50 protein-coding genes (2 of these 50 only partly in view) are annotated in these 56,587 nt (G+C 71.7%); 23 read left to right on the forward strand and 27 right to left on the reverse strand.

Annotated features, from left to right (window positions below; all coding sequences use genetic code 11):
* A protein-coding gene (locus H7965_RS06280) for a sodium-translocating pyrophosphatase (protein ID WP_186769705.1) crosses the window boundary here: on the reverse strand, positions 1-38 show its 5' end (the start). Its footprint begins 2,080 nt before the window's first position; only the first 38 of its 2,118 coding nucleotides appear in the window; its start codon is at positions 36-38; its stop codon lies beyond the left edge, outside the window.
* 232 nt (positions 39-270) lie between these two features.
* Between H7965_RS06280 and H7965_RS06285 the strand changes: the two genes are divergently transcribed.
* Positions 271-1,461, forward strand: coding sequence for an E22 family MetX-like putative esterase (locus H7965_RS06285; protein ID WP_186769706.1), 1,191 nt, complete (start codon positions 271-273; stop codon positions 1,459-1,461).
* Between the two features lie 12 nt (positions 1,462-1,473).
* Here the strand turns inward: H7965_RS06285 and H7965_RS06290 are convergent, their stop codons facing one another.
* Both H7965_RS06290 and H7965_RS06295 read right to left on the reverse strand, forming a co-directional pair.
* Positions 1,474-3,750, reverse strand: coding sequence for a glycosyltransferase family 4 protein (locus H7965_RS06290; protein ID WP_186769707.1), 2,277 nt, complete (start codon positions 3,748-3,750; stop codon positions 1,474-1,476).
* A 152-nt stretch (positions 3,751-3,902) separates the two neighbouring features.
* Positions 3,903-4,091 carry a hypothetical protein gene (locus H7965_RS06295; protein WP_186769708.1) on the reverse strand — a complete coding sequence of 63 codons (189 nt, stop codon included), beginning with the start codon at positions 4,089-4,091 and terminating at the stop codon, positions 3,903-3,905.
* Positions 4,092-4,264: 173 nt separating this feature from the next.
* Here H7965_RS06295 and H7965_RS06300 point away from each other — a divergent pair, with 173 nt between their 5' ends.
* The 9 genes from H7965_RS06300 (at position 4,265) to H7965_RS06340 (ending at position 12,610) form a co-directional block, all read left to right on the forward strand.
* Positions 4,265-5,650: a glycosyltransferase family 4 protein gene (locus H7965_RS06300; RefSeq protein ID WP_186769709.1), complete on the forward strand. Its 1,386-nt coding sequence runs from the start codon at positions 4,265-4,267 to the stop codon at positions 5,648-5,650.
* Entirely contained in the window at positions 5,650-6,309 is a 660-nt protein-coding gene (locus H7965_RS06305; RefSeq protein ID WP_186769710.1) for a DUF4214 domain-containing protein, read from the forward strand. The genes H7965_RS06300 and H7965_RS06305 overlap by 1 nt, the downstream gene beginning before the upstream one ends.
* Positions 6,306-7,544, forward strand: coding sequence for a glycosyltransferase family 4 protein (locus H7965_RS06310; protein WP_186769711.1), 1,239 nt, complete (start codon positions 6,306-6,308; stop codon positions 7,542-7,544). The genes H7965_RS06305 and H7965_RS06310 overlap by 4 nt, the downstream gene beginning before the upstream one ends.
* Positions 7,545-7,745: 201 nt before the next feature.
* Entirely contained in the window at positions 7,746-8,186 is a 441-nt protein-coding gene (locus H7965_RS06315; protein ID WP_186769712.1) for a response regulator, read from the forward strand.
* 286 nt (positions 8,187-8,472) lie between these two features.
* On the forward strand, positions 8,473-9,348 hold the full coding sequence (locus H7965_RS06320; RefSeq protein WP_229682494.1) for a S1C family serine protease: 876 nt from the start codon (positions 8,473-8,475) through the stop codon (positions 9,346-9,348).
* 31 nt (positions 9,349-9,379) lie between these two features.
* Entirely contained in the window at positions 9,380-10,966 is a 1,587-nt protein-coding gene (locus H7965_RS06325; protein ID WP_186769713.1) for a rhodanese-like domain-containing protein, read from the forward strand.
* The gene (locus H7965_RS06330) at positions 10,938-11,729 is read left to right on the forward strand and encodes a double zinc ribbon domain-containing protein (protein ID WP_229682493.1); all 792 of its coding nucleotides are present in this window, start codon (positions 10,938-10,940) and stop codon (positions 11,727-11,729) included. Before H7965_RS06325 ends, H7965_RS06330 begins: the two co-directional genes overlap by 29 nt.
* A 31-nt stretch (positions 11,730-11,760) precedes the next feature.
* Entirely contained in the window at positions 11,761-12,018 is a 258-nt protein-coding gene (gene grxC, locus H7965_RS06335) for a glutaredoxin 3 (RefSeq protein ID WP_186769714.1), read from the forward strand.
* A 109-nt stretch (positions 12,019-12,127) separates the two neighbouring features.
* Positions 12,128-12,610 carry a DUF1178 family protein gene (locus H7965_RS06340; RefSeq protein WP_186769715.1) on the forward strand — a complete coding sequence of 161 codons (483 nt, stop codon included), beginning with the start codon at positions 12,128-12,130 and terminating at the stop codon, positions 12,608-12,610.
* A gap of 78 nt (positions 12,611-12,688) precedes the next feature.
* On the opposite strand, the gene H7965_RS06345 is transcribed toward H7965_RS06340, so the two are convergent.
* Positions 12,689-13,945 (reverse strand): O-antigen ligase family protein, encoded by a 1,257-nt coding sequence (locus tag H7965_RS06345; protein WP_186769716.1) that lies wholly within the window; start codon positions 13,943-13,945, stop codon positions 12,689-12,691.
* On the reverse strand, positions 13,942-15,336 hold the full coding sequence (locus H7965_RS06350; RefSeq protein WP_186769717.1) for an aspartate aminotransferase family protein: 1,395 nt from the start codon (positions 15,334-15,336) through the stop codon (positions 13,942-13,944). The genes H7965_RS06345 and H7965_RS06350 overlap by 4 nt, the downstream gene beginning before the upstream one ends.
* Positions 15,337-15,505: 169 nt before the next feature.
* On the opposite strand from H7965_RS06350, the gene H7965_RS06355 reads away from it, so the two are divergent.
* Both H7965_RS06355 and H7965_RS06360 read left to right on the forward strand, forming a co-directional pair.
* Positions 15,506-17,821 carry a molybdopterin-dependent oxidoreductase gene (locus H7965_RS06355; RefSeq protein ID WP_186769718.1) on the forward strand — a complete coding sequence of 772 codons (2,316 nt, stop codon included), beginning with the start codon at positions 15,506-15,508 and terminating at the stop codon, positions 17,819-17,821.
* Positions 17,818-19,320, forward strand: a complete 1,503-nt coding sequence (locus H7965_RS06360) for a PhoX family protein (RefSeq protein WP_186769719.1) — start codon at positions 17,818-17,820, stop codon at positions 19,318-19,320. Before H7965_RS06355 ends, H7965_RS06360 begins: the two co-directional genes overlap by 4 nt.
* Positions 19,321-19,532: 212 nt before the next feature.
* Here the strand turns inward: H7965_RS06360 and H7965_RS06365 are convergent, their stop codons facing one another.
* Entirely contained in the window at positions 19,533-20,027 is a 495-nt protein-coding gene (locus tag H7965_RS06365) for a CinA family protein (RefSeq protein WP_186769720.1), read from the reverse strand.
* Positions 20,028-20,181: 154 nt separating this feature from the next.
* On the opposite strand from H7965_RS06365, the gene H7965_RS06370 reads away from it, so the two are divergent.
* From H7965_RS06370 to H7965_RS06395, 5 genes are all read left to right on the forward strand, one after another.
* A complete protein-coding gene (locus H7965_RS06370; RefSeq protein WP_186769721.1) occupies positions 20,182-21,807 on the forward strand; it encodes a glycosyltransferase family 39 protein in 1,626 nt (541 codons plus the stop codon).
* 212 nt (positions 21,808-22,019) lie between these two features.
* Positions 22,020-23,747, forward strand: a complete 1,728-nt coding sequence (locus H7965_RS06375) for an HWE histidine kinase domain-containing protein (protein ID WP_186769722.1) — start codon at positions 22,020-22,022, stop codon at positions 23,745-23,747.
* The gene (locus H7965_RS06380; RefSeq protein ID WP_186769723.1) at positions 23,744-24,547 is read left to right on the forward strand and encodes a response regulator; all 804 of its coding nucleotides are present in this window, start codon (positions 23,744-23,746) and stop codon (positions 24,545-24,547) included. The genes H7965_RS06375 and H7965_RS06380 overlap by 4 nt, the downstream gene beginning before the upstream one ends.
* Positions 24,544-26,517: an ATP-binding protein gene (locus H7965_RS30755; protein WP_229682492.1), complete on the forward strand. Its 1,974-nt coding sequence runs from the start codon at positions 24,544-24,546 to the stop codon at positions 26,515-26,517. The genes H7965_RS06380 and H7965_RS30755 overlap by 4 nt, the downstream gene beginning before the upstream one ends.
* On the forward strand, positions 26,426-26,986 hold the full coding sequence (locus H7965_RS06395) for an Hpt domain-containing protein (protein WP_390624553.1): 561 nt from the start codon (positions 26,426-26,428) through the stop codon (positions 26,984-26,986). Before H7965_RS30755 ends, H7965_RS06395 begins: the two co-directional genes overlap by 92 nt.
* Before the next feature lie 603 nt (positions 26,987-27,589).
* Here H7965_RS06395 and H7965_RS06400 read toward each other — a convergent pair.
* The 11 genes from H7965_RS06400 to H7965_RS06450 all read right to left on the reverse strand — a co-directional run bounded on the left by H7965_RS06400 (position 27,590) and on the right by H7965_RS06450 (position 37,886).
* Positions 27,590-28,513: an energy transducer TonB gene (locus H7965_RS06400; protein ID WP_186769725.1), complete on the reverse strand. Its 924-nt coding sequence runs from the start codon at positions 28,511-28,513 to the stop codon at positions 27,590-27,592.
* 5 nt (positions 28,514-28,518) lie between these two features.
* Positions 28,519-28,968: an ExbD/TolR family protein gene (locus H7965_RS06405; RefSeq protein WP_186769726.1), complete on the reverse strand. Its 450-nt coding sequence runs from the start codon at positions 28,966-28,968 to the stop codon at positions 28,519-28,521.
* Positions 28,969-28,973: 5 nt separating this feature from the next.
* Positions 28,974-29,663 carry a MotA/TolQ/ExbB proton channel family protein gene (locus H7965_RS06410; protein WP_186769727.1) on the reverse strand — a complete coding sequence of 230 codons (690 nt, stop codon included), beginning with the start codon at positions 29,661-29,663 and terminating at the stop codon, positions 28,974-28,976.
* Positions 29,664-29,961: 298 nt separating this feature from the next.
* Positions 29,962-31,173 (reverse strand): hypothetical protein, encoded by a 1,212-nt coding sequence (locus tag H7965_RS06415; RefSeq protein WP_186769728.1) that lies wholly within the window; start codon positions 31,171-31,173, stop codon positions 29,962-29,964.
* A 198-nt stretch (positions 31,174-31,371) separates the two neighbouring features.
* A complete protein-coding gene (locus H7965_RS06420) occupies positions 31,372-32,187 on the reverse strand; it encodes an aspartate/glutamate racemase family protein (RefSeq protein WP_186769729.1) in 816 nt (271 codons plus the stop codon).
* 80 nt (positions 32,188-32,267) lie between these two features.
* Positions 32,268-32,471 (reverse strand): hypothetical protein, encoded by a 204-nt coding sequence (locus tag H7965_RS06425; RefSeq protein ID WP_186769730.1) that lies wholly within the window; start codon positions 32,469-32,471, stop codon positions 32,268-32,270.
* 5 nt (positions 32,472-32,476) lie between these two features.
* A complete protein-coding gene (locus H7965_RS06430) occupies positions 32,477-33,292 on the reverse strand; it encodes a sterol desaturase family protein (RefSeq protein ID WP_222440488.1) in 816 nt (271 codons plus the stop codon).
* Positions 33,293-33,356: 64 nt separating this feature from the next.
* Positions 33,357-34,055 carry a GntR family transcriptional regulator gene (locus tag H7965_RS06435; RefSeq protein ID WP_186769731.1) on the reverse strand — a complete coding sequence of 233 codons (699 nt, stop codon included), beginning with the start codon at positions 34,053-34,055 and terminating at the stop codon, positions 33,357-33,359.
* A gap of 229 nt (positions 34,056-34,284) precedes the next feature.
* Entirely contained in the window at positions 34,285-34,572 is a 288-nt protein-coding gene (locus H7965_RS06440) for a DUF6166 domain-containing protein (RefSeq protein ID WP_186769732.1), read from the reverse strand.
* On the reverse strand, positions 34,569-35,696 hold the full coding sequence (locus H7965_RS31670) for a Zn-dependent alcohol dehydrogenase (RefSeq protein ID WP_186769733.1): 1,128 nt from the start codon (positions 35,694-35,696) through the stop codon (positions 34,569-34,571). Before H7965_RS31670 ends, H7965_RS06440 begins: the two co-directional genes overlap by 4 nt.
* A 48-nt stretch (positions 35,697-35,744) precedes the next feature.
* On the reverse strand, positions 35,745-37,886 hold the full coding sequence (locus H7965_RS06450; protein WP_186769734.1) for an acetate--CoA ligase family protein: 2,142 nt from the start codon (positions 37,884-37,886) through the stop codon (positions 35,745-35,747).
* A 226-nt stretch (positions 37,887-38,112) separates the two neighbouring features.
* Here H7965_RS06450 and H7965_RS06455 point away from each other — a divergent pair, with 226 nt between their 5' ends.
* On the forward strand, positions 38,113-39,345 hold the full coding sequence (locus H7965_RS06455; RefSeq protein ID WP_222440489.1) for an alpha/beta fold hydrolase: 1,233 nt from the start codon (positions 38,113-38,115) through the stop codon (positions 39,343-39,345).
* Positions 39,346-39,354: 9 nt separating this feature from the next.
* Here H7965_RS06455 and H7965_RS06460 read toward each other — a convergent pair whose 3' ends face one another.
* The 4 genes from H7965_RS06460 to H7965_RS06475 all read right to left on the reverse strand — a co-directional run bounded on the left by H7965_RS06460 (position 39,355) and on the right by H7965_RS06475 (position 43,940).
* Positions 39,355-40,446, reverse strand: a complete 1,092-nt coding sequence (locus H7965_RS06460; protein WP_222440490.1) for an LLM class flavin-dependent oxidoreductase — start codon at positions 40,444-40,446, stop codon at positions 39,355-39,357.
* Between the two features lie 140 nt (positions 40,447-40,586).
* The gene (locus H7965_RS06465; RefSeq protein WP_456308121.1) at positions 40,587-41,345 is read right to left on the reverse strand and encodes a peptidase; all 759 of its coding nucleotides are present in this window, start codon (positions 41,343-41,345) and stop codon (positions 40,587-40,589) included.
* Between the two features lie 175 nt (positions 41,346-41,520).
* Positions 41,521-42,459, reverse strand: coding sequence for an alpha-E domain-containing protein (locus H7965_RS06470; protein WP_186769735.1), 939 nt, complete (start codon positions 42,457-42,459; stop codon positions 41,521-41,523).
* Entirely contained in the window at positions 42,459-43,940 is a 1,482-nt protein-coding gene (locus H7965_RS06475; RefSeq protein ID WP_456308122.1) for a circularly permuted type 2 ATP-grasp protein, read from the reverse strand. Before H7965_RS06475 ends, H7965_RS06470 begins: the two co-directional genes overlap by 1 nt.
* Positions 43,941-44,153: 213 nt before the next feature.
* Here H7965_RS06475 and H7965_RS06480 point away from each other — a divergent pair, with 213 nt between their 5' ends.
* Both H7965_RS06480 and H7965_RS06485 read left to right on the forward strand, forming a co-directional pair.
* Positions 44,154-45,785, forward strand: a complete 1,632-nt coding sequence (locus H7965_RS06480) for a thiamine pyrophosphate-binding protein (RefSeq protein ID WP_186769736.1) — start codon at positions 44,154-44,156, stop codon at positions 45,783-45,785.
* 2 nt (positions 45,786-45,787) lie between these two features.
* The gene (locus tag H7965_RS06485) at positions 45,788-46,402 is read left to right on the forward strand and encodes an MSMEG_1061 family FMN-dependent PPOX-type flavoprotein (protein WP_186769737.1); all 615 of its coding nucleotides are present in this window, start codon (positions 45,788-45,790) and stop codon (positions 46,400-46,402) included.
* On the opposite strand, the gene H7965_RS30770 is transcribed toward H7965_RS06485, so the two are convergent.
* The gene (locus H7965_RS30770) at positions 46,386-46,517 is read right to left on the reverse strand and encodes a hypothetical protein (RefSeq protein WP_261394093.1); all 132 of its coding nucleotides are present in this window, start codon (positions 46,515-46,517) and stop codon (positions 46,386-46,388) included. The genes H7965_RS06485 and H7965_RS30770 overlap by 17 nt on opposite strands.
* Before the next feature lie 308 nt (positions 46,518-46,825).
* Between H7965_RS30770 and H7965_RS06490 the strand changes: the two genes are divergently transcribed.
* Positions 46,826-48,265, forward strand: a complete 1,440-nt coding sequence (locus H7965_RS06490) for a class II fumarate hydratase (RefSeq protein ID WP_186769738.1) — start codon at positions 46,826-46,828, stop codon at positions 48,263-48,265.
* Entirely contained in the window at positions 48,262-48,537 is a 276-nt protein-coding gene (locus tag H7965_RS06495; RefSeq protein ID WP_186769739.1) for a ribbon-helix-helix domain-containing protein, read from the forward strand. The genes H7965_RS06490 and H7965_RS06495 overlap by 4 nt, the downstream gene beginning before the upstream one ends.
* Before the next feature lie 108 nt (positions 48,538-48,645).
* On the opposite strand, the gene H7965_RS06500 is transcribed toward H7965_RS06495, so the two are convergent.
* From H7965_RS06500 to H7965_RS06515, 4 genes are all read right to left on the reverse strand, one after another.
* Entirely contained in the window at positions 48,646-48,978 is a 333-nt protein-coding gene (locus H7965_RS06500; RefSeq protein ID WP_186769740.1) for a hypothetical protein, read from the reverse strand.
* Positions 48,979-49,016: 38 nt separating this feature from the next.
* Positions 49,017-49,649 (reverse strand): maleylacetoacetate isomerase, encoded by a 633-nt coding sequence (gene maiA, locus H7965_RS06505; RefSeq protein WP_186769741.1) that lies wholly within the window; start codon positions 49,647-49,649, stop codon positions 49,017-49,019.
* Positions 49,646-50,809, reverse strand: coding sequence for an acyl-CoA dehydrogenase family protein (locus H7965_RS06510; protein ID WP_186769742.1), 1,164 nt, complete (start codon positions 50,807-50,809; stop codon positions 49,646-49,648). The genes maiA and H7965_RS06510 overlap by 4 nt, the downstream gene beginning before the upstream one ends.
* A 391-nt stretch (positions 50,810-51,200) precedes the next feature.
* Positions 51,201-54,641, reverse strand: a complete 3,441-nt coding sequence (locus H7965_RS06515; RefSeq protein ID WP_186769743.1) for an indolepyruvate ferredoxin oxidoreductase family protein — start codon at positions 54,639-54,641, stop codon at positions 51,201-51,203.
* Between the two features lie 213 nt (positions 54,642-54,854).
* Between H7965_RS06515 and H7965_RS06520 the strand changes: the two genes are divergently transcribed.
* A complete protein-coding gene (locus tag H7965_RS06520; protein WP_186769744.1) occupies positions 54,855-55,322 on the forward strand; it encodes an Lrp/AsnC family transcriptional regulator in 468 nt (155 codons plus the stop codon).
* 142 nt (positions 55,323-55,464) lie between these two features.
* On the opposite strand, the gene H7965_RS06525 is transcribed toward H7965_RS06520, so the two are convergent.
* On the reverse strand, positions 55,465-56,587 hold the 3' portion of the coding sequence (locus tag H7965_RS06525; RefSeq protein WP_186769745.1) for a DUF4214 domain-containing protein. It continues 170 nt past the right edge of the window; only the last 1,123 of its 1,293 coding nucleotides appear in the window; the start codon falls outside the window, past its right edge — the gene reads right to left on this strand; it ends in the stop codon at positions 55,465-55,467.

Consider the following 56,587-nt stretch of genomic DNA (forward strand, 5'->3'; position numbering starts at 1 on the left):
GCCCCCAGCAGGATCACCAACAATAGAGTCAAGGTCATCTAAGCCGCACCCCCCCTTTTGCGCGCCCTTCGCATCTCCGCGCGGGCGCAGTGAAGGAAGGCTATGCGGGCCGCCGCAGTGGCGCAACGGTGGCGGTGGCGCCAGCATCCTGGCCTCGCCATGTTGCCGCCACACCCGCCCGGCAATTGGATGTTGCTCATGGTCCGGTCCGGAAGCCCGGATCGCGGGCAGTGGGCGAGGCGGCCTGGCGGCAGGCCGGTGGGGGCGAGGATGGAACGACGGGTGCTGCTGGCTGCGGGGCTGGCTGGGGCGATGCAGGGACTTGGCCCGAATCCGGCCATGGCCCAGGGGGCAGGGCCGGCGCTGGTGGAGAAGAAGGTGTTCGCGCCGGGCGCCTATCGGACCCGCGGTGGCGCCACCATCCCGAACCTCCGGCTCGGCTATCAGGCCGCCGGCAGGCTGAATGCCACGGGCGACAACGCCATCCTCATCTGCCACTTCTTCAGCGGCAACAGCCATGCCTTCGGCCAGCTGGCGGCGAATGGCCCGATGGGGTGGTGGGATGCGATCATCGGCCCGGGCAAGCCGATCGACACCGACCGCTATTTCGTCGTCGCCGTCGACACGCTGGTGAATGTGAATGTCCCGGATGCCGGCACCGTCACCACCGGCCCGGCGAGCCTGAACCCGGACACCGGCCGGCCCTGGGGCATGGGGTTCCCGGTGGTCTCGATGCGGGATTTCGTCGAGACGCAGAAGCTGCTGCTGGACAGCCTCGGGGTGAAGCGCCTGGCGCTGGTGGCGGGCCCGTCCAATGGCGGGCTGCAGGCGATCGAATGGGCCGCCGCCTACCCGGATTTCGTGGCGCGGGTGATGCCGGTGATCGCCGCCGACATCGATGCCTGGATGCAGGGCTGGCTCGACATCTGGGAAGCGCCGATCCGGCTCGACCCGAATTGGCGGGACGGCGACTACTACGGCGCCGGGCGCGAGCCGCCGCTGCGCGGCCTGGCCGAAGCCTGGAAGATCGTCACCCTGCATGCCCGCGACCGGCTTTGGGCGAAGCAGTACGACCGGACGCTGCCGGAGGGCCAGGATCCGGCGCGGCGGATCGGCGACCGCTTCGGCATCGAGCGCTGGCTGGACGACGCCGCGGCGGTGCGGGCGAAGACCTCGGACGCCAATTCCTTCCTCTACATGGTACGGGCCAACCAGCTCTTCCTGAACGAGCACCCGAGCCTGGAAGCGGCGATGGCGCAGGCGGCGCCGCGCTGGCTGGTGGTGCCGTCGCCGACCGACCGGGTGTTCCTTATCGAGGGCGTGCGGGCGTTCATCGAGGTGCTGCGCAAGGCTGGCAAGCAGGTGGAGACGGCGGAGGTGACGGGCAGCCTCGGCCATCTGAACGGGGTGGTGGCGATGGCGCCGGTCGGGGAGCGGATCCGGGAATTCCTGGCGAAGTAGAGGCGAGGGCGCCTACCCCAGCGCCCGCTGCGGCAGCGCCTTCCGCTCCAGGTATTCCAACCGTGCCCAGAGGTCATCCTCGCGGCAGACCATCAGGCTGCCGACGCCGATGCCCACCTGCCGTGCCGGCAGGCCCCCTGCCGCCGGCACGGTCACGCCAGGGCCGGGTTCGAACTCCACCACCAGCTCCTGGTCCGCCCTGGCTTCCACCGCCAGGGTGCAGAACAGCCGCTCGCCGGCCGCTGTCTCCAGGCGCCGGAAGGCGCCGGGCGGGTTGCCGGCCAGATAGGCGCGGACCGCCACCCGGCAGGGCTGCGGTGGCGCCTGCAGCTCCAGCGTCACCCGCAGCGGGGTTCCCTCCAGCCCCGGCGGCAGCGGCAGGCGCAGCCGCGCCGGCCCGGCCGGGGTGGTCCAGACGCCCCAGGGTTCCAGCCGGTCCCATCCCGGGCCCTCGCGCAGCGCATCGGCCACCGCCATCGCCTGGCGCGGCTCGGTGCCCGGCAGCAGCCGCAGCTCATGGATCTCGCCCAGGCGGAAACTGAGCCGGCCGAAGGGCGGTGGCAGCGCCTCCCGCACCGCGCCGATGTGGTCCAGCAGCTGCCGGGCGAGGTCAGGCCAGCGGCGCAGCCTGACCTCGCGGCGGATGCGCGCCTCGGCCTCCTGCCGGAAGCCTGCATCGAACATCAGCTGCTCCAGCCGGGCCACCAGCTCCGGCTCGCTCTGCGGGGCGAAATAGAGGGCGCCGGCGCCACCCGCCTCGCGCAGCGCGGAATGGTCCGGCACCACCGGCACCTTGCCATGCGCCAGGCTCTCGGTGACCGGCAGGCCCCAGCCCTCGTAGAAGCTGTTGTACACGGTGAAGAGGCAGTCGCGGTACAGCGTCTCCAGCATCGTGTCGGGCACGTTGTGCAGTAGCCGAACCTTGGCGCGCAGCGTGGCGGAATTGGCATGCAGCGCCAGCGCCGCCTCGGCCAGCCAGCCACGCTTGCCGATGCAGACGAGGTCCGGCACCGCCTCCGCCCCGTGCCTGCGCACCAGGCTGAGCCAGGCGTTCAGCACCAGCAGGTGGTTCTTGCGGCTCTCGATGGTGCCGACGAAGAGCACGAAGGGCGGGGCGCCGGCGGCGGCAGGCGCGGGGTCAGGCGCCGGCCCGGCATCGGCGGCATCCAGCGGCAGGACGAGGGCGGGAATGTCGAGGTTCGGCAGCAGCCGCCGGAGCTGGGTGCGGAAATCCGCCCGGGTGCATTCCGAGTTGGTCAGCACCGCATCGGCGTGCAGCACCATGGAGGCGAACCAGCGGGCGAATTCCTCGACCAGCGCCGCGGAGCAATGCTCCGGTACGATCAGCGGGATGCAATCGTGCACGAAGGGGATGTAGCGCAGGCCGAAGCACGCCTTGGCCTCCCGCACCCGCCGCAGATAGTCCGGGATCCACCAGGAGGTGCCGAGGTTCACCAGATGGCCGCCCTCGGCGAAGGCCAGCGGCGGGGCCTCCCGCAGCAGCGCCTGCACCTCGGCCATGGCGCCGGCCCAGGCCGGATCGCCGATATCGGTGCCGCTGCGCGACAGCGCGGCAAGGCGGAGGAAGAGTTCCCCCGGCAGCGCCACCCAGACGCCGCGCATGGGGTCGAAGGCGGCCGCGGCGGCGGCGCAATCGGCGGCGCCGGTCAGCGCCTCGCGGATCAGGCTGAGCTGGACCCGCTGGATGCCGGTCGGGGCCCGGTTGTGGCGGAAGTAATCGAGCAGGTCGGAGGCATCGAAGACCACGGCAAGCCGTGTCGGCGCGGCACCGGCAGCCTTGGCCAGGGGGATGACGGCAGCCGGCGGGGCGGGTGGCGGCGGCGCGACGATGACCGGTGCCCCGGGTTCGGCCGAAGCGGGCGACGGCGCCCGCGTGTCGCCTGGCCCCACCATCAGCAATTCCTGGCGGGCGGCGGCATTGCCGGGGTCGAGGGTCAGGGCGCGGGCATATTCCTCCAGCGCCTCCTCCTGCCGGCCCAGCAGCTTCAGCGCGTGGCCGATCTGCAGATGCAGGTCGGCATCCTCCGGTTGCAGGCGCTCGGCCTCCCGGTACAGCAGCAGGGCCGCGCGAGGGTCGCCCGCTTCCTTCATGCAGTGGCCGTACTGGACCCAGATCGGCCAGTCGTCACCGCGCAGGCGGAGGTAGCCGGCGTAGGCCTGCGCCGCTTCGGCCCAGTCGCGCCGGTCGCGTAGCGAATCCGCCCGGGCCAGCAACTCCGCCGGGTTGATCGCGTCGGACGGCGCAGGTGGCGACGCATGCATGTCCATGAGGACACTCCTCAGGGTAGAAGCCTGTCGCGGCAAGGTGAAGAAACCGCCAACAGGTACGCTCTACCTGGGTATCGCGCCGGCGCGAACTCGCGGCTTCGCGAGAGACGGCGGGGCTGCGGCTCGACGGTGGGCGGAACCGCGGCCTGAGGTCAGCCGAAAGCCAGCAGGATCCCGACCAGAATGGGCGACAGGAGCAGCAGGATGGCCATGGCGCGCAGCATCAGGGCGGCGAGGTCGAGCACCCGCATCGCCAGAATCTGGCGGAACGGTTCCGCCGTGCCCCGAAGGGCCTCAGCGTCCAACCTGCCGCTGGCAAGCCTGTGGGTGATCCGTGCCACGTTCGCATCCAACATCCGGAACGGGATTAAACGCCTGAGACATTCCCTCTTCAAGCGACATCGTAAAAATATCGGAGCATTGAAGAGGGCTTGCGCGCCCCAGGCTACACGTGGCGGTGTGGTGCGATGCGGCAAGGTGTCGCCGGTCGGGCGATTGGGGGAGCGGAGCGCGCATGAGCACTGACGCAGGGCCGAGGGTCTTCCTCGATGGTTTCAACCTGGCCCTCCACCAGGGCACCGGCGTTGCGACCTATGCCCGCAACCTCAGCTTTGGCATGGCCCGGCTGGGCTTCGAGGTGGGGGTGCTCTACGGCACCCGCGCCGCCCACTCGCGCGACCCGCTCATCCGCGAGATCGCCTTTTTCGACGAACGCGTGGGCGAGCCGTCAAAGTGGCTGCAGGCGGTGCGCCGCGGCTATCGCATGGCTAGCTCGCCGGTCGGCGAGATGGCGGAGCGGGTGCCGATGTCCGGCACCGTCATCGCCACCACCTTTCGCGACCGGTTGCCCTACTACGACGAGATCTGGAACGCGCGGGAGGTGTTCCAGCAGGCGCATGCCCATTTCCAGGTGATGCGCGGGCTGTTGCCGGTGCGGATCCGCGGCCGGCGGCCCGATCTGATGCACTGGACCTATCCATTGCCGATCACCGTGCCCGGCACCCGCAACATCTATACCCTGCACGACCTGGTGCCGCTGCGGCTGCCCTACACCACCCTCGACAACAAGCGGCGCTATTTCCGGTTGAACCGGCTGCTCGGCCAGCGGGCCGACCACATCGTCACCGTCTCCGAGGCTTCGAAGCGCGACATCGTCTCGCTGCTCGGGGTGCCGGAGGAGAGGGTGACCAACACCTGGCAGGCAGTCGATATCCCGCGCAAATTCATCGAGGTGCCGATGCCGGCCGTCGCCGCCGAGGTGGAGGGCAGCTTCGGCCTGACGGCCGGACAGTACTGGCTGTTCTTCGGCGCCATCGAGCCGAAGAAGAACGTCGGCCGGATGATCCAGGCCTTCCTCGCCAGCAATGTCGACGGGCCGCTGGTCATCGTCGGCAAGAAGGCCTGGAAGTCGGACCAGGAGCTGCGCCTGATGTTCGACGACCACATCCGCACCATGGTGCTGGAGGGCGGCACCACCCTGCGCACGCGGCGGAAGATCATTCTGCTGGACTACGCCCCCTTCCGGCTGCTGGTGAACCTGATCCGCGGCGCCCGTGCGGTGCTCTTCCCCTCGCTCTATGAAGGCTTCGGCCTGCCGGCGCTGGAGGCGATGCTGCTCGGGACGCCGGTCATCACCTCCAACACCGCCTCCATGCCGGAGGTGGTGGGGGATGCGGCGCTGACCGTCGATCCCTACGACATCTCGGCGCTGGTCCAGGCGATCCAGGCGGTGGACGGCGACCCCGCGCTGCGCGCCCGGCTGGCCGAGGCCGGGCCGCGCCGCGCCGCGCTGTTCAGCCCGGAACGCTATGCGGAGCGGCTGGCGGCGCTCTATTCCAGGCTCGGCATCCCGGTGGCGGGGCCAGCCGATGCCGCGCCCAGCCGGCTGGCGGCCGAGTGATGCCGACCCCGCGGCGGCCCTTCGAGGCCGGCGACCTGCTGTATGGCGAGGACCAGGATTTCGTCATCACCCTCTACATCGCCCTGCTGCGGCGCTGGCCGGATGAGGGCGGCTACCGCCACTACCTGGAGCTGATCGCCAACCGTCCGGAGCGCCGGGCCGAGGCGCTGCGCGAAATCGCCGCCTCCGAGGAGGCGCAGCGCGTCGCCGCGCCTATGGTCATGCCCGCCACCGGCCCGATCCTGCCGAGTGACCCGCGCGGCGCGCTGCAGGTGGTGCTGGCGCTGCGCAGCGAATGGCTGGCCGAGCAGCTGACCGAGCTGCGCGAGGCGCTGGCCCTGCAGACCGGCGGGCCGGAGTTGGCCAGCCTCGGCGCCGAGGTGATCGAGTCGCGCGATGCGGCGCTGCGCTCCGAGCTCAGCGCGCTGCGGCGCGAGGTGGCGGAGCGGCTGGAGGGGGTGGTCGGCCTGCTCGGCCGTGCCGGGGTGCCGGAGGAGGCCGCTGTCGCCGCCACCGCCACCGCCGAGGAGCGCGCGGCCAAGGCAGTCTCCACCCTGCTTGCCGGCTATGTCGGCGACCTGCTGGCGGCGAGCCAGATGCAGACCGAGGCGAGGCTGCGGGCGCTGGAGGCCCGGATCCTGGCGCTCGAGGGCCGATGAGCAACGCTGCAACCGGAGCTGCGTCGCGGCCGGCCGTGCGCACCGGCCCGCCGCTCCCCGACCTCATCGTCTTCACCCCGCTGCCGCCCACCCGCTCCGGCATCGCCGCCTATGCGGCGGAGCTGCTGCCGCTGTTGGCCGGGACGCTGCGCATCGCCGCCGTGGTTGCCTCGGCACGCGACGTGGTGCCGCTGCCGGGCGTCGCGGTGATGGCCGAGGCCGAGTACCGCCGGCACGAGGCGCTGCATGCGCTGCCGCATCTGCACCAGCTCGGCAACAGCCTCGACCATGCGCATGTCTACCGCGCGGCGCTGCGGACACCGGGTGTGCTGGTGCTGCACGACCCGGTGCTGCACCATCTGGTGGAGGCGCTGACCCTCGCCCGTGGCGACTGGGCGGCCTACGAAGCGGCGCTGGCCGGCGAGTACGGCGCCGCCGGAAGGCGGCTGGCCCGGCTGCGGCGGGCCGGGCTGTTCGACCCGGCGCAGCGCTGGCTGCTGCCGCTGAACGGCGCAGTGCTGGACCGGGCGAAGGGTGTCCTGGTCCACAGCCGCTTCGCCGCCGGCCGCATCGACCGGATCGGCGGGCCGGAGGTGCGGGTGGTGCCGCACCACCTCTCGCCGCTGGTGCCGGCCGCCGACGGGCTGAGCCGAGAAGCCGCGCGCGTCCGGCTGGGCCTGCCGCAGGAGGTGCCGGTGCTGCTCTCGCTGGGCCATGCGACGCCGGCGAAGCGGATCGACCTGGTGCTGGCGGCGGTGGCGCGGCTGAAGGCGGCGGGATCGCCGCTGCTGCATGTCATCGCCGGTGCGTCGGACCCCGGTTTCGATCTGGCCGGGCTGGTCGGCTCGCTCGGCCTCGGCGACCGGGTGCGCATCACCGGCTGGCTCACGGAGGCGGATTTCCTCGCCCATGCCCGGGCCGCCGACCTGCTGGTGAACCTGCGTGCGCCGCTGGCGGGAGAAAGCTCCGGCGCGCTGGTGCGGGCCCTGGGGATGGGGCTGCCGGCGCTGGTGGATGATGCCGGGCCGGCAGCGGAATGGCCGGATGCGGTGGTGGCGAAGCTGCCGGTGGGACCGGAGCCGTTGCCGCGCCTCGGCGCGGCGATCGGCGCGCTGCTCGCCGACCCGGCCGGGCTGGCGGCGCGCGGGTCGGCGGCGGCGGTGCATGTCCGGGCCGCCTGCGCCCCGGCGGTCTCGGCGGCCGCCTATCTGGCGGCGCTGCGCGACTGGCGGTGACGCCTGATGGGCTTCGCCTGGTCGCGTATCGCGCGAGATCCAACACATTTCACGTGATCAAGTGGGTTTGACTTCGCAACTTCGTGCCCTAACGGCATAGTTACGACTTACTTACGAAAAGTATGCATGGAGATGCAATCGTGCCCACGACCGGGACATGGTCGTCCGGCGGTGATAATGCGTATGAGGGATGATTGGGGCATGGCGGATCGGGACAGGCCGGCGCTGAAGGTGCTGGTCGCGGAGGATGAGGCACTTGCGGCAATGGCCGTGGAGGATGTGCTCACCGGGTGCGGCCACACCGTGACCCTGGCGACGAACGGTGAGGATGCGCTGCACATGGCCAGGGCTTGCCATTTCGACGTTCTCATCACCGACCTGGCGATGCCGCGGATGACCGGCTGGGAGCTGCTCCACCAGCTGCGGCAGGAGCAGCCGGACCTGCCAGTGGTGGTGATGACCGGCTACCTGCCACCCGGCGGGCGGGAGATGCTGGTGAACGGCACCCAGACGCTGGTGGGGCTGCTGCTGAAACCCTTCACCATCACCCGGCTAGTGGAACTGCTGGAGGAGGTGGTGTCGCGGGCGCGGCGGCCTGCCCCCGTCGTGGAGGTGCGGCACCTGATGCAGGCGGCGGAGTAGGAGCTTCCCACAGGATCGCTTCGCCGTGTTGCGGGGGTACGATGATCCCTCCCGACCTGCGTTCCGGTATCCTGGGTGATCGGAGCGGATCGCGGCGGGGAGGTGAAGGCTGCGGCGCGAGACTCCGCTGTCAGGCACCGGCGCGATGCCGCAGGAGTGGCCGGGCCGGCGGTGGTTCGTTCATCCTTTTCCGCCACAGCTTCGGCCCTGTCGTGCCACCATCCGCGCCGAAGCTTCCGGCGCTGTCCGATTGACCTTGACCTCACGCCGCCGGCAGGGTGCACCGATGCGTTCATGGACCGTTTTGCTTGCCGCCTGCACCCTGCTCGCCACACTGGCCCAGGGCCAGAAGCCGCCGCCACTTGGCGTCGAGCCCGCCCCCATGGGGCCCAGCGGCAAGCCTGCCCCCAGCGGAATCCGGCCGGAGATGCTGCAGCCACAGCCCGGCTCCCGCGCCACCGCGCTGCCCGGCAAGCCGCCGCCGCTGCCACCCGGCGGCGGGCCCTTCGGCGGGGGTGATGCTGGCCGGCGCCAGGTCTCCTCCGGCACCGGCTTCGTGGTCGCGCCGGGGCGGCTGCTGACCAACCACCATGTGGCGGCCGGCTGCACCGAGATGCGGGTCCGCACCGCCGCCGGCGGCACCGAGCTGGTGGCGACCGTCGCGGCTCAGGACGAGCGGCGCGACCTCGCCCTGCTGAACATCCGCGGCGAGGTCGGGCCGCCGCTCACCTTCCGCGGCGGGCCGGAGCCGCGGCGGGGCGAGGGGGTGGTGACCTATGGCTTCCCCCTGGCCGGGCTGCTCTCCTCCGGCCCGACCCTCACCACCGGGGAGATCTCGGCGCTGGCCGGGCTGCGCGACAACCCGCGGCAGTTCCAGATCAGCGCGCCGGTGCAGCCGGGGAATTCCGGCGGCCCGCTGCTCGACATGCAGGGCCATGTGGTCGGCGTGGTGGTTTCCAAGCTGAACGCCCAGCGCATCGCCCAGAGCACCGGCGACATTCCGCAGAACGTCAATTTCGCGGTGAAGGGCACCGAGGCGCTGGAGTTCCTCCGCCGCAACGGGGTGGAGCCGCGGGTGAGCGCCTCCGCCGGCCCGCGCAGCGCGGCCGAGGTGGGGGAGCTGGCGCACCCATCCACGGTGTTCCTGCGCTGCATGCGGTAGTAGCGTCGGCCGCAACGGAGGAGAAATACCGATGCGGCCAGTCGATGCGCCGACCCTGAAGCGCTGGATCAATGACGGCGGGGAGCTTGCCATCCTCGATGCCCGCGAGGATGGCGAGTTCGGCAAATCCCATCTGTTCTGGGCCAATCCCTGCGGCCAGTCCCGCGCCGAGCTGCGGGCCCGCGCGCTGTTGCCGCGCAAGGGTGTCCGCATCGTCTGCGTCGATGGCGGGGAGGGCGGGCTGGCGGTGCGGCTGGCCGGCTACCTCGAAGGCATCGGCTATGCCGAGGTGGCGGTGCTGGAGGGTGGCACCAGGGCCTGGGCGGCGGCCGGCTACGTGCTGTTCTCCGGGGTGAACGTGCCTTCCAAGGCCTTCGGCGAATGGGTCGAGCACCATTACGGCACGCCCTCCGTCGATCCCGGCGAGCTGCATGCGATGATCGAGGGTGGCACCGACATGGTGATCCTCGACAGCCGGCCGATGGAGGAATTCCACCGCATGTCCATCCCCGGCGCCATCGACGTGCCGGGCGGCGAGCTGGTCTACCGCATCGGCGAGATCGCGCCCGACCCGAACACCACCATCGTGGTGAACTGCGCCGGCCGGACCCGCAGCATCATGGGTGCGGAATCGCTGCGCAGCGCCGGGGTGCCGAACAAGGTCGTGGCGCTGCGCAACGGCACCATGGGATGGGAGCTGGCGGGCTTTTCCTGCGACCGTGGCCGCGATGCGAGCTTCCCGCGCGGCACGCCTGCGAGCCTCGGCACCGCCCTTTCGCGTGCCACCGCCTTCGCCGAGCGCTCCGGGGTGAAGACGATCGACCGCGCCGGGCTGGCGGCGCTGCTGGCCGATGGCAGCCGCACCACCCACGTGCTGGATGTGCGCGACCCGGCGGAATACGCCGCCGGCCACCTGCCGGGCAGCCGCAACGCCCCGGGCGGGCAGCTGGTGCAGGGCACCGACAATTGGGTTGCCGTCCGCGGTGCCCGGATCGTGCTGGTGGATGACACCGGGGTGCGCGCCCGGATGACCGGCGGCTGGCTCCGCCAGCTCGGCCAATGGGAGGTCTTTGTGCTGGAAGCTGGCCTCGACGGGCCGCTGGAGACCGCGCCCTGGATGCCGGAATGCCCGGAGGCCGCCGCCATCGACGCGCCGCGCATTGCCCCCACCGCCCTGGCCGGGCTGCTGGAGAAGGGGGCCGCCCGCGTGGTGCAGCTCTCCCGCTCCATCGACTTCCGCGAGGCGCATCTGCCGGGCGCGCTCTGGGGCGTCCGCACCCGGCTGGCCGGGCTGGCCCCGGCGCTGGCCGGCGCCGCGCAGGTGGTGGTCGCCGCCCCGGATGATGCCATCGCCCGGCTGGCGGTGCCGGAGCTGCAGGGCCTGACCAAGGCCCCCGTTGCGGTGCTGGAAGGCGGAATCGCTGCCTGGAAGGCGGCCGGGCTGCCGCTTTCCGCCAATCGCCGCACCCCGGAGGATGCCGAGTGCATCGACGCCTACCTCCGCCCCTATGACCGCAATGACGGGGTCGAGGCGGCGATGCGGGAATACCTCTCCTGGGAGATCGACCTGGTGCACGAGGTTGCCCGGGATGGCGATGCCCGCTTCGGCCAGGCTTGAGCCGCTTCGCCGCTTCGGGCGCCGCCTCGGGATCGGTGCGCTCGACCTGCTGCTGCCGCCGCATTGCCTGACCTGCGATGCGGCGGTCGACCGCCAGGGGACGATGTGCGGCCCCTGTTTCGCCGGCCTCTCCTTCGTCGGCGCGCCTTGCTGCGGGTGCTGCGGCGTGCCCTTCCCGCATGCGGGCGTCGGCACGCCCTCGGCCGCCGGGCCGCTCTGCCCGGGCTGTGCCGGGCGGAAGCCGAGCTTCGGCCAGGCGCGGGCGGCGTTGCGCTATGATGCCGGGTCGCAGCGGCTGATCCTGCCCTTCAAGCATGCCGACCGGACCGAGCTGGCAGGGCCGCTGGCGGCCCACATGGCTCGTGCCGGGGCGGCGCTGCTGGCACGGGCGGATCTGCTGGCGCCGGTGCCGCTGCATTGGCGGCGGCTGCTCTCCCGCCGCTACAACCAAGCGGCGCTGCTCTCGGCCCGGCTGGCCCGGCGGGCCGGGAAACCCGACATCCCCGACCTGCTGCGCCGCCGCCGCGCCACCCCGCCGCTTGGCGAGCGCGGCGCGGCGGAGCGCACAGCGGTGCTGGCCGGGGCCTTCGCCATCGCCCGCCCGGCACGGATCGCCGGAAGGCGGGTGCTGCTGGTGGATGACGTCATGACCTCCGGCGCCACCGCCGAAGCCTGCGCCCTGGCGCTGCTGGAGGCCGGGGCGGCGGCGGTGGATGTGCTGGCCGCGGCCCGGGTGCCCGACCCGCGCCTGGAAGCAGCTTGATTCGGACGCGGGCATCACCAAAATCCGGTGCATGCCCAAAGTCGAAATCTACACCACCCCGTTCTGCCCCTTTTGCGACCGCGCCAAGGCGCTGCTGACGAAGAAGGGTGTCGCCTTCGAGGAATTCGATGCGCCGCATGGCTCGCAGGCCCGCAGGGATGCCATCGCACGCTCCGGCGGCCGCTCCACCGTGCCGCAGATCTTCATCGACGGCAGGGCGATCGGCGGCTCGGACGATCTTGCCGCGTTGGAGCGGGCGGGGAAGCTGGATGGGCTGCTCGCGGCCTGAGAGGCGGAAAAATCCCGTGGCGCAAGGAGATGGCACTCGCCGCTGAGGAGTGCCAAGCTTATATGCTGAGCAGCGCCCCGGCATTGGCGCGGGGCCGAGGAAGAGCGGGATGATTCACTACGACCTCCGTTGCGGGTCCGGTCACGAGTTCGACGGCTGGTTCAAGGACAGCGAGGCCTACAACAAGCAGGCCAAGGCCGGCTTCGTGCAGTGCCCGGTCTGCGGCGGCACCGAGGTGACCAAGCAGCTCATGGCCCCGGCGATCCCGAAGAAGGGCCGCAAACGGGTGCAGGAGGTTCCGCCCCCGCTGGCCGAGGCGCCGGCGGCACCCCCGGCTGCCACGCGCAGTCAGGCCGCTGCTGGCCCGGTGCCGGCCCAGGTGATGGCGCTGCTGCAACGCATGCGGTCCGAAGTCGAGAAGCATTGCGATTACGTCGGCAATGAGTTTGCCGAGGAAGCCCGCAAGATCCATCGTGGCGAAAGCGACCGCCGCGGCATCTACGGCGAGGCCAGCGATGCCGATGCCGATGCGCTGCGCGAGGAAGGCATCGAGGTGGCGCGGATCCCCTGGGTGCCGCGGGCCGACGGCTAGAGAGAGCCCTCCCTGTCACGGCCGGACTTGATCCGGCCATCTCAAACCCTGGTTGTCGCCCAATCCAGGATGTGCGGGTCAAATCCGCGCATGACGTGCAGGGGGCGGCTGCGACAGCGCCGCCGCCGCGGCCAGCGCCAGCAGCTCCGTTCCCACCCACCATTCCTGCCAGGTGCCGAAGCTCAGCATGGCGGTGACGCTGCCAGCCGCCAGCATCGCCGTCGCCACCGGCGGCGCGGCGGAGCGTGCCGCCGCCAGCCCCAGCAGCCAGGCCAGCGCCGCCGCCAGCAGCACCCCGGGCAGCCCCAGCTCCAGCCGCAACTGCAATGGCCCGTTATGCGGGTGCAGCGGCAGCAGCTCGGCCCGCGGCGCCCAGCTCTCGGCATGCGGGCTGGTCAGGCCGAAGCGTTCCCGCACCGCCGGGCTCGGCGCATCATGGTTGCCGGGGATGTTGCGGCTGGCTTCCATGCCCCAGCCAAGCCAGGGCCGCTCGGCGATGCGATCGCCGACGAAGTCCCAGATCAGCAGCCGATGCGCCGCCGAGGGCGGTAGCCCGGCCGCGGGCACGCCGCCCGCCAGTACCGGGCCGAGCACCGCCGGTGTCGCCAGAATCGCCACCGCCAGCGCGGCCCCCAGCGCCCGCGGCACCAGGCGAGGCGCCGTCCAGGCGGCGAGCCCAGCCACCCCACCGGCCACCACTGCGATCCGCGCCGACTCGCCTGGCAGCGCCAGCAGCACCGCCGCGCCGCCAACCAGCCCAAACCCGCGTAGCCAGCGCGGCAGCGGCGCCACAGCCAGCAGCGGCAGCCACAGCGCCATGGCCGAGGCCGCCGGCTTCAGCCCGAATTGCAGGCTCGGCGGAATCTCCCGCAGCCCGCGCACCAGGGCGCGGATGGCATTGCCGGTGGCGAAATCGAGCCCCGCCAGGACGAGGCCCGCCGCCAGCCCACCGCTCGCCACCAGCAGCAACCGCATTTGCGCCGCGGCGTCATCCGCCGCGACCGCCCGCACCGCCGCCGCGCCCAGGGCAACGAAGCCGCCGATCTGCAAGGCGGTGAAACCCGCCAGCCCCGGCCGCGGCGCCCAGAGCGCCGTCACCGCTGCCCAGCCGAACAACGCCAGCGCCACCAGCGCCGCGGTACCGCGCGGCCAGGGCCAGGACCCCTGCCGCTGCCGATGCAGCACCACGCAGCCAAGCAATGCCGCCAGCGCAATCGGCGCCAGCGCCTTGGATTGCAGCACCCCGGCCACCGGCGCCACCGCCAGCCCGATCGCCAGCGGCAGGCTCGGGGCCACGCGGGTGGCGCGCCCCGAGACCGCAGTCGTCGTGCTCAAACCGCGGCGATGCTCTCGCGCCGCACCGTCACCGTGATCTCGTCGAGCGACTTGCCGAAGCGGTTCAGCATCTCGTCGATCTCCTCCTCGGTGATGATCAGCGGCGGCGAGAAGCCAAGGCTGTCATTGGTCATGGCGCGGAGGATGACGCCGTTCTGCTCGCCGATCTTGGTCAGCCGGATGCCGACCTTCTGCGCCGGGTCGAAGTTCTTCTTCGCTGCCTTGTCGGCCACCAGCTCGACACCGGCGATCAGCCCGGTGCCGCGGACCTCGCCGACCAGCGGATGGTCGGCGAAGCGGCGGCGCAACTCCTTCTGCATATGCGCGCCGACGCGCTGCACATGCTTCCCGATCTCCATCTCGTCGTAGATCTTCAGTGTCTCGATGGCGACGGCCGCCGGCACCGGATGGCCGGAATAGGTGAAGCCATGGCCCCAGGTGCCGATGGAGGATGACCCCTCGGCAATGCCCTGGAACACCCGCTCATTCACCATCACCGCCGAGATCGGCAGGTAGGAGGCGCTGAGCGCCTTGGCGCAGACCAGGATATCCGGCTCGATGCCGAGGGTCTGGCTGCCCCAGTAGTTGCCGGTGCGCCAGAAGCCGCAGATCACCTCATCCACCACGAAGAGCACGTCATGCTTCTTCAATACCGCCTGGATCTTCGGGAAATAGGTCTCGGGCGGCAGGATCACGCCGCCGGCGCCCATGATCGGCTCGGCCCAGAAGGCGGCGACCGTCTCCGGGCCCTCGGCCACGATCCTGGCGTCCAGCTCCTCGGCCAGGCGGGTGGCGAAGGCGTCCTCGGACTCGCCGGGCAGGGCGTTGTGGTAGTGGTGCGGCGTGCCGACGTGGTGGAAGCCCGGCAGCGGCAGGTCGAACAGCTTGTGGTTGGCCGGCAGGCCGGTGAGGCTCGCCGCCGCCAGGGTGATGCCGTGGTAGCCCTTCAGCCGGGCGATGATCTTCTTCTTCTCCGGCCGGCCGATGGCGTTGTTCATGTACCAGATCATCTTGATGGCGCTGTCATTCGCCTCGGACCCCGAGTTGGCGAAGAACACCTTGCTCATCGTGACCGGCGCGCGCTCGATCAGCATTTCGCTGAGGTCGATCAGCGGCTCATGCGATTTGGCGGTGAAGGAATGGTAGAAGGGCAGCTTGCGCATCTGCGCCGCCGCCGCCTGCACCAGCCGCTCGTTGTCGAAGCCGAGGCTGGCGCACCACAGGCCGGCGACGCTCTCGATGTATTCCTTGCCCTGGTCGTCGTAGACCCGCACGCCCTGGCCACGGCTGATCACCACCGGGCCGGCTTGCAGATGCGCCTTGTGGTCGGTGTAGGGGTGCAGCGCATAGGCGATATCGCGGGCGGCATTGGAATTGCGGGGCGGGTTCATGTCCGGGCCTTCTCTACGGTCGCCGGAGCTTACGCCAGGAATGGGCCGCGACCCAAGAGATGGTGGATCATGGCGTCCAGTGGCCGGTCGCAGCCTTGTCGGCCCGCCCCGGATGGACGGCCCCCGCCCGGCGGTGGCAGATAACCGCCACGGGTGAGAGGATGATGCGATGACCGAAATCAAGCCGCACGCCGCGCATTGGGGTTATTTCGATGCGGTGGTGGAGAACGGCCGCGTCACCGGCATCCGCCCCTTCGGCCCCGATCCCTTCCCGGGCGCCTTGATCGAGAGCGTGCCGGACGCCGTCCATGCCGCCGCCCGCATCGACCGCCCCCATGTCCGGAAGGGCTGGCTGGAGGGCAGGCGCCGCGGCCATCTGCGCGGCGGTGACCCCTTCGTGCCGGTCTCCTGGGACCAGGCCACGCGGCTGCTGGCGGAGGAGACCGCGCGAGTCCGCGCCGAGCACGGGCCGACCGCGATCTACGGCGGCTCCTACGGCTGGTCATCGGCCGGGCGCTACCATCATGCGAAGACGCAATTGCAGCGTTTCCTCGGCCTCGGTGGCGGCTACACCACCTCGGTCACCGCCTATTCCTACGCCACGGCGCAGACCCTGCTGCCGCATATCCTCGGCACCAATGAGGTGCTGCTGGGACGGGTGACGGACTGGCAGGCGATCGCCCGGCACGCGAAGCTGATGCTCTGCTTCGGCGGGCTGGCGGCGAAGAACGGGCTGGTGAACTCGGGCGGCGCCGGGCGGCACGACTACATGGTGCTGATGCGCCGTGCCGCCGCCGCCGGCGTCCGCTTCGTCAACATCAGCCCCTACAAGGGCGATGTGGAGGATGAGCTCGGCGCCGAATGGGTGCCGATCCGCCCCGGCACCGACGCGGCGATGATGCTGGCGATGGCGCAGGTGCTGGTCGAGGCGGGGCGCGAGGATCGCGACTTTCTCGCCAGCCATTGCACCGGCTGGGAGAGGCTGCGCCCTTACATCACTGGCGAGGCCGATGGCACGCCGAAGACCCCGGATTGGGCGGCGCCGATCACCGGCGTGCCGGCGGAGACCATCCGCCGCCTGGCGCTGGAATGCGCCGCGAAGCCTACCATGCTGACCGCCGCCTGGTCGTTGCAGCGGGCGGATTACGGCGAGCAGCCCTATTGGATGCTGATCGCCCTGGCCGCCATGCTCGGCGCCATCGGCAAGCCGGGCCAGGGCGTCGCCTTCGGCTACGGCAGCATCAACGGCATGGGCACGCCGCGGAAGGAGTTGCCGGCGGTCTCCTCCCCGCCGATCCGCAACCCGGTCGGCCTCTACATCCCCGTCGCCCGCGTTACCGAGATGCTGGAGCGGCCGGGCGAGGTGCTGCAGTACAACGGCCGCGACATCGTGCTGCCGGATATCCGCATCATCTGGTGGGCCGGCGGCAACCCCTTCCATCACCACCAGGACCTGCCGCGCCTGCAGCGCGCCTGGGCGCGGGCCGAGACCATCGTGGTGCAGGAGCCCTGGTGGACCGCGGTCGCCCGTCATGCCGACATCGTGTTGCCGGCAACCACCACGCTGGAGCGCAACGACATCGCCTCCTCCAGCCGCGACCGCTTCGTCCGCGCCATGCACCAGGCGATCCCGCCGCTGGCCCAGGCGCGCAACGACGCCGACATGCTGGCCGATGTGGCCGACGCCCTCGGCTACCGCGACCGCTTCACCGAGCAGCGTGACGAGGGCGCCTGGCTGCGCCACCTCTACGAACGCTGGCGCCAGGCCTGCGCCCCGCGCGGCTTCCAGGCGCCGAGCTTCGAGGCGTTCTGGGCCGCCGGCCATATCGAGGTGCCGGACATCGCCCCCGGCGAGGAATACACGCAATTCGCCGATTTCGCCGCCGCTCCGGCGGCGGCGCCGCTCAACACCCCGACCGGCAAGGTCGAGCTTTTCTCGGAGACCATCGCCAGCTTCGGCTATGACGACTGCCCCGGCCATCCGGTGTGGATCGCCCCGCGCGAATGGCTCGGCGCCGAGTTGGCGAAGGACTACCCGCTGCACCTGCTGAGCTTCCAGCCGGCGACGAGGCTGCATGGCCAGCTCGACACCGGCCGCGTCGCCAATGCCGACAAGATCCAGGGCCGCGAGCCGATCCACCTGAATGCCGCCGACGCCGCCGCCCGTGGGCTGCGCGACGGCGATATCGTCCGGGTCTTCAACGCTCGCGGCGCCTGCCTCGGCGGCGTGCGGATCAAGCCGGACATGCTGCCCGGCGTCTGCGCCATGGCGACCGGTGCCTGGTACAACCCCGCCACCCCGGGCGACCCGGACGCCACCTGCCTCCACGGCAACCCCAATGTGCTGACCGCCGATATCGGCACCTCTCGCCTCGGCCAGGGTCCCTCGGCGCAATCCTGCCTGGTGCAGGTGGAGAAATGGACGGGGCCGCTGCCGCCGGTCACCGCGCATGTCCCGCCACGGGTCGAGGAGCCCGTCGCTTGATCCGCCGCCGCGCGCTGCTCGCCGCCCCCTTCGCCACGCCCGCCCTGGCGCAGCCGCGTCGCGCCGCGCTCACCGGCCTCGCCCTGCCGGTGAAGCAGGATGACACGGTGGCGCCCGGCTTCCGGCGCGACCCGCTGATCCGCTGGGGCGACCGCGTCATCTTCGACGCCCCGGCCTGGAACCCCGCCCGGACCGACGCCGATGCCGCTTCGGCGCAATTCGGCTGGGATGCCCGGGTGGTCGGCGTCGCCGCGCCCCAGCAGCAGGCGGCCGACAACATCCCGCGGGCCATCCTGGCCGTGGTCCATCCGACGGTCGATCCCGTCATGGCCTTCCCCGGCGGCCGCGACCAGCCGGCGGTCGCCGCCGCCATGCAGGGTGCCTCGCTGCTCAACATCGAGAAGCAGGGCAGCCGCTGGGTGGTGGTGGATGGCGGCTACCAGAGCCGGCGCCTCTCCGCCGCGACGCTCTGCCGCATGACCGGGCCGAACCCGGGCAGCGGCAGCGTGCTCGGCGTCCTCGGCCTCGGCGGCGGCTGCGTGACGCCCTGGGGGACGCTGCTGCTGGCCGAGGGTGATCCGGGTTTCTGGACCGGGCGCCTCACCGGCCTCGACCCCGCCGGCTTCGGCTGGGTGGTGGAAGTAAACCCCTTCGACCCGCAATCCGTGCCGGCCAAGCGCAGCGCCCTCGGCCGGTTCCCGCATGGCGACGTGGCGGCGACCCTGGCGCGGGACGGCCGCGCGGTGGTCTACCTGACCGACCGCCGGGTCGGCGGGTTCCTGTTCCGCTTCCTCTCCGCCGGCCCGGCGACGGCCGAGGATGTGCTGGATTCAGGCACCCTCGCGGTCTGCCGGATGGAGGCCGACCGGATCACCTGGCTGCCCCTGCCGGCTGGCGCGGATCCGCTGGCGGCGGCAACCCAGGCCGGCGGCAGCCCGCTGGACACGCCGGCGGGCCTCGGCCTCGACCCGACCGGTCCACGGCTGCTGCTGGCCTGCCACGGCAGCCCGGTGCGGCCGGCCGGGCATGTGATCGAGATCTCCGCCGCCGGCGGCGATGACGGCGCGAACACTGCCGCGGCGGTGCTGCTCTTCGCCGCCGGCAACCCGAACAGCGCCGATGCCCGCTACGGCCGCGCCGGCCTGCCCATGGGCAGTGCCTGGCCGGAAAACCCCGATACCGTCATGGTCGATAGCCGCGGCCGCGCCTGGGTCGGCACCGACCGCGGCGGCCGCGTCGGGCCGCAGGCGGAAGGGCTCTACGGCGTCGACCTCGACGGGCCGCGGCGGGGTGTGCCGCTGCCGGTCTATGGCGCCCCACGCGGCGCCTCGGTCGGCGGCGCGGCGATGACGCCGGATGGCGAGGCGATGTTCGTCGCCGTGCGCCACCCGGGGGCGGAGCCCGGGGCGAGCTTCGACCGGCCCGGCACCCGCTGGCCTGCCTTCCAGCCCGGCGTGCCGCCGCGCAGTACGCTGATCGGGCTGGCGCGGCAGGGGTGAGGAGGAATACGAAGTAAAATCAAAGGCGGGATCGCTGGTTCCGCGCCCGATTGAACGCTTGCGTTCAACCGGTTGGGGACAAGCATCTCCTAGACCCTGACATGGGTCTGGGCTTGGCCGGCTCTCCAGGCCCGGCGCGGAACCAGCCAGGTTGATGGCCGGGTCGGGCCCGGCCACGACGGCCCGCGGTGGGACAGCAACGCCCATGCTGCCTACTTCGCCGGCGCCGCCTCCAGCGCCTCGACCAGCAGCGTCAGCAGCCGGGCGCCGAACTCCCGCATATTGGCGATGCGGTCGCCATGGCCGGTTTCCACCGTCGCGGTCCGGCTGACCGGCCCGGCGACGCCTAGGCAGACGTGCCCGGCGGCGTCGCCGTAGCGGTTGCCGGTGGGCCCGGTGGCGCCGGTCTCGCCGAGGCCCCAGACCGTGCCCAGCCGCTGCCGCGCGCCTTCCGCCAGCAGCGCCGCATAGGGTTCGGTGGCGGCGCGGACGCCTTCCAGCTTCGCCGCCGGGATCGCCAGCAGCACCTCGCGCGCCGCGCGGGTGTAGACCACCGTGCCGCCAAGGAAATAGGCGGAGGCCCCCGGCACCGCGAGCAGCGCCGCGGAAACCAGCCCGCCCGCCGAGCTTTCCGCCACGGCGATGGTCTCACCGCGCGCCTTCAGCAGTGCCCCGGCCCGCGCGGCGATCGGCAACAGCGTGTCCATCGGCATCTCCTCCCAAAGCCGGCAGCAGACCAGCCCCGGGCAGTGTGCTGCAAGCCCCCCGAGGGTAGGGGCTGGAGGGGTGCCAGCGGGAGCGTGATTCCGCGCGGCTCCCACAAGCTGCGCATTCTCTGCCTGCCACAACCGGAGAGACTGCATGCACCTTGGGCGGATCGGCACCCACACCCGCGATGGCCGCTTTCCCTGGCGTGGCGCCGCCCTGCTGCTGTTGGCAGCGGCGCTGGTGTTCGGCGCGGCGACGCTGCTGCGTGGCACGGAATACGATGAGAACTACTCGGTCTTCGTCACCGGCGGCATCGCCCGGCCGGCCTGGCCCACCACCCCCTTCACCGCCACCGAGGTGCCGGCGCCCTTCCATGACCATGCCGATCTCGGCACCGTCACCGAGCTGATCCGCCGCACCGACGTCCATCCGCCGCTGTATTTCTGGCTGCTGCATGGCTGGCGAGCGGTGGTCGGGGATGGGCTGCCGGCGCTGCGGCTGCTCAGCGTGGTGTGCGCCCTGGGCGCCCTGCTGGCCTGGATGCGGGCGGCTTGGCTGGCCGGGCTGCCACCGCTGGTCACCGGCGCGCTGCTGGCGCTGTCCTACGGCTTCGGGCTGACCGGGCATGTGGTTCGCGGCTATGCGCTGGCGCATCTGCTGGTCGGGCTGACGGTGCTGGCGGCGGTCGCCGCCTGGCGCAAGCCGGGGCTGCTGCGGGCCGGGCTGGCCGGGCTGGCGGGCGGGCTGGCCTGCCTCACCAACTATCTTGCCGTCTTCCCGGTGGGGGTGGTGCTGGCTTGGCTGGTGCTGACGACGCCGGGCTGGGGCCGGCGGCTACGGGTGGCGCTGGTGGCCGGCGTGCCCTGCCTGGCGCTGCTCGGGATGGCCGGTTCCGTCTGGCTGTCGCAGCGCGCCAGCGCGGTGAGCCAGAGCGCCGAGCAATTCGACGCGCTGCCGCTGCTCGCCACCCTGGCGCGGCTGGCGCAGTACGAGGCAGCGATCCTGCTCGGCGGGCTGCCGCTCTACGTCCCCGCGGGGCTGCCGCGGGCCGCGCTCGGCGCCGCCCTGGTGCTGCTGCTGGTCGCGGTGGCGCTGGCCATGCTGTGGCGCTGGCGCGGCCTCGGTCCGCTGCGCTGGATGTGGCTGGCAGCGGCGCTGGCGCCACCGCTCGGGCTGCTGGTGTTGGGCGCGCTGTTCGGCACGGTGCCAGTGGAACTGCGCTACCTGGTGCTCGGCGCGCCCTTCTTCGCCGTGCTCGGTGCCGCGACGGTCCAGGCCTGGTACCGGGAGGCGCCGCGGGCCGCCGCCTGGGGCCTTGGGCTGGTGCTGGCGGTGCAGGCGGCGGGGACCCTCGGCATGGTGCTGCATCCGGCGACCCAGCAGCCGTTCCGCGCCGCCGTCGCTGCCCTGGCGCCGGCGCTGCGCCCACCGACCCTGCTGCTGGTGCCCTTCGGCCAGGATGGCGTCGGCATCGTCGGCAGCCTGTTGCGGGAACTGCCGCCGGACCAGCCGATCCTGGTGCTGCGCACGGCGGATGCGGCGGCGGTACCGGATCGGGTGGCCGGGGCCTGCCGGCTGCTGCTGTTGGGCTTCGGCGAGCGTGACCGGGCCAGCGCGGCGCAGGTGGCGGCGGCCGCGGCGGCGCTGGCGGCGGCCCCGGGCTGGCGGGAGGACGCGGTCCTGTGGCGGGAGGAGCGGGGCGGGCTGGCACGGCTTTACCTCGCCGGGCCTGGGTGCATGCCGGGGGCTGGCCGGGACACCGGCCAGGAGCGTCGGTAGTTGCAGCATCGGTTTCGCAAAAATATCTGCGAGGGCAAAATTTTGCATTTAACAGCCGAGATATTGCTGAACTGAAAGTAGAACATCGCAGAAGCTACAGTAGTCTTTACGGCAAATTCAGAATGAATGAGCAATAGTTCATTTCGTAGCGAAATTTTGCTTTACGCTGAAACACAAAACAGCGATCTTGCGACTCTAGGATCCAGGACTTCATGCGGGTCCTCGCCTTTCGGAGTCGCAAGCCCCTTTTCAGCCTCGGCGGCAGCAGGCTTGCTCCCGGACAGCAGCACCCGCCGGATGCGGCGGTACAATCGGCTGCCGCCCGTCCCGCCTTCCACCTCGGACGGCATGGGGAGGCCATCTGCACCGCGGTGATCGGCGTCGGCATGCTGGCCGTGCTGGGCACCATCCCGGGGCCGGCCGATCTGGTGGAGCCGCTGCTGTTCGCGCTGCTTGGCGCCGTCGCGGCGCTGCTGCTGGTCCGGCATCGGCGGCCACCCGCCGCCGCCCCAAACGCGACGGCGCCGGATCTCGCCCCGCTGTTCGACCGCGGCGTGGTGCTCGCCCGTACCCTTGAGGGCGAGATCACCTATTGGTCGGCCGGCTGCGAGCGGCTGTTCGGCATCCCTGCCGCCGCCGCCCTCGGTCAGCGGGCGCAGGAGTTGCTCGGCACTCGTTTCCCGCCGGGTGGCCTGCGCACCGCCCAGGCCGTGCTGCTGCGCGACGGCGAGTGGCACGGCGAATTGCGCCACCGTTGCCCAGCCAGCGACGCGCTGGTGGTCGCCGCCCATTGGGTGCTGCGGCGCGATCCGGACACCGGCGCCCCGCTCGGTGTCGTCGAGCTGCATGCCGATGCCACCGCGCTGACCGCGGCCGAGGCGGCGCTCAGGGCCGGCGAGGCGCGGCTGCTGCTGGCGCAGGAGCTGGCCGGAGTAGGCACCTGGGAATGGGATGTGGAGACCGATGCCTTCGCCTGGGTACCGGCGCAGCATGGTCTGCCAGACCTCGCCCCATCACCGGCCGGGCCGCGCAACGGCGAGCCCGGGTCGGTTGAGGCCTTCCTCGCCGTGGTGCACCCCGACGACCGCGAGGCGGTGCGCGCCGCCGCCCGGCAGGCGCTCGAGACCGGCGAGTATGAATGCGAGTTCCGCATCCTCCGCCCCACCCGCGACGGCACCCGGGCGCTGCGCTGGCTGATCGGCCGCGGCCGTCGGCTGCCCGGCCCGACCGGCCGGCATGGCGCCATCCTCGGCGTGCATGTCGACATCACCGCCCGCAAGGAAGCCGAGGAGCGCCAGACGCTGCTGATGCGGGAGGTCGACCACCGCGCCAAGAACGCCCTGGCGGTGGTGCACGCGGTGCTGCGGCTGACCCGGGCGGAAAGCCCGGAGGCCTTCGGCCGCGCCATCGGCGGCCGGGTCGCGGCACTCGCCCGGGCGCAGACGCTGCTGACCGAATCGCGCTGGATCGGCGCCGACCTCGCCGCGCTGGTCCAGGGCGAGCTGGCACCCTTCCTCGGCAATGCCGAGGCAACCCGGGTGACGCTCGACGGTCCGCCGGTCATCATCGCGCCGATGGCGGCCCAGCCGCTGTCGATGACGCTGCACGAGCTGGCGACCAATGCGGCGAAATACGGCGCGCTATCGGTGCCGGGCGGCAGTCTTGAGCTGGCCTGGACGTTCGACTGGCGGGCCGACCGGCTGCGGCTCCGCTGGCGCGAGCGCGGCGGGCCGGCGATCGCCGCGCCGCCGGACAGCCATGGCTTCGGCTCGCGGATGATCCGCGCCACCATCGAGGACCAGCTCGGCGGCAGCCTCGCCGCGCGCTGGGAGGCGAATGGGCTGGTCTGCGAGATCGCCGTGCCGATCAGCCGCAGCGTCGCCCGGGCGACGGAGGATGAGGCGCCGCCGGGCCGCCCGCCGGCGGTGGGGAGTGCATGACCATCATCCTGATTCTCGACGACAGTGCCACCAACCGCAGCATCTACACCCGGCTCGCCGGGCTGGTGGAGGAGGGGGTTGGGGTCGAGGCCTTTGCCGATCCGCTGGATGCGCTGGAATGGCTGGGCCACAACAGGGTCGACCTGGTGATCAGCGACTTCCGCATGCCGGGGATGGACGGCGCCGCCTTCACCCGCCAGCTGCGCGCGACCCCGGGCTGCGCCACCCTGCCGGTGCTGATCGTCACCGCGCATGACGACCGCGGCTACCGGGTGCGCGCACTGGACGCAGGGGCAACGGATTTCCTGCAGAGCCCGATCGACCACTTCGAATTCGTCGCCCGGGCGCGAAACCTGCTGGCGCTCGGCCGGCGCGTCGCCGCCAGGCTGCCGGAAGGCCTGGCGGGGATGCAGGACAGGCTGTTGCGCATCCTCGACAGCGTGCCGGCCATGATCAGCGCCACCGACCGCGATGGCCGCTTCGTCTACGCCAATGCCGCCTTTGCCCAGGGCTGCGGCGTTGATCCGGCGGCGATCCCCGGCGCCCCGGTGGCGCGGCTGCTCGGGCCCGGCCGGGCGGCGTGGAACCGCGCCGCCGACCTCTCCGTCTTCGCCTCCGGCCAGCCGCTGCAGAGCCAGCGCGAGGCGGTCGTCGAAGGCGCCGGCGGGCCGCGCGTCCTGCTCACCAGCAAGACCCCGCTGCGCGACGCCGAGGGCGCCGTCGCGGCGGTGCTGACCACCACCTTCGAGGTAGCGCCGGACAGCCTGGCCACGCCGGAGCCGGCGCCGGGCGTCCGATGAGGACGTCCGGCGACCGCGGCACCGGACGGTGCGCCGCGCTGCACGGCGACCTCGGCTCCGAACAGCAGATGAGCTTCAACCGGCTCGTCTTCGCCGTGATCCTCGTCGTCTACCTGCTGACCCTGGGCGCGCCGGTGGCGGGGCCGGCGCTCGGCTGGTTCGGCGCCTGGAGCCTGCTCGCCCTCGGCGTCTACCTGCATATCCGTCTGCGTCGGCGGCCGAGCACGCTGCGCCGCGGCTTCGCCCTGTTGCTCGACACCGGCTTCCTGTCGACCCTGATGCACATCGGCGACGTCTACGCGGCGCCATTCTTCCCGGTGTACCTGTGGATCGCGCTCGGCAACGGGTTCCGTTTCGGCCTGGGCTGGCTGATCGCCGGCATGGCCGCCTTCACGCTGGGCTTCGGCGCGGTGGTGCTGAGCACCCCTTATTGGCGCGACCAGCCGCACCTCTCGTTCGGGCTGCTGATCGGGCCGAGCATCTTCGCGGTCTACGCCGCGGTGCTGATCCGCAAGCTGTCCCAGGCCCGCTTGCAGGCCGAGCAGGCGAATGAGGCGAAGAGCCGCTTCCTTGCCGGCATCAGCCATGAGCTGCGCACGCCGCTCAACGCCATCATCGGCATGTCCGCGCTGTTGCGGGAGACGCCGCTGGACCGCGAGCAGCGCGACATGGCCCAGGTGGTGGACACCGCCGGGCGCACGCTGCTGTCGCAGATCAACGGCCTGCTCGATTTCTCCCGCATCGAGGCGGGGGCCATGGTGACCCGGCCGGAGCCCTTTGCCCTGGCGCCGCTGCTCCAGGATGTGCGCGGCCTGCTCTCCGCCCAGGCGCAGGAGAAAGGGCTGTCCCTGGCGCTGCATGTGACGCCACGGGTCCCGCCGGGCGTGGTCTGCGACCGCGCGCAGCTGCGCGACATCCTGCTGAACCTTGGCGGCAATGCTGTGAAGTTCACCGAGTCCGGCAGCGTCACCATCGCGGTCGACGCGACCTCGGCCGGCGCCGGCGACGTGCGGCTGCTGCGCTTCGAGGTGAGCGACACCGGTATCGGCATCCCGCCCGAGGCGCGCGAGCGTATCTTCGACCGCTTCACCCAGGCGGATGCGGAGATCGGCATCCGGTTCGGCGGTACCGGCCTCGGCCTTGCCATCTGCAAGGGGCTGGTCGGGCTTCTGGGTGGCGAGATCGGGGTCGAGAGCCAACTGGGCGAGGGCAGCACATTCTGGTTCACCGCCCGGGCGGCGGAGGCTGCGATGGACACCCCGATACCGGCCGGCAGCGGCGCCCTGCTGCTCGGCACCCATGCGGCGGCAGCGGAGCCGGCGGCGGTGCTGCAGGCCGAAAGCATGATCGTTGCCACTAAGCTGCTCGATGCCGCCGGCATGGCCAGGCTCTGGGGGGAGGCGTCGGCGCCGCCCGCGCTGCTGCTGCCCGGCGCCACGGTGCCGGTGGCCGCGGTAATGGCGACGGCGCTCGGCCGTGGCGGACGGGCGATCGCCCTCGGCGGCGCCGGCGCCGGCGACGGCGGGCTGCCGGCGCTGGCCGTGCGCCGCCGGGTGCTGAGCCTGCTGCCGGCCCACCCGGCGCCGGCGGCGCTGCGCCGGGCGGTGGCGCTGAGCCTGGCGCTGGGCGAGGCGCCGTCGGAGCCGGCCGAGGCCACGCCGGTGCTGCCGGGCCCGACGGCCTCCGGGCTGCGGGTGCTGGTGGCCGACGACAACCGGGTGAACCGCGCGGTGGTGGAGCGGATCCTCGCCCGCGAGGGCCACGCGGTGCGGCTGGTCGAGGATGGCGGGGCGGCGCTGGACGCGCTGGAGGCCGAGGCCTTCGACCTGGTGCTGAGACGTGAACATGCCCGGGCTGGACGGCATCACCGCGACCAGGCTGTACCGGGCCGCGGCCCTCGGCCGCCCGCATGTGCCGATCCTCGGTCTGACCGCGGATGCGACGCCGGCGGCGGTCGCCCGTTGCCGTGACGCGGGAATGGATGGCTGTCTGGTCAAGCCGGTGGAGCCGTCCCGGCTGGCGGCGGCGGTGCTGGCGCATGCCCGGCCGGCGCCGCCCCTGGCGGTGCCCCCCATCGTCTCGCATCCCTGCTCCCGCCAGGCCTCGGTGCCGGCGCTGGACCTGGAGGTGCGGGCCAATCTGACGGCGCTGGGCGGCGAAGACTTTGCCGCCGGGCTGCTGCAGGATTTCCTGGCCGATGCGGAGCAGACGACCCGGCTGCTGGCCGAGGCCGCCGGGGCAGGTGATGCTGCGGGCTTCCGCGCCGCCGCGCATGCGCTGCGCAGCAGCGCCGCGAACATCGGGGCGCGCGGGGTGTTCGAGATGTGCGCCGCCGCCGAGGCGATCGCTGCCCCCGAGGTTGCGACGCTGGGGGCGCGGCAGGTGGCGATGCTGACCGCGGAGCTGGACCGGGTGCGGCGGGCGGGAGACCAGGGGTAACGGGCGGCCCGCCGCGAGAGCGGATCGCGGAGCGGCGCGAACGGCCGGGGAAACGCCGGGCGGCGACGCGGCCGCGGGGAAGGCGGTGGTCCTGCGAGCCGACCAGCCCGGCCATCCGCCGCAGGTCCTGCTCGCTCAGGCACAGCGCCGCATCGGCCCAAAACTCGGCGATGTCGCGTAGCGGGATGGGGCTGAAGCAAGGAGCGGCCGGACGGGTTTTTCACTGTCCAGGCGACATGGGCCGGGACGGCCGCTCCGAGGCGACGTCGGCGAGGTCCCAGGGGATGGGGCGGCAGATGAATGTCATACGATCTTCTCTCCTGGCTCCAATCCGGACCCGCGGGAGACATGAGCTATTACAACCTTAGAATTGTATACGTTGTGCATAAATATTTATGAGATACATGTATTTGTGCACTAATCGATCGGCATGGCGATCTGCTCCCTCAGATCAGCCAGTCGCGGCATTGCCGGAACCATAGAAGCCGGCGCCAGACACCGAGTGACTGCCACTACAGTGGTAATTCCGGTTGGATTTTTTTGTAGTTTTGGTTTGATCCTTCACGGCAGGAATGAAGTCGCCGTTCGGATACCACGCCCGGTTCAACGCAGGGAGAAGCGGACCGGTACCAATAGTTCCACCAAGTCGCCGGGGAGTTCAGCGGGAGGCGCCGGCAGTGGCGAGGCACGGCGGACCATGACCCCTACCGCAGCGTCGAGATCGGCGTTGCCGGTGCTGCGCTCCAGCCGCCAGGCACTCACCGAGCCATCCCGCCGCATTGCCACCCGCAGCAGCGCGCTACCCTCGATCCGGTGCCAGCGGGCGGTGGTCGGATACTGCTTGTGGCGTTCAAGCGCCGCCAGCAGGGCACCGACATAGCTCGGCGGCGGGGCCACTCGGGTGGGGGCAGGCGCCGCGGCGACCGGGGCGGGGGGTGGTGCAGCGGCCGGGGCCGGGGTCGCGACTCGCGCCGGCTGCGGCCGGGGCGGCGTCGGTCGGGCTGGCCGCGGCGGCGCGACGGGCGGCGGTGGCGGCGGCAAGGGCAGCGCCGTTTCCTCCACCGCCGGCTCCGGCTCCGGCTCTGGCTGGACCTGTTCGAGCGGCGCCGGTTCGGGTGGAGGGGGTTCGGGCGGGATCGGCTCGGGCGGAATCTCCGCGACCTGCGGCGGCTCGGGCGGGGCGGTCGGCGGAGTCGGCTCCGGCGGGGCCGCGGCCGTCAACTCGGGGGGCGCCGGTTCGGCGATGGGCTCGGCTGCCGCGGCCGCCAGCAGGGGGGGCGCCGGCTCCTCGAGGGGCTCGGCCGCCGGGGCCGCGCTCTCCGGTGCCGGCTCGATTTCGAGGTCGGTGACGATCTCCGCTGCCGGCTCCTGGTTGCCCGGCCAGACCAGTGGCGCCAGCACCGCCGCATGCAGCAGCAGCGCGGCCAGCGCCGCGGCGGCGTGGCGGCTGCCCACCGCAGCCGGAACAGGTTTCGGCTCGGGTGGCGTCAGGGCCGGCGGGCGATGGTGGAAGGAGCCGTCCGGCATGTGGCTCAGTGCGCCGCCGCTGCTGCCGGCACGGCCTCGGCTTCGGCCACCAGGGAGACGCGGGTGACCCCCGCGGCGCGCACCCGGCCCAGCACCCGCAGCACCTCGCCATAGGGGACGGTGCGGTCGCCGCACACGTGCACCGCCGCATCCTCGGCCTCACCGGTGCGCAGCGCGGTGATGCGGGCGCCGAGCTCGGCCTCCGGCACCAGCTCCTGCGCAATGTAGATCTGGCCGCCCGGCGCCACGGTCACCACCAGGGGCGGGGTGTTCGCCGCGATGCGTGCCGCCGCGGTGCGCGGCAGCTGCACCGGCACGCCGACCAGCATCATCGGCGCAGTCACCATGAAGACGATCAGCAGCACCAGCATCACATCGACCAGCGGCGTGACGTTGATGTCGGCCATCGGGCTGGACTCGTCCTCCGACGAACCACCGGCCTGGTGCATCGCCATCGCGGCTACTCCGCTGCCTGCTGGTGCTGCGGTGGCGGGGCCGCCCGGCTCAGCCGCAGAGCGAGGTCGGAGGCGGCGGCCAGCGCCTCATGCCGCAGCGTTGCCATCGCCGCGGTCAGGCGGTTGTAGCCAATCACCGCGGGAATGGCGGCGAACAGCCCGATGGCGGTGGCGAACAGCGCCTCGGCAATGCCCGGGGCAACCACGGCGAGGCTGGTGTCATTGCTCGCGGCGATGCCGTTGAAGCTGTTCATGATGCCCCAGACGGTGCCGAGCAGCCCGACGAAGGGCGCGACCGAGCCGGTGGTGGCGAGCAGCAGCATGCCTGCCTCGGCCCGGCGCAACGCGCCGGCAACCGGCTTGCGCGTCGCTGCCTCCAGCCGGCTGCGGTACTCGCCATCGGTCTCCTTCGCGCCCTGGCCACGGCGCCATTCCGGCAGCCCGCCGCGCAGCGCCGCGGTGGCGAGGTCTTCCCGCCCGGACAGGGTCTCCGGCAGTTCGCCGGTGGCGGCGGCGAGGCCCCTGGCCTCCCGCCGCAGCCGGCGCAGCGTGCCGAGCTTCTCGATGATCACCGTCCAGCAGGCGAGGGAGGCGAGCAGCAGCAGCAGCATCACCGCCTTCACCACCAGATCGGCGGCAAGGAACAACTCCCAGGGGGAGGGCAGGGCAGCCGGCGGAATATGTGTCGGATCCATCGCCGGGTCAGGCCAGGGTGGGGACGGAGAAGGGAAGGGTTGGGTGGAGGCAGTGCATACCGCAGCTTATTCGCAAATGCGAGTTGATTGCAAATCAGCGGGCTGATCACAGGCGGGTGTGGTCTGGAGCGGCTTCCGTCCGCCTTGGCTCACGTAAACCGCTTCAGCCGTTTCGTTCGGGCGAGCAAATTGCTCCGGTCAGGCGCTTCCACTGACCGGGTTTGCTCTGGCGCCCGGCCTCGGGTCGCAGCCGGGCGTTGCCGGCGCGTGCCAGGAGATGGAGGGCCGGCGCGGCCGGCTATCGTCGCGTCGCGCAGCCGTTGCGGATGTGCATCCGCTCCGTCGCGCTCAGCGTCCCGCCCTGCTGGAAGCGGAACACCGCGTCGCGGCAGGCCCGGTCGATGGCCTCCTGCCGCCGGACTGGCCGTGGGGTGGGGCGGGGCGGCGGCGGTGGTGGCGTGGGCAGTGCCGCTTCAAGGGTCGGCTCGTCAGGCGGCGGCGCGGATTCGAGCACGGGTATGGCCGGACCGGCCGGTGCCGGCGATGGCTCCGGCGCCGTCTCCGCCGCCAAAACCCGCGGCGGGGGCGGGGCTTCGGCCGGCATCGGCTTGGGAGCGGGTGCCACGGCGATAGGCGGAACTTCCGGCGGCGGCGCGGCTGGGGTGGCGATGGTGGGCTGGACCGCTGGCGGCGGGTCGATCGGAGTGGTGACCAAGGACTGCGCCACCTGCGGCGGGACGGCCAGGGCCGCGAGGATGGGTTGGGCGGCCTGCGGCAGCTCCGGCTGAGTCGTGGCAAAAGGCCGGCCATCGGATGGCGGACCGGCCGTCGCCTCGGCCGGCGGCGTCCGCGTCGCCGGCACGGCCGCGACCTCCGGGCCGGCCTGGGTTGCAGCCTCCGACGTGCGGACCGGCGCCGGCGACTCATCGCCGAGCAGCAGCGCCCCGGCCCCCAACCCCAGGATGAAGGTCAAGGCAAAGCCGGCCGTGGCCGCCAGCCGCGGGCTGCGCCAGGCGTGGCGCGGCGCAGCCGTCTCATGTTCGATCATCAGCGGCGCGAGCGCGGGCCGCAGCGGCCGGCCGGGCACCTGCCAGGCGGCATCCTCGGCCAGCGCGGCGGCGGCGGCGGCGACCCAGGCGGATTTGCCCGGCACGGTCAGCGGCGACATGTCGGCGAAGGCGTCGCGCACCAGGCCGTCCAGTTCGCGCAGGGCGCCGCCTTCCACCCTGCCGTGCCAGACCGGCAGGTTGCCCGGGAACTCCTCCCAGAACCGCACCGCGTTCAGCGCCCGGCGCAGCCGCGACTCGGCATTCGGCGTCGCGTCCGGCGCCACGTCGATCAAGGCGATCCCGAAGGCCGGGTGAGCCAGGGCGTGGCAGCCGGTGGCATGGACCGCCGGCCCTGCGGTGCCGTACCGGCAGCGGCCGAGCACGCGCCAGCCGGGAGGCATGGCCGCGAGGAGCAGGCGCTCCGCCGCCGCGGCCTCAAGTCCGAAGACGGGCGCGGCCATGACCGACGGATTCCATTCCTGCTCCACGGCCTCCTCCCCTACTTCCGTCGTTCCTCATAACGGATCAGTGGAGGGGCTGGCCGATTGCAATCCCGTGATCAGGCGTCGATCCGGCAATAATGTCACGGTAAATTCGCTTGATACGAAAGTATTAAAACTGCGAATCAATCATGGGAATGGATGGTTCCGGCCTGATACTCAGGTGCCGGGCTCCTGGATTCCAGGGAAGATCGGACCATAAGCGCGGCGCAGCTCGGCGATTTGATCCGCCGGCGGCTGCGCATAGGCGCCGCGGCGGCTGGTGAAGCGACCGCCCATCAGCCAGTTGAGCTTCACCGCCGTCTCTCCTGCCTTGAGCAGGGCGACGGCGGCGTTCAGCACCGGCGTGCCGCGGCCGGCGTCATGCACCCCGGCCTCGGCCACCAGCACCATGGCGACGCCGGCGGCGGGGATCACCACTTCCGCCCCCCGCGCCACGCAGGCGGCGGCGGCCTCCTGGAACTGGCCGAGGATGCGGTCGCGCACAGGCCCTTCCGCGAAGGCGGTGTCGAGGTCGACCAGCCGGTCCACTGTCATCCGCTCCACCGCCACGACGCGGGAGGTGAGGCCGGCAAGGGCGACATTCTCCATCACCCTTCCATGGTGCTTGTCGTTGGCGACGACCAGGCCGATGGAGGCGCCCATCTGGCAGGCGGTCAGCAGCGCCGTCTCGCACAGGCCGAGCACCGGAATGTTCAGCATCTCCCGTGCCTGCCGCAGGCCCGGATCGGCGATGTTGCCAAGCAGCACGGCATCGAATCCCTCCGCCTCGGCGCGGGTGGCATTCTCCAGCACCTCGATGGTCTCGATGAACTCCAGGCTGCGGTACTGGTCGCCGATGCCGCCGCGCCTGGTGATGCCGTGCACGGCGAATTCGGTGCCGGGATCGGCGGCGGTCGAGAGCAGCCGGCGCAGCGCGGCGGAATAGGCCGGCCAGGCATCCGGCCGGGTCATGGATTGGTACCAGAGGCGCATGGGGTGACGTGCCGTTTCCGCAATGTGTCGAGGGGCAGGATCCACAGCGCTGCACGGAAGACAATAGCCGGCAGGTAGCGCTACAGATCCGCCCGCCAGATCCACAGCCCGACCAGCGCGCTGACCGCCGCACCGGCGAGCAGCGGCAGTACGCCTTCCGCCTGCAACTCCCGGGCGATGGCAACCCAAAGCACGAAGACCCCGATCGCCACCGCAATGCCGCCGACCAATGAGGCGCGGGACTGCTTGATCTGGCCGCCGTCGAGCGGCGTCAGCGCGGCCATGGCGGCTATTCCGCCGCCATGGCCCGCGGCCGGCCGGCGCGCGGGTCGTCCAGCGTGTGCCTCACCCGCTTCAGGTCGCCGCGCTGGTGGCGGTTGTCATAGCCGTTGAACAGATGGCCGAGCAGCCCGCGCCGCAGGTCGCTGGTGCCGAACAGCCAATCGGCGATCGGGTAGGTGAGGTTGAAGTTCCGCTCCATCATGATCGCCGTGTTGTGGTGCGCGGCATGGTGACGGCGGATGGTGTTGATGAAGGGCAGGTGGCGGACGATCCGGTCGTCCTTCACATGGCAGCAGAAGTGGAAGAATTCGTAGTTGAGGTAGAGCGCGGTATTGGTGATCAGCAGCAGCCAGCCGGCATCCGCCAGCCCGGCGCGGTTGAGCAGGAAGGCCGGCACCAGCGACATCGCCAGAAAGGCGATGAGCGCATAGGGCGGGAAGAAGACGATGCGGAAGTCGCGCGCATTGTCGATGGTGTACTCGTTCTCGGTGAAGAACTGGTGGTGCGCCAGGGTGTGCCGCTTGTAAATCCCCATCATGCCGCGCCGTGGGCGGTGCATGACGTATTTGTGGATCCACCATTCGAAGATATTGGCGCCGAGGAGGGCCGCCGGCACCACCAGCCATTCGTACCAGGCCGGCGCGACGACCTGCCGGGCGCAGTACCAGATGGCGGCGCCGCCGATGGCGTAGATCAGCGCGACATGCACCCAGCCATGGTAGAGCCGGCCGATCCTGGCGCGGAAATCGGCGCGAAAGGCCTGCTGCCGGCGCGACAGGCGGTCGCGTTTCATCGCCTCGCTGCTGCCCGGCGTTCCGTCCATCGCCTCGCTCCGCTCCCGTGCCGCTGACATATCAGCGGTGTGCGGAGGCGGTCAAGCAAGGGCGTCAGGGCTCCGGGCCGACGGTCGCCCGGGTGAAGGCCTCGATGTAGTCGAGCAGCGCGTCGGAGGCCGCCGCGGCCTTCTCCGGCGCGCCCTCGGCAACGGCCAGCGCCAGCGCCGCATGCGCCACGGCGGAGCGCGGCAGGTCGGCGTTGCGCTGCCAGTGGATGAACCAGAACCGGCGCGACAGCCCGTGCATCAGCGCCATCGCCGCGCCGGCGAATTCATTGTGCGCCGCCTCCAGCATCAGCAGGTTCAGCGCCCGGTCGAGGCGGAGGAAGGCGGTGCCGTCATTGCTCGCCGCCGCCTGCTCCATGCGCTCGGCGATGCTGCGGAAGCGGCGGCGCTGCGCCGGATCCGCGCGGCGCGCGGCGGCGCGGGCGGTCAGCCGCTCGATCTCCCGCCGCACCTCCAACAGGCGCAACTGCTCCCGTACGTCGACGCTGGCGACGACGATGCCGCGGCGGGGCAGGATGCGCACCAGCCGTTCGCGGGCCAGGCGCTGCAGTGCCTCCCGCACCGGCGTGCGGCCGAAGCCGAAGCGGGCCGAGAGCTGCGTCTCGCTCACCGCCTCCCCAGGGGCGAGGTCGAGCGTGACGATCGCTTCCTCGATGGCGCGATAGGCCTGTTCGGTCATGGTCTCGTCGGCCGCCGCGCGAAGGCGCGGCCGGCTGCGACGGGAGGAGGGGAGGGTATCGGGCATTGTTGCAGCTTTTGCTGGAAGCGCGCGTGCAGCGCAACCACGGTTGACAAGTGGTCGGGGATCAACCCACACTGTCGGCATCAGATATATCACCGGGATATGGATTGTACGCCCGTGGATATGTCGAGCCCTGCGGAAAGCCGGGTTTAGGGAGGATGAGGTTCAGGGACGGGTCGCGTACCGGGTGCTGTGTTCCGCGCCTGTCGGAGCCACCCCGGTACGTGGCCCTTCACCGGTCCAGGGCAGCGTCGATATCCGCGCTGGTCAGTACCCAGGCGTTGTCCAGCTCCGCCACCACATCACGCATGAAGCCTTCGGTCAGCGCCAGGGCGCGCGCCGGGTCGCCGAGGTGGTCGCAGAGCAGCGCCAGGGCGAGTTGCCGCGGTCCGTCGCCTTCGTAGGTCCATTCGAAGCCCATCGGCGAGAAGCGCCGTACCTCGAACTGCGGATCAAGCGGCGCGCCATCCACCGTCACCTCGGCGCCGGCCAGGCCGCGCCCGCCTTCATAGATCTTCATGCGAACATCACCACGGAGCGGATCGCCTCGCCACGCTTCAGCGCCGCGAAGCCTTCGTTGATGTCATCGAGCCGAATGCGACGGGTGATCAGGCTGTCGAGGTCCAGCCGGCCTGCGAGATACGCCTCCGCCATCGCCGGGAAATCCTCCGCCGGACGGGCGCCGCCGTAGCTGCTGCGGGTGATGCGCTTCTCCTGCATCAGCGCGCCCCAGCGGAAACCCATCTCGTCGTTCACCCCGAGCTTGCCGAGCCAGACCACTTGGCCGCCGGGTCGCGCCGCCTCGACGCTGGCGCGGAAGGCAGCGGCGACCCCGGCCGCCTCGATCACCACATCGGCGCCGCGGCCGGCGGTCAGCGATTTCGCCAGCGCCGCCGGATCCTCGGTGGCGGGATCGCAGAGGCTGGTGGCGCCGGCCCGTTCGGCGATCGCCCGGCGGGCGGGGTTGGGGTCGGCGGCGATGATGCGCCCGGCACCGGCCAGCCGCGCCCCCTGGATGGCGGCGAGCCCGACCGCGCCGGCGCCGATCACCAGGACGGTCATGCCCCATTCGATCCGCGCGACATGCGTCGCCGCGCCGAAGCCGGTCATCACCGCGCAGCCGAGCAGGCAGGCGCGGTCCGGCGGCAGCGTGGCCGGGACAGGGACCGCCTGCTGCGCCGGCACCACCACGTATTCGGCGAAGCCGCCGAGGTACATCAGCTGGTGCAGCGGGCCGCCGTCGTCGCAGGCGAGCCGCGGGCGCCCGTCGAAATGCCCGGCCTTCGGGCCGTTCGCCAGGTAGCTGTCGCAAAGGATCGGCTGGGCGCGGCGGCACTGGAAGCAATGGCCGCAGTGCGGGTTCCAGGACAGCACCACCGGATCACCAAGGCCGAGGCCGGTGACGCCCTCGCCCAGCGCCGCGATGGTCCCGGCGGTCTCATGCCCCAGCACCGCCGGCAGGAGCAGGCCGAGCTGGCCCTCGATCACCTCCAGGTCGGTATGGCAGAGCGAGGCGGCGGTTACCCGCACCAGCACGTCGCCGGGCGCCAGCGGCCCGAGGCTGATGCGCTCGATCGCCATCGGCGTGCCGATACGCCGCAGCACCGCCGCGCGCCCCGCGAATCGCTGCCCATCCCCCGCCATCGGCGCCTCCCGGTGTTGGGGGAGGCTACCGCGGCAGCGGTTGATATGTCATCCGCACTTTACCAGCCCGTCGACCGCCAGGCACCCCCAGGGGCCGGCGATCAGCGGGTTCACCTCGGCTTCCTGCAGCCGCTCGCCGGCCTCGGCGGCCAGCACCGAGAAGGCGGAGACGGCCTTCGCCACCGCCGCGACATCGGCCTTGGGCGAACCGCGGAACCCGTCCAGCAGCGGGAAGCCCTGCAGGCTGCGGAGCATCGCCTCGGCCCGCTCCGGCGTCACCGGCGCCAGGTCGAGCGCCACGTCGCGCCACAGCTCCGCCTGCACCCCACCAGTGCCGACCAGCACCATGGCGCCGAACTGCGGGTCGCGCCGGGCGCCGAGGATCAGCTCCACCCCCTTCTGCGCCATCCGCTGCACCAGCACGCCATCCAGCCGCGCTGTCGGCGCATGCGCCTTCGCGCTGGACATGATGGCGCCGAAGGCGCCCCGCACCGCATCGGCATCGGCAAGGTGAAGGCGCACCCCGCCGACCTCCGTCTTATGCGCGATATCCGGGCTGTCGAGCTTCAGCACCACCGGGAAGCCCAGCGCCGTCGCCTGTTCGGCGGCGGCGTCCGCCGTGGCGGCACGGCGTTCCTCCACCACCGGCACGCCGACCTTGGCGAAGAGCGCCTTGGCTTCCGCCTCGGTCAGCACCGCGCCCTTGCCCGGCAACGCGGCAATCGCCTCCTCCAGCCCGGGCGGCGGGGTGGGAGGCGCTTCCTCCTGCCGGTCGTGATAGGCCTGCCAGAGCTTGATGCCCTTCATCAGCCGCCGCATGGAGCGGAACAGCGGCACCACCGGCGAGGCATCCGCCGCCGCCGCCCCCGGCCCTTCGAGCTGCTCCGGGATCCAGGCGACGATGATCGGCTTGCCGGCCCTCTCTGTCAGATTGGCGATCTCCTGGATGCGCCCGGTCGTCGTCTGGTGGTGCGAGTAGACCTGCGGATAGACGATGACGCCGTATTGCGGGTCCGCCGCCATGGCGAGGACACATTTGCCGAAGCTGGTCGGGTCGCTCGCCGCCTGGGCCGTCAGGTCGCAAGGGTTGCGCGGTGCGCCGAAATCCGGGATCGCCGCCTCCAGCACCGCCTTCGCATCCGCCGAGGGCTGCGGCATGGGCAGGTCCAGCGCCTCCGCATGATCCGCCGCCATGATGCCGGCGCCGCCCGAGGCGGTGACGATCGCGACACCCTTCGCCTTCGGCTTGCCCACCTTTGCGAAGAGCCCGGCGGTCTCCAGCAGCGCGTCGAAATCCTCCACCTCCACCATGCCTGCACGCTTGAAGGCGGCGGACCAGGCGGCGGCGCTGCCGGCGAGCGAGCCGGTGTGGGAGACGGCGGCCGCCGCCCCCGCCTCGCCGCGGCCGAGCTTCAGCACGACGATCGGCTTGCCGGCCTTCCGCGCCGCCTCGCCGAGCAGGGCGATGCGGCGGCCGTCGCGCAAGCCTTCCACCGCCAGCGCCACGGCGCGGCATTCCGGCATGGAAAGCTGATAGGCCGCCAGGTCGCAGACATCGAGGTCGGTGGCATTGCCTGCTGTCGTCATGTGGCAGACCGCGAATCCGCGCTCCGCCGCCTGCATCAGCGCATAGCCGAGGGCGCCGGACTGGCTGGTGATGGCGACGCCGCCGGCCGGCGCGGTGAGGCGCGCATATTCCGGCATGAAGGTGACACCGGCCTTCAGCACATGGTCGACGATGCCGAGGCAATTGACGCCCACCAGCGGCAGCCCGGCCGCGCGGCAGCGGTCGCGCAGCGCCTCCTCCTCGGCGATGCGCTCGGCGAGGCCGGTTTCGCCATAGCCCGAGGCGAAGGCGATGATGCCTCCAGCTCCCTTCTCAATGCAGGCTTCCACCGCCGGCATGATGCCCTGGCGGGGCAGGGCGAGCAGGGCGCAATCCGGCGCCTCGGGCAGTTCGGCGATGCTGCCGTAGCAGGGGAAGCCGTGCAGCTCCTGGCCGGCATATTTCGGGTTCACCGCCCAGACCGGGCCGGCGAAGCCGCGCATGTTGCCGATGCTGCGGGCGCCGAAGCCGATCGGGTCGGCCGAGACACCGACGATGGCGACGCTGCGGGGCGATAGCAGCCGGCGCAGCGTGGCCGGATCGCGCAATGGTTCGGGCCCATTGATGGAACGCTGCTGCTGCAACCCCGCCTCCCTTTGCCCACCCCGATTCACGGGTGCTTCGATTGAACCGGCAGCCTAGCCGCGGGGCCGGGGTGGTCAACCTATGTGGCGCCCGGAGCGGATCGCGGAGCGGCGTGAACGCCCCGGAGCGTGAATCCGCTCTACAAAGAACAAGCTACCGCGGGCTGGCGTTCGGATATGAACGCCAGCCCGCGGTAGCCGGCGCCTGGGCGGAGGAAAGACGGCGATGGCACTCTGGAACGAGGATTTCGTCACGGCATGGCAGACGGCGACGGTGGCCGATGCGGTGCTGCGCCGCCAGGCCCGCCATGCGGGGCTGCGGTTCGCCTTCGCCAGCGAGGCCTGCCGCGCCGAATTCGCCTTCGGCCCGGCGCCGGACCGGCCGGTGTTCACCCTGCACGCGCCGGCCGCGGCCTGGGCGAAGGCGTTGCAACCGGTGCCGCCGCGGCACCACCACAGCATCTTTGCGATGCGCATGCGGGTGCCCGGCTTTGCCATCATGGGCGAGGAGCTGGCTTTCGCCCAGCACGCGCATTTGGCGCGGCGGGTGCTGGAGGTCGGCCGCTGGGTGCTGGAAGGGCGCGCGCCGCCGGTGCCCGAGATCCCCCGCCCGCCGCTGGCTGAGCCGGAGCCGGCCGAGATCCGTGGCCGCTATGTCGGCGTGCCGCCCTGGCGCATCCAGATTGAGCAGGCCGGGCCGGAAGACGGCCTCGACCTGCTCTGCCTGCACACCGCCGGCGCCGACGGCCGGCAATTCCACCGGCTGATGGCCGACCGCCGGCTGACCCAACACTGGCGGCTGACCGCCTTCGACCTGCCCTGGCATGGCAAGTCGCCGCCGCCGTCCGGGGAGGCGCCGGGGGCCTGGTTCCTCGACACCGAGCGCTACGTCCGGATCATCATGGGGGTGATCGCTGCGGCGGGGCTGCGCCGGCCCGTGGTGCTCGGCGCCTCCATGTCCGGGGAGATCTGCCTGGAGCTGGCGCTGCGCCATCCGGAAAGCTTCCGCGGCATCGTCGCCTGCGAGGCCAGTGCGCATATCGAGGGTCGCAAGGTGGCCTGGGCCGACCACCCGCAGGTCAACCAGGCGGTCTTCGTGCCGGAATGGATCGAGGGGCTGATGGCGCCGCAATCCCCGGCGCCCTGTGCCGCCGATGTGTGGTGGCACTACAGCCAGGGCGGCCATGCCACCTTCGCCCGCGACATCGACTTCTACTCGGGCGAATGGGATGCGCGGGACCGCGTACACCGCATCGACACCGCGCGCTGCCCGCTATGGATGCTGACCGGCGAGTACGACTACTCCTGCACCGCCGAGCATTCCGCGGCGACCGCGGCGCTGATCCCCGGCGCCCGCTTCACGATGATGCCGGGCATCGGCCATTTCCCTTTTGCCGAGAACCCGCCGCTGTTCGCCGGGCATCTGGTGCCGATCCTCGACGAACTCAGGCGGGGGTAGCGCCGCCGCTCAGGCCGCTGCCGGCATGCGGGCGGCGTTGCGCGCGGCGAGGATCGGCCGCACCCAGCGCGCGAAGCGCGTCGCCTCCTCGTCATGCAGGTAGCCGGAGAGGCAGAAGCTGTGGCAGCCGACATCGATGAAGCGCTGCAGCGCCGCGGCGCATTGCGAAGGGTCGCCAACCACGGCGATGCCGGCACCCTGGCGCGCCCGGGTCAGCCCGGTCCAGAGCGCGGGGGCGATCCAGTCGCCATGGTCGCGCGCCAGCGCCTGGACCCGCTGGTTGGCGACCGAGTTGGCGACATTGGCGCGCAGCGCGGCGGTGCGCTCTGGGCTGACGTCGCGGACCAGTTCCTTCGCCGCCGCCAGCGCCTCGGCCTCTGTCTCCCGGCAGATGATCTGCAGCCGCATGCCGAAGCCGAGTGCCTCCGCCCTGCCATGGCGCGCCGCGATGGCGCGGATCTCGGCGATCTGCGCGGCGATGCCCTCCGGCGTGTCGCCCCAGAAGAGATGCACATCGGCATGCGCCGCCGAGATCTCCCAGGCCTCGCGCGAGCCGCCGCCGAGGTAGAAGCGCGGATGCGGGGCCTGGAAGGGCGGCGGCAGGATGCGGGCGCCGCGCAGGGTGTGGAAGGCGCCGGCATGGTCGATCGGCCCGCTGGCGGTCCATAGCGCCTTCAGGATGCCGACTTCCTCGGCCATCAGCGCGTAGCGGTCCTCCTTGCCGTAGCGGATGCCGTCGGCGGTGGTCTCCGCCTCGCTCTGGCCGGCGATGAGGTTGACCGCGATGCGGCCGCCGGTGAGCTGGTCGAAGGTGGTGACCATCTTCGCCAGCATCACCGGGTTGATGTAGCCCGGCCGGGCGGCGACCAGCATGCGGATGCGCTGCGACCGCCCGGCCATGAAGGCGGTGGTGACCCAGGCTTCCCAGCAGGGCACCGCGACCGGCACCAGCATGTATTCGAATCCCGCCGCCTCGGCCGCCGCCACCACCCGGTCGAACATCGGGGTGCCGGGCGGCACCGTGTCATGGCCAGCGGCGTAGCTGGTGGTGTCGCCGTTGGTGGGCAGGTACCAGCCGAATTCGAGTGGGCGCATTGCCATCCCCGCTTGCTGTCGGGGGCATTCTGACCGCAGCGCGGAAAAGCGGCCAGTGCCGCGTTGCGGCGGCGGCTCAGCCCGGCTGGATCTTCGCCATGCGGATCCACTCCCGCTGCCGCTCGATGTCGCGGCGAGGCGGGCCTCTACCCCAGCCCCCACTCCGGCCGCGGCAGCTCCAGATAGGCCTCGCGCAGCGCATTCGACCAGCCGTCATGGATGGAGCGGAAATACGGGTCATCCTCGGTGATGCGCCGGCGCACCGTCACCTCCAGGGTGTCGGCGCGGCAGACCAGCAGGTCGATCGGCAGGCCGACCGTCAGGTTGGACCGCAGGGTGCTGTCCATGCTGATCAGCACCAGCTTCACCCCATCCACCAGCGGCGTGCCGAAGCTGACCACGCGGTCGAGGATCGGCTTGCCGTATTTATGCTCGCCGATCTGCAGGAAGGGGGTGTCGGTGGTCGCCTCGATGAAATTGCCGGCGGCATAGACCAGGAACAGCCGCGGCGGCTCGCCGGCGATCTGGCCGCCGAGCAGCAGCGAGCAGTCGAAGCCGATGCCCTGCTGCGACAAGGTCGGCCCATCCTGCTGGTAGACCTCCCGCACCGCCTGGCCGACGAGCTGCGCCGCGCGGAACATGCTGGGCACGGTGCGGAGGGTGAGCTTTTCGCCGCCCAGGCAGACCCCTTCCTGCAGCAGGTTCCACACCGCCTGGGTGATCGCCAGGTTGCCGGCCGAGAGCATGACCAGCACCCGCTCGCCGGGCACCTCCTCGGTCTGCATCTTGCTGAAGACGGAGATGTTGTCGACGCCGGCATTGGTGCGGGTGTCGGATAGGAATACCAGCCCTTCCTGCAGATAGAGGCCGACGCAATAGGTCATGCCGAGGACTCCGGAATGCATGACGAGCCGCACTGCCAGGCAGAGTAGCAGGGTGCCGCGGAAAGGCGAGTTGGCCGCCGCCCGTCACCTCCGGGCGCTTCCGCCGTCATGGCCGGGCCTGACCCGGCCATCCGCCTCCGTACCGACCGGATGGCCGGGTCAGGCCAGACCGTACAGGGAAAGGGCGCGCGCGCCTTCAGCCCTGGATGTAGAAGGCCTCGATCTCGCCGCCGAGCTCGGCGGCGCGGCTGATCATGGTGGTGAGGAAGGCGTGCAGCCCTTCCTCGAAGATCGCGTCGATGCGGCCGTAGCGCAGCCGCGCATGCAGCCCGCCGGCCAGGCGGTGGCATTCGCCGCGGCGGCCGCCCTGGCCGACCGCGATCGCCTCCAGCGTCTCCGCCACCCCGGCGAAGCAGGCCAGCAGGCTGCGCGGCAGCTCCGGTCGCAGGATCAGCAACTCGGCGATGCGCCGCGGCTGCAGCCGTTCGCGGAACACCCATTGGTAGGAGCGGAGCGCGGAGACCGAGCGCAGCACCGCCTGCCATTGCACGTAATCCACCGCGCCCTCGGTCTCGGCGGTCAGCAGCTTGTGCCGCGCGTCCAGCAGCCGGGCGGTGTTGTCGGCTCGCTCCAGCATCGTGCCGAGGTGGACGAAGCGCCAGGCCTCGTCGCGCAACATGGTCTCGTAGGCGGCGCCGTTGAACAGCGTCACCCGCTCCCGCACCCAGCCGAGCAGGTCGGGCAGGTTGCCGCCCTCGGTGGCGTCGGGGAGCAGGGTGCGCAGATGGTTCCAGCCGTCGTTCAGCGCTTCCCACATGTCGACCGTCAGCGCGGTGCGCACCGCCCGGGCGTTGCGCCGCGCCGCCTCGAAGCAGGGCAGGATGCCGGAAGCATTGTCCGGGTCGAAGACCAGCCAATGCACCACCGCCTCGGCGGTCGGCTCCGGGTATTTGCGGTAGAAGTCGGTCTCGCCGCCCAAGGCGGTGAGCAGCGAATGCCACTCCTCCACCTCATCGCCGAGGCGCGCCGAGACGGCGGCCATGCGGGAGGCAACGGCCAGGCCGCGGGCGACGTTGCCGGCGCGTTCGGTGTAGCGCGCCAGCCAGAACAGGCTGTCGGCGGTGCGGCTCAGCATCAGCCGGCCACCCACCGGCTCTGGGATTGCCCCTGGCTCGGGGCCTCGGTCGGCGCCTCATCCTCCAGGATCCAGGTGTCCTTGGTGCCACCGCCCTGGGAGGAGTTCACCACCAGTGAGCCCTCCCGCAGCGCGACCCGGGTCAGCCCGCCAGGGATGATGCGGATCTCGCGGCCGGAGAGGATGAAGGGGCGCAGGTCGACATGGCGCGGCGCGATGCCCTGTTCCACCATCGTCGGGCAGGTGGAGAGCGCGAGGGTGGGCTGGGCGATGTAGTCGCCGGGTTTCGCCAGGATGCGGGCGTGGAATTCCTGGCGCTGCGCCAGCGTCGCATGCGGGCCGATCAGCATGCCGTAGCCGCCGGAGCCCTTGGCCAGCTTCACCACCAGCGTGTCGAGGTGGGACAGCACGTATTTGCGGTCCTCCTCGCGCTCGCAAAGGAAGGTGGGCACGTTCGCCAGCAGCGGCGCCTCGCCCAGGTAGAAGCGGATCATCTCCGGCACATAGGGGTAGATCGCCTTGTCGTCGGCGATGCCGGCGCCCGGCGCATTGGCCAGCGCGACATTGCCGGCGCGATAGGCCGCCATCAGCCCCGGCACGCCGACCAGGCTGTCCGGCCGGAACGCCTGCGGGTCCAGGTATTCGTCGTCGATCCGGCGGTAGATCACATCCACCCGGCGCGGCCCGGCGGTGGTGCGCATGTAGACCACCAGATCCTGCACGAAGAGGTCGGCGCCCTCCACCACCTCGACGCCCATCTCGTCGGCCAGGAAGCAGTGCTCGTAATAGGCGCTGTTGTAGGGACCGGGGGTCAGCAGCACGACGCAGGGGGCGCCGCCGGCGCGGGCGGGGGCGACCGCCTTCAACGTCTCCAGCAGCTCCTCCGGGTAGCGCCCGACCGGCGCCACCTTGTGCCGGGCGCAGAGCCGCGGGAACAGCCGCAGCATCGCCTCCCGGTTCTCCAGCATGTAGGAGACGCCGGAGGGCGTGCGGCAATTATCCTCGAGCACGTAGAACTCATCCGGCGCGGTGCGCACCATGTCGATGCCGGCGACATGGGTATAGACCCCGCCCGGCGGGGCGATGCCGGCCATCTCCTGGCGGTAGCCCTCGTTCTCCAGCACCAGCGCGGTCGGCACCTTGCCGGCCCGCAGGATCTCCTGCTTGCCGTAGACATCGGCTAGGAAGGCGTTCAGCGCCCGCACCCGCTGGCGGAGGCCGGCGGAAAGCCGTTCCCATTCGCTGCGGGCGATGATCCGCGGAATGATGTCGAAGGGGATCAGCCGTTCGGGGTCGCCGCCCTCGCCGTACACGGCGAAGGTGATGCCGATGCGGCGGAACAGCAGCTCCGCCACATGGCGCTTGCGGTCGAGTTCCTCGCGCAGGGTGGCGCGCAGCCAGCGCTCGATCTCGGCATAGGCGGGGCGGACGCCATCCTTGGTGTGCATCTCGTCATAAGCGGCAGTTCTGGCCTGTGACACGGGCGCCCCTGTTTCCATGCTCCAGCCCTGCCAACGCAGCACGGAGCATGGCGGCGTCGCAAGCCGAACCGGCCATGGAAATGGCGGCTTCCGGCAGGTTTGCCCAAGGCTTGGACAGGCCCGCCCCGGGGCGCGCCACTCCGGCAGGCAGCCACGGTTTGGGCCATGACGGTCGTCCGCCTATGCTGGCCAGGGGACAGCGGAGAGGCGCGGATGTCGAGTGGCGTGACCGGGGCGGCGGCGGTGGCCGAGGCGATGCAGGCGGCGGGAGTCGCCCGGCTGTTCGGAGTGCCCGGCGGCGGTTCCTCCCTCGACCTGATCGAGGCGGCGGCGGCCCGCGGCATCCCCTTCGTCCTGGCCCGACAGGAGAGTGCCGCGGTCATCATGGCGGCGACCGAGGCCGAGCTGTCCGGCCGCCCCGGCGCGGTGCTGGTGACGCGCGGGCCTGGTGTCGGCAATGCCGCGAACGGCATGGCCCAGGCGCGCCTCGACCGGGCGCCGGTGCTGCTGCTGGCGGATGGCTTCACCGGCGCGGAGCGGGCCTTCGCCAACCATCAATTCTTCGACCATGCCGCCATGCTGCGGCCGGTGACCAAGGCGGCGGCCCAGGCGGTGGAGCCGGGCGGCGCCCCGGGCGCCATCGCCGCCACCCTGCTGGACACCGCGCTCGCCGCGCCACGTGGCCCGGTGCTGCTGGAGCTTTCGGCCGCGGTCGCCCGCGGTCCGGCGGCACCGCTGCCGGCCAATGCCCTGGCCGGCCCCGCCGCGCTGCCGGCCGGCCCCGCCCTCGCCGCCGCAAGGCGCCTGCTGGCCGAGGCGCGCCACCCGGTGCTGGTCGCCGGGCTGGAGGCGACCGACCCCGCTGCCTGCGCCGCGCTCCGCGCCCTGGTGGAGGCGCTCGGCTGCCCCGCCCTGGTCACCTACAAGGCCAAGGGGGTGATCCCCGACTCCCACCCGCTCTTCGGCGGCGTCTTCACCGGTGGCGAGGCGGAGGCGCCGCTGCTGCGGGAGGCCGATCTGGTGCTGCTCGCCGGCGCCGATCCGGTGGAGTTCATCCCGCAGCCCTGGCGCTACGCCGCGCCGCTGATCGACCTCGGCACCGCGCCGCGGCCGCTGCACTACCGCGCCCCGGCGGCCGGGCTCTATGGCGCGCTGGGCCCGGCGCTGGCGGCGCTGGCCGAGGGCATGCAGCGCAGCGCCTGGACGGCGGCGGAGGTCGCCGCGCACCGCGCCGCTTGGCTCTCCTGCCTCGCCAACCCACCGGGCGGCAACCGTGGCCTGTCGCCGCAGGCGGTGGTGGAACTGGCGCAGGCCGCCTGCCGCCGCGCCAGTGCCGATCCGCGCGTTTCGGTCGACGCCGGGGCGCATATGTTCCCCTGCACCAGCTTCTGGCAGGCGGAGCGGCCGGGCGACCTGCTGATCTCGAACGGCCTCGCCACCATGGGCTTCGCCCTGCCGGCCGGCATCGCCGCGGCGCTGCACGACCCGGCGCGCGGCGCGCTGGCCTTCACCGGCGATGGCGGGCTGCTGATGGCGCTCGGCGAGCTGGCGACGGCGGCGGTGCTCGGGGTGAAGCTGGTGGTGGTGGTGTTCAACGACAGCACCCTCTCGCTCATCGACATCAAGAAGGGCGGGCGCGAGCTGCCGGGCGGCGCGCTCGGCTGGCCGATGGCGGATTTCGCGGGGGTGATGCGCTCGCTCGGCGGCCTCGGACTGCAGGCGCGGGACGAGGCGGAGTATCGTGCGGCGCTGGAGCAGGCACTGGCCGCGCCCGGGCCGGTGGTGGTGGATGTGCTGGTGGACCCCGGCAGCTACCCGGCGCAGATCAAGGCGCTCAGGGGCTGAGCATGGACCCGCACGCGATCACCAGCCTGGACGGCCTCATGCGGCACTACGAGGCGCCGCATGAGCGCTTCATCCGCAAGGTCACCGACCGGCTGGAGGAGCGTGCGCGTGATTTCATCGCCGCCTCGCCCTTCTGCATCCTGGCGACCAGCGGCCGGCACGGCCCGCATGCCACGCCGCGCGGCGACGCGCCCGGCTTCGTCCGGCCGCTCGACGACCGGACCCTGGCGCTGCCCGACCGCCGCGGCAACAACCGGCTGGACGGGCTGCGCGACATCCTGGAGCAGCCGGAGGTGGCGCTACTCTTCCTCATCCCCGGCGTCGGCGAGACGCTGCGGGTCCATGGCACCGCCCGCATCACCACCGACCCGGCGCTGCGCACCCGCTGCGCCGCCCAGGGCAAGGCGCCGGCGACGGTGGTGCTGGTCGCGGTGCGCGAGGTCTATGCGCATTGCGCCAAGGCGATCATCCGCTCGAAGCTCTGGGGCGAGCGGCGGCGGCCGGAAGGCGTGCCGACCAATGGCGAGCTGATCGCCGCCCATACCGCCGGCGCCACCATCGACCCGGTGCAATACGAGGCCGAGTACCAGCAACGGCTGATCACCCAGCTATATTGACCGGGGCGTCTTCCGGCACCGGCACGTCGAAGCCGTTCAAGGTCATCGACACCAGCGCGTAGAGGCCGACCAGATAGATCAGCTCCGCCGCGCCATGCGGGCCGAAGCGCTGCACCGCGATGCGCCAGGTCAGCTCCGGCGGGCGCTGGCCGGCGACAATGGTGGTGAAGCCCTTGAAATTGGGGGCGATGCCCTGGCACCTATTCTCATAGGCCGGGCGCTGCTCGGGCTCAGGCTGGAGGGGTCTATCAGGGGCAGGCGCATGCTGTGCTTCGTTCCACGATCCGGGCGCAACGCCGCGCCGCGGCGATTGCTGTGTTGCGAAGCGTCCCGCCGCCGCCGCCGGGATGGCGAACCTCGCGCCGCTGTCGCGTTGGTGGCAGCATCGCGCCCCTCGCGATCCGCTCTAGCCGGAGCCATGCCATGTGCAGCGACACCACCACGGCCTTCTCGGCCGGAACCCGCACCGAGACCGACAGCCTCGGCAGCATCGACATCCCCGCCGACCGCTACTGGGGGCCGCAGACCGAACGTGCCCGCCGCCTGTTCCGTATCGGCATCGAGCGCTTCCCGCCCGGGATGATCCGTGCCGTCGGCCTGCACAAATGGGCCTGCGCCGAGGCCAACCAGCGGTTGGGCGAACTGCCCGCGGAACTCGCCGGCGCCATCCGCGATGCCGCGGAGGAGATCATCGAGGGCCGGCGCGACGCCGATTTCCCGCTGCCGATCTGGCAGACCGGCTCCGGCACCCAGACCAACATGAACGCCAACGAGGTGATCTCGAACCGCGCCAACGAGATGCTCGGCCAGACGCTCGGCACGCGGAAGCCGGTGCATCCGAACGACCACGTCAACCGCGGCCAGTCCTCCAATGATAATTTCCCGACCATGATGCACATCGCCGCGGTCGAGGCGGTGGAGGGCAGGCTGCTGCCCGCGCTCGGCCGGCTGCATGCGGCGCTGTGGCGACGGTCGGAGGAATGGGCGGAGATCATCAAGCTCGGCCGCACCCACATGATGGATGCGGTGCCGATGACCCTGGGCCAGGAGACGGCGGCCTGGGCGCGCCAGGTGGAGCTGGGCCAGGAACGCCTGCGTGGAGTGCTGCCGCGGCTGCTGAGCCTGCCGCAGGGCGGCACCGCGGTCGGCACCGGGCTCAACCGCCACCGCGACTTCGATGCGGTGTTCTGCACCATCCTGACCGAGCGCACCGGCCTCGCCTTTTCCCCCAACCCGAACAAGTTCGAGGGCATGGGCGCGCATGACGCCTTCGTCGAGCTGCAGGGGGCGATGAACACCATCGCCGTCTCGCTGAACAAGGTGGCGAACGACATCCGCCTGCTCGGCAGCGGCCCGCGTTCCGGCCTGGGCGAGCTGGTGGTCCCGGCCGACGGCCTCTCCTCCTCCATCATGCCGGGCAAGACCAACCCGACGCAGTCCGAGGCGCTGACCATGGTCTGCGCCCAGGTGATGGGGAACACCACCACGGTGACCGTCGCCGGCGCCCAGGGCCACCTGGAGCTGAACGTCTTCAAGCCGGTGATCATCCAGGCGGTACTGCAATCCGCGACCCTGCTGGCCGATGCCGCCGAGAGCTTCGCCGAGCACATGGTGCTGAAGCTGGAGCCGAACCGCGAGCGCATCGCCGAGAACCTCGCCCGCTCGCTGATGCTGGTAACGGCGCTCAACCCGCGGATCGGCTACGACAAGGCGGTGGCCATCGGCAAGAAGGCGCTGGCGGAGAACCTGACCCTGAAGGAGGCGGCGCAGCGGCTCGGCCATGTCGCGCCGGAGGATTTCGACCGCTGGGTGCGGCCGGAGGATATGGTCACCCCGGGCGCCACCCTGGATGGGGGCGGATGAGCGGCGCCGATCGCCACCTGCGCAAGCGCAGCTTCCAGCTCGCCGGGCACCGCACCTCGGTGGCGCTGGAGCCGGAATTCTGGGCGGTGCTGGATGGCGTCGCGCGGCAGCGGGGCAGCAGCCTGGCGGCGGTGGTGACGCAGGTGGACACGGTCCGGGCGACGCCGCTGGCAAGTGCGCTCAGGGTATTCGCGCTGCGGGAGTGCGAGAGGGGCGCTGTTCCCCTCGCGCTCCCCCTGCCAGGGGCCACGCGGCCCCTGGACCCGGCCTGAGGGAATTCCCACGCAGCCGCTGCGCGGTTTTGTGGACCCCGACGGTCGCTCCCGATCGGGGTTCAGGACGGTTTGCCGCGAATTGGATTCACACCCTCCGCAACCGCTCTAGCGGGAGGTGGGGCCGGCCGAGACGCCGGCGGATGAGGTGCCGGTGCCGCCGCCGGCAGGCAGAAGCACCGCCAGCGCCGCGGCGGCGGCCAGCGGCGCCACCAGCCAGGGGTTTGGCAGCGGCAGGTCGCGGCTTGCCGACCAGCGCGCCGGCCCCTGCGACGCCAGCCGCGGCAGGGCAGGGGGCGCCACGGCGGTGGGGAGTTCGGGCTGCAACGCGCCGCGCGGCGGGATTGCCACTGCATCGGCCGGGCCGATCACCAGGGCGCGCTGCTGCGCCCCGGCCGGCACGGCAAGGCTCAGCATCAGGGCGGCCAGCAGGTGGATCATTCCGCTTATGTGCCGCAGCGCCTGGCCCGGTTGCAAGCCTATTCGAAATCCGCCTGGCGTTCCGGCGCCGCCGCGGCGAAGGCGGGCAGTGCCAGGCAGGCCGCCTCGGCCGCCAGCAACCGCGGCAGCGCCTCCAGCGCCACCCCGAACCGCCGCGCGTTGAACAGCTGCGGCACCAGGCAGAGATCGGCCAGCCCCGGCGCGGCGCCGAAGCAGAAGGGGCCCGCGGCATCCGGCAGCAGCACCTCGCAGGCCGCCAGACCCTCGGCGATCACCTCCCGCGCCCAGCCATCCGCCTCCTCCTGGGAATGGCCAAGCGCCTTCACCCGGTTGAGGACCTTGAGGTTCTGCACCGGATGGATATCGCAGGCGATGGCCTGGGCGAAACCCCGCACCCGCGCCCGCGCCAGCGGCGGGCCCGGCAGCAGCGGCGGCTCCGGCTGCACTTCCTCAAGGTATTCGCAGATCGCAAGCGACTGGGTGAGCACCGCGCCGTCTTCCAGAGCCAGCGCCGGCAGCAGCCCCTGCGGGTTCAGCGCCAGGTAGTCCGGCGCCCGATGCTCGCCGCGGCGCAGGTGGCGGAAGCGGTGCTCCGCCGCCATGCCCTTTAGGTTCAGGGCGATCCGCACCCGCCAGGCGGCGGTGGAGCGATAGTAGCCGTGGAGGATCATGCCCGCCTCCCCAACATGGACCGCGCGACGATCAGCCGCATCACCTCGTTGGTGCCTTCCAGAATGCGGTGAACGCGCAGGTCGCGGACCAGCTTCTCGATCCCGTATTCCGCCAGATAGCCGTAGCCGCCCAGCAGTTGCAGCGCCTCATCGGCGATGCGGTGGCAGGTGTCGGTGACGAAGCGCTTGGCCATGGCGCAGAAGGCGGTGGCATCCGGCGCCTTGGCGTCCAGCTTGGCGCAGGCGCGCCACAGCAGGCTGCGTGCCGCCTCCAGCTCGGTCCGCATGTCGGCCAGGCGGAACTGGGTGTTCTGGAAATCGGCGATGGCGCGGCCGAAGGCCCGGCGCTCCTGCACATAGGCCAGGGCCTTCGCCACCGCCGCCTCCGCCCCGCCAAGCGAGCAGGCGGCGATGTTCAGCCGCCCGCCGTCGAGGCCAGCCATGGCGAAGCGGAACCCATGCCCTTCCTCCCCCAGAAGGGCCGAGGCCGGCACGCGCGCGGCATCGAAGATCACCTGCCGGGTCGGCTGGGCGTTCCAGCCCATCTTCTTCTCGTTGGCACCGAAGCTGAGCCCCGGCGTCTCCTTCGGGATCAGCAGCGCCGAGACGCCGCCCGGCCCGTCTTCCCCGGTACGCACCATGGTGAGGTAGAGGTCGGAGGCGCCGGCGCCGGAGATGAATTGCTTGGTGCCGTCCAGCACGTAGTGATCGCCGTCCCGTCGCGCCCGGGTGCGCAGCGCCGCGGCGTCGGAGCCCGAGCCGGGCTCGGTCAGCGCATAGCTGGCGACCTTCGCCATCGGCACCAGCGCCGGCAGCCATTCCGCCCGCTGGGCATCGTCGCCGAAGCGGTCGATCATCCAGGCGACCATGTTGTGGATGGAGAGATAGGCCGCGACGGTGGGGCAGCCGGTGCTCAGCGCCTCGAACACCACCGCCGCATCCAGCCGGGTGAGCCCGGCCCCGCCGCTCTCCTCCCGCACATAGAGCGCGGCCATGCCGAGCGCCGCCGCTTCCCGCATCGCCTCCACCGGGAAATGCCGCTGCTCGTCCCAGGCCAGGGCATGCGGCGCCAGCTGCTCCGCGGCGAAGCTGAGCGCCACCTCCCGCAGCGCCTCGGTGGCGTCCGACAGGGCGAAGGCGGGCGGCTGATCGAGCGGCATGGCGGTTCCTCCAGGGACGGTATCGGGCTGTTGGGTGGGCGGCGTCCAGGGGATGAGCGGCGGGGCGTCGGGAAAACGCCGCGGGCGGCGCCCGGGATCGTCATGGCCGGGCTTGACCCGGCCATCCCATCCCTTGTGTTCACCTCGGATCCGGAAGCGTGGGTCAAGCCCGCGCATGGCTGGAAGCGCGCGGCACGCGTGGCGCCGCCCGGATCCCTTGGCCGACCGCATCACCCGCCTTTGCGGCCGACCGAAGGCGGTTGAGGTACAGCGCCGCGCCGATGCCTATGGCTTCGCTCGGCTCGACACTCGTTGCCTGCCGCCGGCGCCCTGCCCGGAGCGGCGCGCGGCGGGGCGCGGGCGATGTCCCGCCCTGGCGGGGGCGGCGGGCCTACTCCGCCGCCACCAGGACCGGGCGCTCCGAAGGGCTGAGCACCGCCGCCTCCAGCTCCGCCATCCGCGCCTGCGTCGCCGCGACGTTGCGCGCCTTGATGTGGCCGTAGCCCTTGAAGCCCGCGGCGGCCTCGGCCCAGTCGCAGATCCGCGCATGGGTCTCGGGCGAGAGCAGCTCCAGCAGCCGCTCGATCCCGGCGCGGTACTCGGCGATCAGCGCCCGCTCCATCCGCCGCTCCTCGGTGCGGCCGAAGGGGTCGAGGGCGGTGCCGCGCAGCCGCTTGCCATGGCGCAGCAGCCCCATCGCCTTCAGCATCCAGGGGCCGAAGACCATCTTGCGCGGCACGCCGGTGACAGGATCGGGCTTCGCCAGGATCGGCGGCGCCAGGTTCAGCTCGACGCGTTGCGTGCCGGTGAAATGCGCGGCGAGGCTGGCCTGCCAGTCCGGCAGGCTGTGCAGCCGGGCGACCTCGTACTCATCCTTGTAGGCCATGAGGCGGTAGAGCTGCGTCGCCACCGCCCGGGTCAGCCGTTCGGCGCCATTCGCATCACGCTGCTCCGCCACCCGCACCCGGGCGACGAAATCGGCGTAATCGCGGGCATAGGCGGCGTTCTGGTAGTCGGTGAGGTCGGCGATGCGGCGGGCGATCAGCGCATCCAGCGCCTCCTCCTCCGGCCGCACCGGGGCGGGCGGCGCCAGGGCGGCGGCGCGGCCGAGGGCGAAGGCGGCCTTGTTGCGCTCGATCTGCGCGCCGTTGAGTTCCAGCGCGCGGTTGATCGCTTCGCTGCTCAGGGGCACGAGGCCGCGCTGATAGGCGATGCCGAGCAGCCAGACGTTCAGGTAGATCAGGTCGCCCAGCGCCTCCTCCACCGCCTGCACGCCGGGCACGGTGATCACCTCCCGGCAGGCGGAGCGCACGCTGGCGAGCATGCCGTCGCGGTCGTAGCGCGTCGCGGTATTCAGCACGAATTGCGCGGTGGGTTGCAGATCGGCATTCAGCACCGCAGCGGTGCGGTCGGCGCCGAGCAGCGGTCGCGCCGTCCGCCCCTGCGCCACCACCATATCGGCCGAGAGCAGCAGATCCGCCTGGCCCATGCCGATGCGCGGCGCCTCGATCGTCTCCGGCGCCGCGCCGGCGCGGCCGATGCGCAGCTGGGCGAAGACGCCGCCGCCCTTCTGCGCGAGGCCGAGCATGTCGACCGAGCGCGACGGCCGCCCTTCCAGATACGCCGCCATGCCGAGGATGGCCGAAAGCGCCGTCACCCCCTGGCCGCCGACGCCGGCGAGCAGGATGTTGAAGGCCGGCTCATCGGCCCGGGCATCCGGCAGCACCGGCTCGGGCAGCGCCTCGCCCGGTTGCGGCACCGGCTTCTTCACCGGCTCGGCGCCGACCAGGGTGACGAAGGAGGGGCAGAAGCCCTCGACGCAACTCAGATCCTGGTTGCAGGCGCTCTGGTCGATCTGGCGCTTGCGGCCGAACTCGGTCTCGATCGGCTCCACCGCGAGGCAGTTGGAGGTGCGGGAGCAATCGCCGCAATCCTCGCAGACCCGCGGGTTGATCGCCACGCGCTTCACCGCCTGCGGCTGGGTGCCGCGCTTGCGCTTGCGGCGCCGCTCCGTCGCGCATTGCTGGTCGTAGATCAGCACGGTGACGCCGGGGACCTCGCGCAGCTCCCGCTGCACCGCATCCAGGTCGCGGCGGTGGTGGTAGGCGATGCCCTTCGGCATCCGCTCATCGCCCTGGTGCCGCGTCGGATCGTCGGAGACGACGACGATCTTCGCCGCGCCCTCGGCCGCCACCTGCGCGGCGATCTCAGGCACGCCCAGCTCGCCTTCCGGGGTCTGCCCGCCGGTCATGGCGACGGCGCTGTTGACCAGGATCTTGTAGGTCATGTTGGCGCCGGCGGCGATGGCCTGGCGGATCGCCAGCGCGCCCGAATGGGCATAGGTGCCGTCGCCGATATTCACGAACATATGTTTCTCGGAGACGAAGGGCGCCATGCCGAGCCAGGGCATGCCCTCCGCGCCCATATGCGTATAGAGATCGGTCTGCCGGTCCATGTAGATCGCCAGGGTGTGGCAGCCGATACCGGCCATCGCGTGGCTGCCTTCCGGCACGCGCGTGCTGGTGTTGTGCGGGCAGCCTGGGCAGAAATGCGGCGTGCGGTCATGCACCGGCGCCGGCTGCAGCCCGGCCAGCGCATCAAGCTGGGCGATGCGCGCCTTCAGTTGCTCGGTCTGCAGCGCCTCCGGCAACCGCGCGGCCAGCGCTCGCAGCACCGCGCCGGTGTCGAGCTCGGTCAGGTCCGAGAGCAGGCGGTTGCCCTGCTCGTCGCGCTTGCCGGTGATCCGTGGGTGGGTCACCTCATGGTAGAGCGCGTCGCGGAGCTGCGGCTCGATCACCGGGCGGCGGTCCTCGACCACCAGGATCTCCTCCAGCCCATGGGCGAATTCCCGTGCGCCGATCGCATCCAGCGGCCAGGCGAGGCCGACCTTCCAGATGCGGAGGCCGGCCATCCGGGCGATCTCATCGGTGATGCCGGCGTCGTGCAGCGCCTGCCGCAAGGTGGCGTAGCCGCGGCCGCGGGCGGCGATGCCGAAGCGGGCGCGCGGGCTGTCCACCACGATCCGGTTGAGGCCATTGGCGCGGGCGAAGGCCAGTGCCGCCGGCAGCTTCACCTGGCGCAGCCGCTGCTCCTGCGGAATCGCATGGTCGCGCAGGCGGATGTGCACGCCATCGGGCGGGAAGCTGAACTCTGGCAGCACGCTGGAGTAGGCGGCGGGGTCCACCAGCACCGTGCCGGCGCCGTCCATCGTCTCGGCGACGCATTTCATCCCGACCCAGAGCCCGGCGAAGCGCGACATGTCGAGCGCCTTCAGCCCGTAGTCGAGGATCTCGGTGACACCGGCGGGGTCGAGCACCGGCATCTCGACATCCATGAAGGAATATTCGCAGCCGGAGGTGATGGTGGAGGATTTGCAGGAAGGATCGTCGCCGGCCAGCGCCAGCACGCCACCGCGCGGCGCGGTGCCGGCGCTGTTGGCGTGGCGCAGCGCATCGCCGCTGCGGTCCACACCAGGCCCCTTGCCGTACCAGATGCCGAAGACGCCATCGAATTTCTGCGCGCCATAGAGCGCGACCTGCTGGGTGCCCCAGATGGCGGTCGCCGCCAGATCCTCGTTCAGCGCCGGGCGGACGACGACATTGGCCTCCGCCAGCCGCTTCGCCTGCTTCTGCAACTGAAGGTCATAGGTGCCGAGGGGCGAGCCGCGGTAGCCGCTGATATAGCCGGCGGTATTCCAGCCCAACGCCTGGTCCAACTGGTGTCGCACCAGCGGCAGGCGGACCAGCGCCTGGATCCCGGTCAGCAGCAGGGTCTCGCCCGCCTTTTCCCAGCGGTCTTCCAGCGTAGCGTCGGGGCGTTGGATGCTGCCCATGTTCTGTCTCCGGACCCGGACGTTCAATGTCGGGCGGGCAACCGCCGGGGACAAGCCCCAGGCAACCCTGCCGAGGCTGGAAGAATGCGCCGGGTTTACAAGGATTTTCTGCCGTTGTTCGTTGTGCACCGCCGAAGGGACGGAAGCATCTGCTGCTGAAGGCCGGACACACGGCAGGTATCACCGGGTCCCGACGCCGGTCTAGCATGCGCCATGGACGCCCCCCGCCTCGACGCCATCGATCGCCGCATCCTGCGCGCCCTGCACCGCAACGCCCGGCTGACCAATGCCGAGCTGGCCGAGCAGGTCGGCCTCTCGCCCTCGCCCTGCTGGACGCGGGTGAAGCGGCTAGAGCAGGCGGGGGTGATCAAGGGCTATGTCGCCATCCTCGACCAGCAAAGCCTCGGCCTGCCCGACACGGTCATCATCGAGGTGATGATGGAGCGCCACGATGAGGAAAGCCTGCGCCGCTTCGAGCAGGCGGTGACCGAGATGCCGGAAGTGATCGAGGCCTGGCTGGTCACCGGCGAATACGACTATGTGATCAAGGCCGCCGTCGGCGGCACCGCGGGCTACGAACGGCTGCTACGGGAGAAGCTCTACCGCTTGCCTGGCGTCCGCCACACCCGCACCAGCTTCACCCTGCGCAGCCTGAAGCAGAGCTGGACCCCAGCCCCCTAGCAGGGCACCAGCGCGAGCCGGGTGCTCCTCCCCCGTCATGCGTGGACCTGCTTCGTGCATCCTCTTGCGCGGGAGCCTCAGGGCTAGGGATGGCCGGTCGAGCTGGGGCATGACCGCCTTCCCCAACTCCCCCACGCCCCCGCTACATCACCCAAACCCCGTCCGTCGCCTGCCCGCCCGCGCCGCCGCCGGTGCCAAGCCCGCCGGGGTCGGAGCGCCAGGCCGCGCCGCTGCCGGGCGGCTGGAAGGCCCAGTAGCCGGCCTCGTTCTCCGCCGCCTGCAAGGCCAGCGCATCCGGGCTCATCGCCACGTCCACCGCGAGCTGCGCGCGGGAGAGGCCGGAGGCAAGGCGGCCGGCGTGCAGCGCCAGCTCCGCCGCGGTCGGGGCGCGGTCCAGCATCTCCTGGAACAGCAGCGCGACGTAGTCGGCATCGCCCAGCATCGCCCCCGGCCCGGGCGCCATCCCCGCGGCGATCTCCACCCAGCCGATCCCCGCCTCGGCCTCGCCCGCATGCTGCGCCAGCGCCGCCCCGCCGGCCTCGCCGCCGTGCAGGGCCACCTGCAGCGCCGCCGCCCGCGCCGCCACCCCATCCGCGGTGAACTCCACATAGCCATCGGCCAGCACCAGCCGCTCCACCCCCCCGAGCCACACCTCGGTCCCGGTCCCCAGCACCAGCTGCACCACCCCGCCGCCATAGGCGTTCCCCGCCACCACCTGGCGGGCCTCGCGCAGCGCCGTCGCCTGGGTGTCGCCATCCAGGCTGAAGCCGGATTGCGTCTCGCCCGGCTGCAGCAGCGGAATCACCGTCTGCTGCTCCTCCGGCGTGCGGACGGTGAGGTCGAGGGTGAAGGCGGCGCTCTGCCGTCCGTCCGAGACCTCGATGACCAATGGATGCAAAGGCGCCTCGTCGAGGCCGAGGCTGATGCCGTCGCGCAGCTTCAGCGTGTTGCCCACCACCTCGAAGCGCCAGGCGTCCGCCTCGGCAAAGGTGAAGGTGAAGGGGCCGTCGGTATCCGGGTCGGTCACCGCCAGCGTGCCGATGACGGCGCCGATCGCCCCAGCGGTGACGGCGCCGCCGGTGGCGAAGCGCAGCGCGGTGGGGGCGGTGTCGTCGCGGTCGAGCACCGTCACCTGATAGGTGGTCGGCAGGTCCAGCATCGTGCCGTCGGCGTAGTTGAGCCGGAGCGCGAACGCCAGCCGCGGCATGGCCCCGCCGAAACTCTCGAAATCCGCCAGCGCGCCGGGGCTGACGAAGGCGAGGCTG

The organism is Siccirubricoccus deserti (assembly GCF_014283215.1).
GTDB classification, from domain to species: domain Bacteria; phylum Pseudomonadota; class Alphaproteobacteria; order Acetobacterales; family Acetobacteraceae; genus Siccirubricoccus; species Siccirubricoccus deserti.

Bases quoted from the DNA above. Each gene is read 5' to 3' on its own strand.
- H7965_RS06510 (WP_186769742.1), bottom strand. From the start codon at position 50,809: ATGCCGCTCGATCAGCCGCCCGCCTTCGCCCTGTCGGACGCCACCGAG.
- maiA (WP_186769741.1), bottom strand. From the start codon at position 49,649: ATGATCCTCCACGGCTACTATCGCTCCACCGCCGCCTGGCGGGTGCGG.
- H7965_RS06285 (WP_186769706.1), top strand. From the start codon at position 271: ATGGAACGACGGGTGCTGCTGGCTGCGGGGCTGGCTGGGGCGATGCAG.
- H7965_RS06365 (WP_186769720.1), bottom strand. From the start codon at position 20,027: ATGGACACGCTGTTGCCGATCGCCGCGCGGGCCGGGGCACTGCTGAAG.
- H7965_RS06305 (WP_186769710.1), top strand. From the start codon at position 5,650: ATGCCGACCCCGCGGCGGCCCTTCGAGGCCGGCGACCTGCTGTATGGC.
- H7965_RS06470 (WP_186769735.1), bottom strand. From the start codon at position 42,459: ATGCTGAGCCGCACCGCCGACAGCCTGTTCTGGCTGGCGCGCTACACC.
- H7965_RS06410 (WP_186769727.1), bottom strand. From the start codon at position 29,663: ATGGATCCGACACATATTCCGCCGGCTGCCCTGCCCTCCCCCTGGGAG.
- H7965_RS06315 (WP_186769712.1), top strand. From the start codon at position 7,746: ATGGCGGATCGGGACAGGCCGGCGCTGAAGGTGCTGGTCGCGGAGGAT.
- H7965_RS30755 (WP_229682492.1), top strand. From the start codon at position 24,544: ATGAGGACGTCCGGCGACCGCGGCACCGGACGGTGCGCCGCGCTGCAC.
- H7965_RS06425 (WP_186769730.1), bottom strand. From the start codon at position 32,471: ATGGCCGCGCTGACGCCGCTCGACGGCGGCCAGATCAAGCAGTCCCGC.
- H7965_RS06320 (WP_229682494.1), top strand. From the start codon at position 8,473: ATGCGTTCATGGACCGTTTTGCTTGCCGCCTGCACCCTGCTCGCCACA.
- H7965_RS06355 (WP_186769718.1), top strand. From the start codon at position 15,506: ATGACCGAAATCAAGCCGCACGCCGCGCATTGGGGTTATTTCGATGCG.
- H7965_RS06350 (WP_186769717.1), bottom strand. From the start codon at position 15,336: ATGAACCCGCCCCGCAATTCCAATGCCGCCCGCGATATCGCCTATGCG.
- H7965_RS06480 (WP_186769736.1), top strand. From the start codon at position 44,154: ATGTCGAGTGGCGTGACCGGGGCGGCGGCGGTGGCCGAGGCGATGCAG.
- H7965_RS06430 (WP_222440488.1), bottom strand. From the start codon at position 33,292: ATGGACGGAACGCCGGGCAGCAGCGAGGCGATGAAACGCGACCGCCTG.
- H7965_RS06420 (WP_186769729.1), bottom strand. From the start codon at position 32,187: ATGCGCCTCTGGTACCAATCCATGACCCGGCCGGATGCCTGGCCGGCC.
- H7965_RS06440 (WP_186769732.1), bottom strand. From the start codon at position 34,572: ATGAAGATCTATGAAGGCGGGCGCGGCCTGGCCGGCGCCGAGGTGACG.
- grxC (WP_186769714.1), top strand. From the start codon at position 11,761: ATGCCCAAAGTCGAAATCTACACCACCCCGTTCTGCCCCTTTTGCGAC.
- H7965_RS06370 (WP_186769721.1), top strand. From the start codon at position 20,182: ATGCACCTTGGGCGGATCGGCACCCACACCCGCGATGGCCGCTTTCCC.
- H7965_RS06465 (WP_456308121.1), bottom strand. From the start codon at position 41,345: ATGCATTCCGGAGTCCTCGGCATGACCTATTGCGTCGGCCTCTATCTG.
- H7965_RS06400 (WP_186769725.1), bottom strand. From the start codon at position 28,513: ATGCCGGACGGCTCCTTCCACCATCGCCCGCCGGCCCTGACGCCACCC.
- H7965_RS06325 (WP_186769713.1), top strand. From the start codon at position 9,380: ATGCGGCCAGTCGATGCGCCGACCCTGAAGCGCTGGATCAATGACGGC.
- H7965_RS06495 (WP_186769739.1), top strand. From the start codon at position 48,262: ATGAGCGGCGCCGATCGCCACCTGCGCAAGCGCAGCTTCCAGCTCGCC.
- H7965_RS06290 (WP_186769707.1), bottom strand. From the start codon at position 3,750: ATGGACATGCATGCGTCGCCACCTGCGCCGTCCGACGCGATCAACCCG.
- H7965_RS06455 (WP_222440489.1), top strand. From the start codon at position 38,113: ATGGCACTCTGGAACGAGGATTTCGTCACGGCATGGCAGACGGCGACG.
- H7965_RS06300 (WP_186769709.1), top strand. From the start codon at position 4,265: ATGAGCACTGACGCAGGGCCGAGGGTCTTCCTCGATGGTTTCAACCTG.
- H7965_RS06490 (WP_186769738.1), top strand. From the start codon at position 46,826: ATGTGCAGCGACACCACCACGGCCTTCTCGGCCGGAACCCGCACCGAG.
- H7965_RS06435 (WP_186769731.1), bottom strand. From the start codon at position 34,055: ATGCCCGATACCCTCCCCTCCTCCCGTCGCAGCCGGCCGCGCCTTCGC.
- H7965_RS06310 (WP_186769711.1), top strand. From the start codon at position 6,306: ATGAGCAACGCTGCAACCGGAGCTGCGTCGCGGCCGGCCGTGCGCACC.
- H7965_RS06340 (WP_186769715.1), top strand. From the start codon at position 12,128: ATGATTCACTACGACCTCCGTTGCGGGTCCGGTCACGAGTTCGACGGC.
- H7965_RS06330 (WP_229682493.1), top strand. From the start codon at position 10,938: ATGGCGATGCCCGCTTCGGCCAGGCTTGAGCCGCTTCGCCGCTTCGGG.
- H7965_RS06405 (WP_186769726.1), bottom strand. From the start codon at position 28,968: ATGGCGATGCACCAGGCCGGTGGTTCGTCGGAGGACGAGTCCAGCCCG.
- H7965_RS06415 (WP_186769728.1), bottom strand. From the start codon at position 31,173: ATGGCCGCGCCCGTCTTCGGACTTGAGGCCGCGGCGGCGGAGCGCCTG.
- H7965_RS06485 (WP_186769737.1), top strand. From the start codon at position 45,788: ATGGACCCGCACGCGATCACCAGCCTGGACGGCCTCATGCGGCACTAC.
- H7965_RS06380 (WP_186769723.1), top strand. From the start codon at position 23,744: ATGACCATCATCCTGATTCTCGACGACAGTGCCACCAACCGCAGCATC.
- H7965_RS06500 (WP_186769740.1), bottom strand. From the start codon at position 48,978: ATGATCCACCTGCTGGCCGCCCTGATGCTGAGCCTTGCCGTGCCGGCC.
- H7965_RS06520 (WP_186769744.1), top strand. From the start codon at position 54,855: ATGGACGCCCCCCGCCTCGACGCCATCGATCGCCGCATCCTGCGCGCC.
- H7965_RS06460 (WP_222440490.1), bottom strand. From the start codon at position 40,446: ATGGCAATGCGCCCACTCGAATTCGGCTGGTACCTGCCCACCAACGGC.
- H7965_RS06515 (WP_186769743.1), bottom strand. From the start codon at position 54,641: ATGGGCAGCATCCAACGCCCCGACGCTACGCTGGAAGACCGCTGGGAA.
- H7965_RS06375 (WP_186769722.1), top strand. From the start codon at position 22,020: ATGCGGGTCCTCGCCTTTCGGAGTCGCAAGCCCCTTTTCAGCCTCGGC.
- H7965_RS31670 (WP_186769733.1), bottom strand. From the start codon at position 35,696: ATGGCGGGGGATGGGCAGCGATTCGCGGGGCGCGCGGCGGTGCTGCGG.